Below are 44,558 nucleotides of genomic sequence, written 5' to 3'. Positions count from 1 at the left end.
TTTGTCGTGCCCGTTCGCGACCGATCACACGTTCAGGGATGTGCCGTCCAGCACAGTCTCAACCTGAAGATGTCCGGTACAGAGGAGCCGTACATTCATGTGGAGATCAGCGATGATGAGGAGCCCTGGCTGACTGGCACGTTCCGTCACTTCGCGGACGGTCTCAAGTCGGCAGGCGTCGCGCTCCACCAGCGGGATAAGCGCGGCTGGTAAAGAGTGCCCAACACCTTCACGTCATGCCCTGGTGCAGTGTGACGCGACCGGTTGGGGGTATCGGCCTGTGGCCTGGGAACGCCCGTCACGGTCTGACCGGCCTGGCCCCCGAACCCCAGACGCACAGCAGCCCCCACGGCGCGCTCAGCAGGGCAAGCACGGCTCCAGCACCACCGGCGCGCAGCCGTAACAGGGCGGCCCGGCCGTCACGGTCCCCCATGCCAGCGCGGCCAGCACCAGCGCCATGGTCCGGCGCCGGACCGTCACGCGTCCGACCTCGCCACCAGGCGCCCCGCCGCATCGACGTGCAACTGCCGCACCAGGACCTCCGGCCCGAACGCCGGATTCAGGTACCACAGCCCAGTCCGACGCTCCTCCAGTTCCGCCACTCCGGCCGCCATCTCGGCGAGCACGATCTCCCGCACCGCTGGGTCCGGCAGCAGCGCGTGCAGGTCGATCGGGGTGGGCGCCTCGCGCGGCCGGTCAATCTCCTCCTGCGGCAGGATCAGCTTGATCAGTGGCACCTGCCCGTCCTCCAGTGGCCGCAGCTGGTCCCGGTGCACCGCGTCGAGCATGTAGGCCGCCGCGGACTCCCACGTCTCCGGGCTGTTCATTTTCCCGGCCGGGACCTGGATGAAGGAGCCTTCGTTCCCCCGGGTGACGGTGAAGAACACGGCGTCCGCGTCCGGCACGACCGCGCCGAACGTCACGCCGGGCGGCATGCTGGCCTGCCACGCGTCCACCCCTTCTGCGGCCCAGGCCTTCAACTGCTCCACGCTGTAGCTCATGCCGTCAGGCTACCCGGGTTCCGCGTCCGACGTGGGCGCACCTGAGTGGGACAGTGTGCTCATTCGCGCATGTTCGTCTTCAACTGCTCGCGTACACTCCACCGGATGCGCTCCTGCCAAGACTTCATCGTGCGCGCCATGCTCGACCTGACCAGCGCGGCCCACGTCCCGTTCGGCGCGGCCGACGTGTACCCGCTCCTTCGGGCGTGGGGTGCGCCGTGCAAGGAATTGACCGTGCGCGCCTACGTCTACGCCGCCCGGCTCGAACTGTCTGACGGGACCCCAGTACGGACAGAGCGGGTGGCCCGGGGGCGCTTCCGACTGAACGATCCGGCACAGGCGAGAGCGGCACTCCTCTCTGCGGCGCCTGAGTGGACGCCGCTGCTGACCTCGGCGTCAACCGCGGCTGACTGATCAGTTCAGCCCTGGAGCCACTTCTGCAGGTCACTCCAGCCGCCCGTGCCGTACGCGTCCGGCCCATCGCCGCGCAGCTGTCGCCACTGCCAAGTGCCGCCCTCGCGGGTCATGCTGCCCATCTCTCCGGACGTCCGGGACGCGTGGTACAGGGTGCGCTCCTGGGTGGACTGAGGATCGGCTGGGAGGGGGCGGCCAGGGGTGAACAGCACCGGTCTACCCTACGGCAGTCCAATGGGTTATTGGCCCCTGACTGGTGGAGGGCAGAGTGGTGATTCAACGGGATACTCACTCCACGTCATGCGCAAGACTGTTGCCCCGACCTGTTGAGCCGACAACTCCACACCCTGCTTCAGGGGGAGATCGGCGTTCCACGCCAGGCGTTCGGAGAGGGCGGCGAGGACCGGTGCGGGCTGTCGAGGCTGCCACGTGCCGTCTTCGACATTCAGGGTGACGCGCTGCCGGGTCCCCAGGAGGAACACCACCTGGATCAGATGAGTGGATTCACGGTCACGAACGGCGGTCTTTGGACTCAGCACTCCGAGCACGGATCAGCCTGCTCAACATCCAGGCACTCCGGGCAGTTGACCCGATCGAGCAGTGCATCACTGGACGTCTGACTGACGAACACAGTCGGCGTGGGAATGGGTGACGAGTCCGGGAGTTGTGGGGGCACCTGCTGAGTGTACTGGCACCTCCTCACGCCCGCACGTGCATATGCCCGGCGGTGTCGCTGATGGGAGAGGGGAGGGTGCTGATTGGCACGCTGAATCCTGACCGCGTTGGATTCTGCCTTGAGCAGAATCGGCTAAACTGGCGGTGATGACGAGGGATGTGCTCACCCAGGCGCGGGAGATCCTGCAGCGGATCTGGGGGTACGACGACTTTCGCGGGACGCAAGGCGACATCGTCCGCACAGTCGCGAGCGGTCAACATGCGATGGTCCTCATGCCGACCGGCGGCGGGAAGAGCCTGTGCTATCAGGTGCCCAGCCTCGTGCGCTCCGGCGTGGGCATCGTCGTGTCCCCCCTGATCGCGCTGATGAAGGACCAGGTGGACACCCTGCGCCAGCTGGGCGTGCGAGCGGCATACCTGAATTCCACCCTGGCACCCTCTGCTGCCCGTGCCGTAGAACACGCGGTGCAACATGGGCAACTCGACCTGCTGTACATCGCGCCGGAACGCCTCTTGCTGCCACGCACCCTGGAACTGCTCCACCAGGCGCCGATCGCGTTGTTCGCCGTGGACGAGGCGCACTGCGTGTCCCAGTGGGGTCACGATTTCCGCCCGGAGTACCAGCAACTCAGCGTCCTAGTCCGCGAGTTCCCTGACATCCCCCGCCTTGCCCTGACGGCCACTGCCGACGACCGCACCCGCGCAGATATCCGCCGCGTGCTGGGCCTCGAGAACGCCCCTGAATTCCTCTCCAGTTTCGACCGCCCGAACATTCAGTACCGCATCGCCCCCAAGGAGCAGCCCAAAGAGCAGCTACTGGACTTCATTCAGGCTGAACATGCCGGCGATGCGGGCGTCGTGTACTGCCTTTCGCGCAAGTCCGTTGAGGACACCGCGCAGTGGCTGCAGGAGCAGGGCCTGCCCGTCGTGGCCTACCACGCGGGGCTGTCACAGGCGGACCGTAGCCGCGCGCAGGAGCGCTTCCTGAACGATGAGGGCGTGATCGTCGTGGCCACTGTGGCATTCGGCATGGGCATCGACAAACCCAACGTGCGGTTCGTGGCGCACCTCGACCTGCCCAAGAGCATGGAAGGGTACTACCAGGAGACGGGCCGCGCTGGGCGGGACGGGCTGCCCAGCACCGCCTGGATGGTGTACGGCCTCGCCGACGTCGTGAACGTCCGACGCATGCTGACCGACAGCGAGGCCCCACCGGACATCAAGCGGGTGGAGGCGGGGAAACTCGACGCGCTCCTCACCTACTGCGAGACGGCCGCCTGCCGCCGTGAAGTGCTCCTGGCGTACTTCGGGGAGCATCACCCCGGCCCGTGCGGGAACTGCGATACCTGCCTGAACCCGCCGACCATGCGGGACATGACGCGTGAAGCGCAGATGGCCCTGTCTGCGGCCGTGCGCACGGGGAACCGGTACGGGGCGGCGTACCTCACGGACATCCTGATGGGCAAGGACAACGACAAGAACCGGCGGCACCGGTCCCTGCCCACGTACGGGATCGGGAAAGACCACGGGCTGCGGGTGTGGCGGAGCGTGCTGCGCCAGTTGGCCAGCCTGGGATACCTCACGGCGGGCCCGCACAACGGACTGACCACCACGGCCAAGGCCCGGTCAATCCTCGCGGGCACCGCGCCGTTGCTGCTCCGCGAGGACACGCTCGTGGTGCGCACGCCCAAACGAGTCCGGGATGCGGCAAGGATGGCACAGGCCGTCATCGGGGATGAAGACCGGCCGCTGTTCCTCGCGTTACGCGCGTGGCGGGCCGAGCGCGCCACGCAGCTGGGCGTCCCGCCATACGTCGTGTTCAGTGACACGGCCCTGAAGGCCATTGCGGAACTGCGGCCCGGCAGTCTGCACACGCTGGGCACGGTACGTGGCATCGGGGAGAGGCGTCTGGCGCAGTACGGCCTGGAGGTGTTGCAGGTGATCCGAGACGGCGTGCACCAGACTGCGCCGCGACCCCAGGGTACGGTGCAGGCCCACGAGTTCGGTCTGACACCCATCCGAAGCCTGCGGGCAGGCCCAGGTGTACCTGCACAGTCAAGTGGCCCCCTCCTGTCTGTGGAGCGTCCGCTCGACGTCGTGCCGCCTACTGGTGACGATGTGGCGAGGGCCACGGAGCCAGTGGTCCGGATGCCAGAACTCGTGGACATCCTCCACGTCGATGAGGTGGCGCCGCGTCCTGCTGAACTTCAGTTGGATACACCCGGGGCGTCACTCGCCGACGAGGGGATTACGACTGCGCTGAGTTCACTGCGCCGGGATCTGGCCCGGGAGACGGGGTACGCGGCGTACCTCATCTTCCCGAACGCGACGTTGGCCGCACTCGCTGAACGTCGGCCGCGAACCATGGCGGACTTTGGCGGCATCGCCGGGTTGGGACCGAAGCGGATTGAAGCGTACGGGGAACGCATCCTGGCGACCATTGAGAACGCCGTGCGCTCTCCAGGCCAACCAACCCGATTAATGCACTTGCCGGATGTTGACGTGCAGGAGAGCGCACCTCGTCCCTCGATTCCTATGGACGCTGACCTGATCACGACTCCACCACTTGCTCAGGTGCCCGAAACTGCTGTCGAACACCCCGCTGCGCCCGTACGGTCACCAGCCGTCATGGCGCCGCCCGAGCCGCGTCCTCGGACGGCCGCTGAACTGCTGGAACACGTGCGGGTTGCCCTTGAAGGGGATGATGGAATCCTGGCCGTGCTGGAGGAACTCGCTGCCCTACCCGACATGGCCGGCGGTCTTGATCCGGAGCACGCGAGAAGCGTGCTGGAACCGCTGGATGATGCGCGAGGTTTGCTGGGCACGCTGGTGCTACTGCATAAGAGAGCGCGGCGGCAGCAGGCCGCACGCCCCGAGAGTGAGCCGTCAGAGGTCTGAGACATGTGCAGCAGCAGTGACTTCGGTCGGGTAGCACCCTCAGATGACGGCCAGGGCACTGCCCGACTCAAAGGAGGCCACATGATCTGCCCCGAGTGCATCTGAACACCCTCAATCGTGACCGCACGCGGCCAGTACCCAGATTCGGGTGCGGGCCGCGCCTTCGTCCCAGTCGAATGCGCCTCGGACCATGGCAGGCCGCTCGCGTCCCCGTCAGACTGGATCCATGATCCGCGAGCAACTCACCGCGCCGAACCCGCAGGACCTCGCGGCGTTCCTGAACCGTCATACGCGCACCCGCGATTGCCTGATTCAGGTGGCCGGGCTCGCCGAGGTCTCCTACCTGGGGCGCGCGGCCAGCACCGCCGAGCTGGGCACGTACCTCGTGATGATCAAGCAGGATGGCAGCCTGCAGATCCACCACCCGACGGGGATCAAGCCCATGAACTGGCAACCGAAGACCGACCGCATCACCGCGGAGGTGGCAGAGGACGTGTGCATGCTCCTGGCGTCCCGGCGGAGTCCGGACGAACTCGTGCAGGTGATCTTCCTGGAACCGCAACTGGCGCTCGCGATGGAACTCGCGCAGGCCGGGGGATTCGTCCTGAAGGGCTCTGAAGCGCAGATGCAGCAGGCCCTGGCGGATCACCCGGAACTGATTGAACCCGGATTACGCGTGCTCAACCGCGAGTTGATGGTCGACTCCGGCGGTATCGACCTGTACGCGCAGGACGCGCAGGGCCGCTACGTCGTGGTCGAACTCAAACGCGGCCGCGCGACCCAGCACGCCGTGTCCCAGCTGGCCCGGTACGTGCGGTCCGTGCAACAGACGCTCGGCGAGCAGGCGACCGTGCGCGGCATTCTGGCCGCCCCCTCGATCACGACGCCCGCGCGCCTGGAACTCGAGAACCGCGGCCTTGAATTCCGGGAGGTCTCCGCACTGCCCGCTCAGGACGCGAGTGTGGCGCCCGTGCTCACGCAACCCTCCCTCTTCGACGCCTGAGACAAGCGCAGCCACCGCGCGGCATGAAACAGGCTGGAGGGCACCCGTGCCCTCCAGCCATCACCACGCGTGAGCCCGGAGACCAGCTGGTCTCCGGGCTCACTCAGGGGGTCAGCAGGGGACCGTGACGTTGGGAGTGACGAAAATGATGCAGTGCGTGTACCCGATCAGGCCATCGTCCGGCGGGTAGACGGGATAGGCCCCCGCAACGGAACTGAACACGGAGAGCAGCAGCATCAGACCAGCAGTACGAACTTTTTTCATGAATACCTCGGTGAAAGGACAGGGGGTTTGAGTCTGGGCGGACGGGGCGGTGCAGGCGTGCCCTGGGAGGGGCGCGGCACCGCACGCGGGAGGGGTTCAACAGATGGCGGTCACGCCTTTCGCCGTGACGATGAACGTGCAGGTGACGCTCCCGCCTCCGTCATCCGGCGGGTAGACCGGGAAGGCGCCGGCACCACCGGACAGGCAGAGCAGTGTGAGCAGGATTCGAGTGCGGGTCATGGAACCTCCAGGGGTGGGGCAAGCGGGTGTCAGGGGGCGCGGGCGATCCGCCGGGGGTGCGCGGCACCGCGCGCGGGCGACCAGGTCAGTCACGGTCGGGCGTCAGTACGGGAAGAGCGTGTTCAGTCGGTCCCCGCTGGGGACCGGCGTGGGGGAACCGAGCCAGTAGCGGTAGTACCCGGTCCCTTTGGGGTGGAAGGCTGTGAGGGCGAAATTGTTCGCGTCCGATCCACTCATCAGGTACGCGGAGGTCGCGGCGGTCGGGGTGGTCGCGTGGACGCCGACCTGCACGCCCGCGTCCCGGCACGCTTCCTTGACGTCACTGCCCAGCACGGCCGGGTCATTGGTGTAGGTGCCGTTGGCGGCGCGGTACGGGATCTGCGCGGCTACGATCGCCCGGCCGCACTGCTGCGCGGCCACGTCGTAGGGTTTTTTCTGAGCACCGGCGAAGGTCGGGAGCAGGAGGGCCGCGAGGACGCCGATGATGGCGATCACGACGAGGAGCTCGATGAGCGTGAAGCCCTGCGTGGACTGATGCATGGTGGGTCTCCTGGGAGGCAGGTCGCGCAGCACGTCGGTTTCCCGTGCGATGACCTGCAGGTGCCGGTCCAGTTCCTGGCGGCGGGCGGCGAGGAGGGTGCGCACGGCGCTGGGTGGGACGGTGGCGAGGGGGGGCGGGGGCGTGAGGGTCACGTGGACCATGTGCAGCAGTTCGCGGCTGATGCGGAGGGTGTCGCCCAGCAGCTCGGTCAGGCGGGCGTGCACGTTCCGGTCGCGGTCGTCCTGGTCGCGGTCGTCTGTGTCGGGCGTGGTCATCAGAACGTGGCGGATGACGGGCGGAGCTTCCAGCCGTCGCCGGTGCTGGTGTAGTACGAGCTGGTGCCCTTCCGGCTGTACACGTAGAAGTTGTAGTTCAGGGCGTCCGCGCCGATCAGGCCGTTCCCGGCCTGATTCGGCCCTGGAGTGAACCCCGCCACGTAACTCTGAACTTCGATGCCCGTGCAGGCTTCCGTCACGTCCGGTCCGAGTGCAGCGGGTGCCGTGCCGTACGTGCCGACACTGATCTTGCGGGTGGTCTGCGCGGTGATGATGGCGCGTCCGCACTGCAGGGCGGCCGTATCGTGCGGGCGTTTCTGCGCGTTGCTGAACGTGGGCAGGAGGAGGCTGGCGAGCACGCCGATGATGGCGATCACAACGAGGAGCTCGATCAGGGTGAATCCTTGGGTGCGCTGTTTCATGACTCTCCTGTCAGGGGCGAACGGGCGTGAAAGTCCGGGCGGGAACCTGGGGGTCCGCCCACGTGACGTAGCGGTAGATGACGTCCCCGCGGGGATTCCAGAGGTCCAGGCCGAACCCGTCGGTGGTGGCGGTGATGGTCTGTGACCCGGTGGCGGGGAGCGCGGCGGCGGGATCACCGGCGTACGTGACCTGCACGTCCCGGCAGGTGCGGGTGACGTCCGGCTGGGCGAGCTGGGCGACGCGGCTGGCGTACTCACCCGTGCGGGCGTGGTAGGTGACCTGCGCGGTGACGAGGGCGCGGCCACACTGGAGCGCCGCGACGTTGTGGGGGCGTTTGCGGACGCCGGTGAGCGTGGGGACGAGCACGGCCGCGAGGATGCCGATCATGACCGTGACCAGAAGAATCTCGATCAGCGTGAATCCCGTGGCGGTCGTGTTCGGTCGGTGCATTACAGGCCCCAGGCGGACCAGGTGAGGAAGCGGAGTTTGCAGCCGCTCGCGCCGCAGGACGTATCGTCGTTGCTGGTGGCGAACGCCCCGCTGCCGCGACTGTTGGCGACGAAGAACGAGGGCATGCCTTTGCTGTCGATGCTCGTAATGGCGTACTCGGTGCCGGTCGTGGATTTGGGCACGGCGTACGGCATGACGCGCTGACCCGCGCAGGCCTCCTTGACGTCACTGCCCAGGACGTCCGGGGAGAAGGGCGCGGCGGGCAGGGCACCGCCGTTCCCGGCGCGGTACGCCACGGCGCCCGTGACGATGGCCCGGCCGCACTGGAGGGCAGCGGTGTCGTGAGGTTTCTTCTGCGCGTCACTGAAGGTGGGGAGGAGGATCGCGGCGAGGACGCCGATGATGGCGATCACGACGAGCAGTTCAATGAGGGTGAACCCTTGAGTGTGGGTGCGGGTGTGCATGCTGGACTCCTGACGGATGGGGGTCACCACGTGAACAGGCGGTTGAGACGCTCGCCGGTGGTGGGGCTGTTGGCGAGGTTGTAGAGGTAGTACCCACTGCCCTGCGGGTGGAAGACCTGGAAGGCGTAGTTGCTGGCGCTGGTGGAGACGGACTGACTCACGGTGGCGGCGGCGTTCGTGGCGCGTTTGTCGTTGAGGGACACGCGGACGCCGGCGGTGGTGCAGGCTTCGGCGACGTCGCGGCCCATGTCGGTCAGGGGGCTGGCGTACGCGCCCCGGGTGAGGTTCGCGGTGGTCTGGAAGGTGACGATCGCCCGGCCGCACTGAAGGGCAGCGGTGTCGTGCGGGCGTTTCTGCGCGTCGCTGAAGGTGGGGAGCAGGATCGCGGCGAGGACGCCGATGATGGCGATGACGACGAGCAGTTCGATCAGGGTGAACCCTTGGGTGCGTGCGGCTGGGGATTTCTGCATGGGTGAGCTCCGGATGGGGGGAGGCGAGGTTCGGTGGACGGGGTGAGGGTGGGGGGAGAGTGGGCGCGCGGTTCGGGGGTCATACGCGCAGCACGTCGGGCGTGTCGATCCACTGGGGGTCGTGGGCGAGTTCGGTGGCCGTGGTGAGGGCCACGCGGCGGGCGGCGCGGTGCAGGTCGGTGCGCTCCTCGGGGTGCAGGTGCGTGAGCGCGGTGAGCAGGTCGGTGAGGGGGCGGGCGGCCGGCCAGAGGAGGACGGGCGTGGTGGGGGGCTCGTGCTCGGTGGTGGGTGTGGGGACGTGGTCGGACCAGAGGCGGATGGGGCGGGTGTGGAGGTCCTCGGCGGCCCAGGTGGGGACCTCGAAGGGGAAGACGCGGGTGGTGGTGCCGCCGGCGTGCACGCGGTAGAGGGTCCAGGGGCCGCAGGTGGCGTCCTGAATGTGGAGGCCGCAGTCGATCCAGGGGGCACTCCAGGTGGGGTCGGGGTGGTGGAGGGCGGTGGTGAGGAGGTCGAGGCGGAGGTGGCGGTGGGCGGTGCTGTCGTCGTGGGGGCTGCGGAGGGCGGCGAGGGTGCTGAGCCAGGCGCGGGAGAGGATGGGGAGGGTGTGATCGCCGACACCGGGGAGGAGGGCGCCGTCCGTCCAGAGGACGGTGCCGCCACGGCCGAGGTGGTGGGCGAGGGGGGTGACGCCGCAGGGGAGGGGGCGCTGCCAGGAGCCGGGGATGGGGTTGGGGTGGGGGCGGGGCGGCGCTGCCGGAACGTGCCGTCGAGCCAGCACAGTTCCCACCAGTTGGGAGGGGTGAGGGGGAGGGTCAGGGCGGTCGTCATGTCTGGCACGGTCCCATGCGTAGGGGTGACCGTCACGGATCTACCGGTGGGGGGGCAGGGGCGTGGGGGCGTCATGTGGAGCACGGTCCCCTGCGTGGGGGTGACGACGACTGGCCCCCCGCTGGGGGTGGGGGCGTGGGGGCGTCATGTGGAGCACGGTCCCTTGCGTGGGGGTGACGACGACCGGCCCCCCGCTGGGGGTGACGGGTCGGAATCGGGGGTGGGCGTGGTGGTCTGCAGGAGCGCCCGGACGAACGTGAGACCTTCTGGTGTGAGTGCGTAGAACGTCCGGGGGGGCTTCGATGAATCCGTGGCGTTTTCCTCTTCCGTGCGGCGCGCCGCGAGTCCCTGAGCGTGCAGGTCGCGTAGGGTGTTGTGGGCTTTTCCTGGGGTGACGCCGAGGGAGAGGTGGAGGCCGTACGCGTACTGTTCGCCGCCCTTGACGAGTTCGCGCAGGATGTGCCGGGTGAGGGGCGTGCTCAGCATGGTGATGAGGGTGGCGGTCGTGGGGGTGACCGGCTCAGCGTTTGAGGAAGTGTTCAAGTCGGCTGTTGCGGCGGGGGGCGCCAGTGTGCGCGGCGTACGTCCAGGCGGCGCGGAGGCCGGATGCGGTCAGGGTGTCCTTGGCGCGGGTGACGGCCGTGTACGCGAGCTGGCGGGAGAGGAGGCGGTCATGTTCGGGGGCGAGGGTGACGATGACGTCCGGCCACTCGCTGCCCTGGCTGCGGTGGATGGTCATGGCGTACGCGAGGGTGAGGGTGGGGTCGCCTGGGGTGAAGGTGTGCTCGGTGTCCTCGATGACGCAGGTGAGGTGCTTCCCGGCGTGGGTGACGGTGCCGGTCATGCCGTTCATCAGGCCGGTGTCGTGGTTGTTGCGGGTGACGAGGATGGGGTCCCCGGCGCGGAGGCGGGTGTCGCCGGGGTTGAGGGCGGCCTGCAGGGCGAGGTTCAGGGCGTCCACGCCGAGGGGTCCGGCGCGTCCGGCGGTCAGGATCATCGGACGCGCCTGGCCTTGGCGGGCCAGCACGAGCTGCACGATGTCCTCGGCGGACGTCGCGCTCACGAACGGCACGCCGGTCTGGGCGGGGCTCTCCCCGCTGATGAGCTGGGCGGCGAGGGTGAGGATGGGACTTCCGGCGGCCTGGCGGTGCGTCTGCGTGAGGCGCCCGGTGGGGACGGTGCGGGTGAGCGCGGCGAGGGGGTGGCCGGGGTCGATGGGGGGCAACTGGTCCTCGTCGCCAACGAGGATGACACGGGCGCCATCGCGGACGGAGCGCAGGAGCGCGCCGAGCAGGGCGTTGCTGGCCATGCTGACCTCGTCGACCACGAAGACGTCGCCGGGGAGGATGCCGCTGCTGAACTTGTGACCGTCGTAGCTGAGCAGGCGGTGGAGGGTGGTGGCGTAGCGGCCCGTGCTCTGCTGCATGCGGCTGGCGGCCTTCCCGGTGGGGGCGCACAGGACGCTTCGGAGGTTGGCGGCGTCCAGGGCGTCGAGGAGGGCGCGGAGCGTGGTGGTCTTGCCGGTGCCGGGTCCGCCGGTGATGACACTGACGGCCGTGCCCGCCGCGAGAAGTACGGCTGCGCGCTGCTCCGTCGTCAATCCGGGCGTGGCAGGGACGGACACCCGTGCGGGCGTGCTGGCCATGAGTCGGGCGATGTCGTCGGCGAGCCAGGCTTCCACGCGGTGCTGCTCGGGGAGGAAGGCCGCCTGAGCGTCTTCCAGGAGGAGCTGACCGTTCAGGGCGTCTTCAATGGCCTGCTGGGCTTCGTCATCGTCGAGTGCATGACTGTCCCGGAGTTCCCCGGCGAGGACGGGCAGGGGGAGGCAGGTGTGGCCGTACGCGAGGGCGGCGCGGCGGGTGAGTTCGTACGCGAGGGCGGGGCCGCGGCGGGGGTCGAAGGTGCTAAGACCCTGGAGTCGGGCGGCATGGTCGAGGACGCGCAAGGGGATGCCGTGGCGGATGGCGAGGTACGGCTGCTCGCGGAAGGCGCTGGGGGCACCGGCGCCGTGCTGGTTGAGGAGGGCGTGGGTGTGTTCTGGGGGGAGGCCGAGATCGGCGAGGGCCTGGAGGGCGCCGTAGAGGCGGCTTTCGCGGCGGGCGTGGCGGGTGAGGGCCTGGGCGATGCTGGCGGGGACGCGGGTGGGGAGGCTGGGGGCGTTCTGGGTGACGGTGTGGTGGGGGTCCGGGCCGAGTCGGGGGAGGAGTTCCAGGGCGGTGGCCTTCTGGGGTGGGCGCAGGCGGCTGTAGAAGGCGCGGGCGAGTTCGTAGGGGGTGATGACGCGTTCGGCGCGGGTGAGGGTGGAGCCTTCGGTCCAGGCGCGGAGGGTGCAGCCGGGGGTGACGGGGGGAAGGGGACCGTAGAGGGTGAGGGGGCCGTCTTCGGTGCGGAGCTGGCAGCCTTCGCTGGTGGGGGTGCGCCAGGCGCGGAGGACGGTGCCGAGGATGGGCGCGCCGGGATCGCTCATGCCTGCAGGGTGGGGTGCGTAGGGGTGACGACAGGGGAAACGCCGTGTCCCTCCCCAGGGTCACGGCGTGGATGCTGCGGGTCGAGTTCTCCAAACCGGTGACCCCGCGCTTCCCACCCTACCCTGTGGGCGGCGCGGTTTCACGAAGGCGTGTGGGTGCCAGGGGCATGTCCTGTCGGGCCTTGCACCTGCCATGCGTGGGGTTGACGACGGAGACGCCATTGGTGGGCCGGGCGGATCACCCCCTATCCAGTGAGTGTGAAGGGCATGACCACAGGACTGATGCAAGCCTCTGGCCTTCGGACCGATACCGTGCCTGGTCTACCCTCCCTTTTTGGGAGGTCTATCACGCTCCGGGAATCTACAACGCCCGTTTAACGGCAGGCGTTTCGGCCTATGGCCGTTCGGGTCTGGGTGCGCAGCGCGTCATTGACGCGCTGCCAGACCCCATCACGCGTCCACTGTCGGCAGTAGCTGGCCACCGCCTTTCAGTGCGGCAATTCGGCCGACAACATGCGTCAGGACACGCCGCCCCGCGTGATGGAGAAGATGGCGTCAACGACATCCCGGTGATTGATGGGTGCTGGACGTCCACCTGGTTTTGGCGCGGGAATCAGTGGGTAGAGGATGGCCTATTCAGCGTCCCTGGTGTCGCTCGGGTGGTGTCGGTGCCGAGTCATAACAAACAGTACGCTGAGTTCGGAGCTCCTCTCTCAAACCGCTTTCCAGACAGACTCTGAGATAGACAGCGGTGCCCACTGGACACCACTGTGCCGCGCCGGATGCGCCTGGCCCCCTCGGTTCCCCGCCGCCGGGGAGGCCGCTCCTTCAGCACTTGATCAACGCACGTAGAGTGGTTTCAAGGGATGGACGACCTATGCTGTCCTCCCATGACGCGTCCATCCGCCAGCCCAGCAATGTCTCCCTCCTGCGCTTCCGCATTTCCGCCGATGCGGTGTCATCCGTGACGGCCAAGGGGAACGTGGCGCCCAGGGCTGATGACGGTCTGGATGTGCTGTGCCAGCATCTCCTGCTCGACACGCCCGACGCGCCAGCCGTCCAGCGTCCGCTAACCTGGGCGCAGACGCTGCTGCCAGACCACAGGGTGAAGATCACTGCCCTGGACGCCGCCTCTCACCTCGCCGGGCCTGCCGAACCCCTCACCGGGCTCGGCGGCACCACCCTCGCGGCCCTACATGCCGAGGGGCCGCTTCTCACACCCGCGCAGCGCCAGATCCTGCGCGGCGCGGCGCAGGCCCTCACGGACAGCGTCACCCGCTACGTCCTCCACGATCAGCTGGCGCAGGCCACGACGTTCACGGCCGCCATGACGGACATTCACGCACTCAGCGCCGACCAGCACACGCCCACCGAGACTGCCGCCGCTGCCATGATCGTCCTGCACCGCAGCATGCGCGTCGACTGGAGCGGCCTGCTACACGTCCAGGACGGTCATCTTACCCTCGTGACCGACGCCTCCACACCCCGCGGGGAGCACCTCACGGCCCTGCTCACCCGGCGTCTCGCGTTCGGCGAGCCTCTCATGCTGCCCACCACGAATACCTTTCACGACGACTACACAGACTCCGATGGCGCCATCGACCATCTGCTGAACGCCGGAGTTCGCAGCGCCGCGTGGCTGCCGTTGAGAACCGACGGTGATCAGGACCAGTTCGTGCTGCTGCTCACGCGCCAGGACGAGCCGGCCATCTGGACCGCGCAGGAACAACGCCTCCTGAGCTCCGCGGCCCGCAGCGTCAGCATCGCCCTCGAACGGGACGCGGCCATGCAGCACCTCGAACGCCTCGCGCAGACCGACCCGCTGACCGGACTCGGCAACCGCCGTGCACTCGACGAGACCCTGCAGACCCTCGAAGGGCAAGCATTCACGCTGGGCTTCATCGACCTGAACGGTATGAAACGCATCAACGACGAACACGGACATGCCAGCGGTGACGACCTGCTCCGGACCTTCGCGCGGCACCTGCGGCACGACACGGTCCGCGCGTTCCGCCTCGGCGGAGACGAGTACGCCCTGCTCGACCGTGACGGCACGCCCGACCGGTTGCAGCACCTGACCGATCATGCCGTGCGTGCCACGCAGGCCGCTGGGTTTCCGATCACCGCGGCGCTCGGCACGGCGGACGTACCTACCGACACCCGCAGCCCCAGCCGGGCGCTGCGACTCGCAGATACACGCATGTACACTCACAAACGCGACGACGACCGCTGACTGTACGACCCACAGATTGACCGTCCGTCATACATCGTTTCGGTAGCGCACCCGAAAAACCGCGTCCAACGCACTCAGAACAACCCAGGCTCGAACTCCCGATCTGCGATCACGACGGCCCACCGTCGAGCCGGAAGCACTTTCAGCAGGCTGGCGACCAGCAGAATGCGGGCTGCCGTGTAGCTGTACCAGTGGCCCCGCGATTCCCACCCTACCCTGTGGATGGAGGGTGTGCCGGGGGGAGAGGCGATGCCTGCCGGAGGTGCTCGTTCAGCCCGCCGGGGCGCTGATGCCGTTGTCTTGTCAGGCCCTGCGCCCTGTCATGCGTGGGGGTGACGAACGTTAGACCCCAATGGGGGGCCGGGCGGGTCACCTCCAGGCCAGTGAGGGTGAAGGGCATGAGATGCAAGCCCCTGGCCTTCGGACCGACGCCGTGCCTATCGTGGAGACCGTGGTGCGGTTGGCGCTGGGCGAGGCGCCCAGGGCGGATGATGGGCGGTGGTTGACGCGGACCCTGGCGCGGGAGGTGCTGGGCGGTCTGCTGCGGGTCTGGGGTGATGTGGGGGTGTTGGGGGCACTGGACCGGATCATGATCCTGACCCTGGAGGACCTGCTGATCTTGGAGGGATTGAGTGGGGCGGATGGGGCGCTGCGGGGGGCGGTGGCGCGGGTGCAGGATCTGCCGTCGGCGCATGCGGCGCAGGTGTGGGGGGAGGTGCAGCGGGGGGTGGCGGTCCTGCTGGCCGCGTGACGGGGTGGTCGGAGCCGTTCCGGTGGACGGTGGTGGTGCAGCGGGCATTGATCGGGGAGACGGAGGCGGCGGTGCGGGCGTTGGCGGTGCGGGTGGTGGCGTGCTGCCCGGCGGCCGCGTCGGTGATCGTGAGCAGCTGCGCTGGCGTGGGGCTGCTGGATGCGGAGGGGGAGGTGCTGGACGTGGCGGATCTGGATGCGGACCTGGCCGTCGAGGTGGCGGAGTTGTTCGGGGTGGGCGTGTACGCGTTGCCGCTGCAAGGGCGGCCGGGGTGCCGGGTGGAGGCCGCGTACGAGCCGAAGGTGAAGCTCAAGGTGAAGCCGTGAGTCCCGAAGCGGTGTGGCCGCCCGAGCTGCCGGAGGTGGTGCTGGACTGGCCAGTGCCGCGGGGCGTGAAGATTCGTCCAGCGCGGTGGGTGGGCGGGGATGCGGCGAACTACCGGGCGCATTTTCAGGCGGCGGTGGATGCGGGGATGGCGTTGGCGGTGATCTGCAATGATGCGCCGAGAGGACCGGGGGCACGGGTGACACGGTGGTTTTGTCCGGGGGTGCCGATGCACGTGACGGGGGAGCAGGTGGTGGGGGAGGATGGGCGGGTGTGGCACGTGTTCCTGGTGCCGGCGGCCGCGGCGCTGCTGGCGCTGGAGCGCGGGCTGGTGACGTGCTTGCCGGAGTGAGCAGCCATCAGGGCAGGCGGTAGAGTGCCGGGCAAAAAAATGGAAAAAGGCCGATCAGGACGATACAAAGAAGACGGTTGAAAAACCGTCGACGGGAAGCCGTCAACGGTACGGCTCGGCATCGCAGTAGCAATGAGCCGAAAAGTCGGGGTTTCACTTGGCTGTTCATGGGGGCACGGACCAGGGGACGGCCGACGCAGCGCCGCGCATCCGCTGCCGCTGTCTCTTCACACCAGGGGGCGGGGCTGCGACCGCCCTGGTCACAACCAGCGCGGGACCCGTGCGCGGTACGCCTCGTACGTCTCCCCATGGACACCGTGCAAGTAGGCCTCCTCCAGCCGGACCTGCACCTGCATCAGGACCTCCCCCGCCACCAGCAGCGTCAGGGTCACGGCCTGTGGCGCGGCCAGGAACAAGCCCAGCAGCATCAGGCGCATGGCCAGGAAAATCGGATTGCGCGAGCGGGCAAACACCCCGCTTTGCACCAAAGCGGTCCGCGCCCGCGCATCCAGTCCGATGCGCCAGGATGCGCCCATCTGGGCCTGGGCCACCAGGGTTAGCCCCAGGGCATCGGCCATCAGGAGCCAGCCGCCACTCTGAAGCGCGGGGCTGACCAACCACGGCAATAACCCCATCAGGTCCGCCGACTGAGGTACAGCGGCCATCACCCCCGTGGTCAGCAGCACGGCGGCCATCAAGAGGCGCATGGCTGCGCCGACATATCCCTGCGGACTGTCATCCTGGGGCAGCACATACGGATTGGCCCCCGTTCGCCGCCAGACCAGCACCGAGCGCCAGACAAACGCCAGCAGCAGGTACAGCAGCGTGAAGGCGAACAGCGCTGGATACAAGACTTTAGATTCCATATCTGAGCATATATTCATATACAGAACCAAGCAAGAGGCCCAGAGCGTCTCGCTCTGGGCCACCGCGTTAAAACTTGACGAAGAAGGCGGTGAAGTACATCAGGGCGACACCGACTGTAAAGCCGCCCAGGGTGGACCAGCCCACCAGGGGCGCGCCCAGGGCCGCCGTGTTGCGCGCCACCAGGCGGCCGACCTCCCACACCACCTGCACGATAGCCCCCACGCCGACGGCCAGGAAGATGGTCGCCAGCACCGGATTGAACGCAAAGCCGCCCAGCCAGGTACCCAGGATGGCGGGTCCCCCCGCAATCAGCGCCAGCAGGACAAACTGAATGAATTTGGGTTTCTGCCGCACGACCGGCGCGACGATGCCGAGGCCCTCGGTGATGTTGTGCAGGGTGAAGCCCAGAATCAGGAAGGTGCCCAGCGCCGCTTCGCCCAGCGCGAACGCCGCCCCAATCGCCAGGCCTTCCCCGAGGTTGTGCAGCCCGATCCCCGTGGCGATGCGGTACGACAGCCCCAGAGGCGCTTCTTCCGGCTGACGTTTGCTGCCCAGCGCCAGCAGCACCCCCAAGGTCAACAGAGCGATCAGGAGCACCGCCGGGGTGCCCTGCCAGAAGGCGGGCAGCGCGGCCGCGAATTCCTGGGCGTCCAGGTATGTGCCCACCGCGAGGTAAACCAGCAGGCCCACCGTCAGCGCCAGGATGAAGTTCATGGCCCGCGCACTTAGGCGGCGCATCCAGGGGAACCAGAGCATGCCCAGCACCACCGGCACCACGCCCACGTACAGGCCCACCAGTCCGAAGCGCACCAAGAGATCGCGCCCGGGCTGCGGGGTCAGGGTGGCCACCGGAATCTCAGCCTCGAACACGGTGCCCAGCGAGGTCAGCAGCGCCACCTTGTGGGCTTCCCCGTCCACCCAGGGATACGGAATGGTCAGGGTCGCGCGGCCCAGGCGGGGAATGGGGCCAGCGGGCTGCGCCGTAAACGACCAGAAAGCGTCATCCACCATCACCTGTGGCACGGTGACGGTCTGGGGGCCGTCGTTGACCAGGTGCACCTGAATGACGCCTCGTTCAGGCAGGGTCACGCGGCTGACCTTAAGCTGCTCGACCGGTGGGCCCTGTAAGGTCTTCAGGCCGCCGCCCGTCGCCACGAGGTACGCGAGCACCGCCCCCAGCAGGAGCAGGGGCACAAGGGCCAGGCCCCACAGGCTGGTCCAGCGGCCAGCCGCCGTGGCCGGCGCGGTCACGAGCGGCCCCCAGCAGCACCCTGCCGGCTGCGCCGGTCCCAGCCAGCGTCCACTCCAGCGGCTTTCAAGGCCGCCGGATAGGCGTCTGGCTCCACCACCTGAAACGAGCCCATCCAGCCGAGCTCGGTGAACTCGCTGATGTGCGGGTGAAACATGAAGTTGCCGGTGAACTTGTACTTAAATTCCAGGATGCCGCGCTGGCCCTGGGCCTGCATGATGGTGTCCACGATGCGGCTGGTGGGCTCCAGGGTGGTGCCGGTGTCGTAGTAGTTGAAGAAGTTCGCGTGCAGGTGAAACGAGTTGATCAGGTCGAATTCTAGGATGTTGATCAGGTAGATGCGGATCAGTTCACCCTTCTGAACGGGAATGGGCCGGCGTGCGAACTCGAAGCCCACCGTGTTCACCGCATAGATCTCGTTGGCCCCGTCGAAGTTGGTGTCAAAGGCGTTTTGCACCATCACGAACTCACGCGCCGGCAGCCGCCCCTCTTTGGGATCCACGATGAAGGCCCCGTACATGCCCTTGTGAATGTGCCGTTTCAAGCTCGTGGCGTGGCAGTGGTAGAGGTGACAGCCGAAAGGCTCGGCGTCAAACTCGTAGACGAAGCGCCCGCCGGGCTGAATTTCACCGGGGCCGGCCCCAGGTACGCCGTCCATCTCGGCCGAGTGCACGCCGTGAAAGTGAATGGTGTGCGCGTGAATCGTCTGATTGATAAAGGTGATGCGCAGCCGGTCGCCTTCCGTGCAGCGCAGGGTGGGGCCTGGGACGCGGCCGTTGTATGTCCAGGCGGGGAAGAAGATGCCAGGGGCAATCTCGATCTCCTTATCCTGCGCGATCATGGTGTATTCGCGCAGCGTCTGGCCATTCGGGAGGGTGCTGACCTTGCCCCAGTCCCAGTCCGTGAGCATCGCCATCGGATCGAAGCCGTTGCGCTTGTGGTTGACCGAGCCGACCATCAGGTTGTTGCCGTGCCCGGTGTGTGCGGACGTGGCCGGTGCTGGGCTGGCCGGGGCGGCCCCAGGGTGGCCAGCGGGGTGTGACCCACTCTGACCCAGGGCCACACTGCCCGCTAGGGCGGCCGCACCGCCCGCCCCCACCCGCAGCACGTCGCGCCGGGAGAGCAGCGAACGCAGCCAGCTCACCGCTGCGCCTGCCCAGACCATTCATCTATCAGATTCATACCGTATTTTAGTCATGCCTAAAAAAAAGTCAAGGCGTGGCGAATATTGGGCAGCGGGATGTCACGTCTTCAGAGGGGTCGGGCACACCACACTTGCAAAGCCGCCCACTGACCAGATGGTCAGGCCAGTGGATGACCGCTTGCGGAGAACTGTAGACGGCGCCTTGTACGGGACTCCTCTGGTTCCAAGGCCTATGGGGAAGAGCGCCTCTGCTTTTCCATCGCCGGAGGCCCGCATTTGCTCGTGTTTGCTCTGCGATGCAGCTCTACGAGTCCGCTCGCCCCTCGCCTTCGGCTCACCTGAGTTCCGTATGACCGCAGCGCAGCTGAACTGGAACGTCTGATGGGCATTTTCGGGCGAGTCGAGGGGTCACCCGTGATACGGTGCCTGCACGCCAAGGTTCCTATGTCTCACCCCACGCCACGCACCCTGCAGACCCATCCCGCTCATTTCCTGGCTGGCATGACGCTGACCAGTGGCTGGGAGGTGCTGACCCCAGTGGGGTCTGCGGCGCCCGTTCATGAAGGGCAGCATTCGGTCGGCTACTTCGTGCAGCACCGTGACGGGCGCGAAGGGTTCCTGAAAGTCATTGACCTGTCCGACGTCTACCAGGCCCCCAACGTCATGCTGGAACTCCAACTTGTCTCCGCGCAGTTCAACTTTGAGGTCAAACTTCTCGACATCTGCCGGGACCTGCGCATGCACCGTGTCGTGCGGGCGATGGATCACGGTGAGGAGCGGCTGCCCGGCATCCTCGTTCCGGTGCCCTACATCGTGTTTGACCGCGCAGCCGGGGACATCCGCGACCACTTGGCCATGACGACCATTGATTCGGTCTGGCTCCTGCATTGTGTTCACCACGTCGCGGTAGGGCTGCAGCAGTTGCACGGGGCCCGGTATGCCCACAACGACCTGAAGCCAGCCAACATCCTGGTGTTTCCTGGGGACGGTTGGAAGATTGGGGACCTGGGCCGGGCCGTGGACGCCCGCGGCACCTCCCCCCACCACGAGCATCTGTTTTCCGGCACCATGGAGTACGCCCCGCCCGAAGTGCTGTATTTCGCGCCGTCCACCGAAGTCTGGCGGGAGCGCAAATGGGCTGACCTCTACATGCTGGGCGGACTGGTCACCTTCCTGTTTACCCACCAACACTTCAACACGTACCTGTACGACGAACTGGACGAACCGCTCCAGCCCATCATCTTCTGTGGGGAGTGGGAAGGCAGTTTTGAGGATCTGCTGCCGCATCTGCTGGGCGCCTTCGGCCGGGCGATGCGGACAGTCGAGCGGGAGCTGGTGGCCCGGGTCGGGCCTGAACTGGCCCCCGAGCTGGCCCGCTGCATCCGGGAGCTGTGCTGTCCAGAACCTGCCCGGCGGGGGCACCCCAGCAACGTTGGCACCCTCGACCCCACCAGCGTACAGCGGCACGTCAGTCTGTTTGACCTGCTGCGGCAGCGGGCTCTGCTGGCTCAGCGGCGTGCGCGGTGACCCAGTTGCCGCGGCAGGAAGACCGGCGCGTCATTCCGCGCTGGCGGGAGACCGCCACCGCCGTCCAGCTGGGAGAAGCCAACAGCCTGAACGCTGCGCAGCCTAAGGAAACGCAGCGGGTCCGGGCGCAGGCCAGCGTCCGCCTGTTGGAGTTGCAGACGGCGTTTGCGGCCCACCCTTCCGTGGGGCGGGCCGCTGAACTCACCGGCGCAGCCACCCTCCTGCGCCAAGTTGACGGCGCGCAGGACGCCGCCGCCTTTCTGCTGCGCCACCCTCACGACACCACACCGCGCGTGCTGCAGGCCGCACGGCACATCCTGGGTCAGCCGTTGGCCGAGTTGCGCCCCCTCTCTCCGCCCAACATGGACGAACTGGCCCCAGACGACATGCACAGTGAAGTGCGGCGGCTGCGCGCGGACCTGAAGGCGTTTGACCGGAGTCCGATGGCCCACGTGGACCTAGCCCGCATGTACGCCGCCCTAGGCGCGACCCGCAAGGCCGAGCGGCACCTGCGGGTCGCCCTGGGCTTGGCCCCGCACCACCGGCTGGTGCTCCGGGCGGCCGTGCGGTTCTACGTGCACGTGCAGGCACCAGACGAAGCGGTTCACCTGCTCCGGCGTCAACCCCGTACCCTCCACGACCCCTGGCTGATGGCCGCTGAGATCAGCTCCGCCATGGTGGCGGGCCTGGTTCCCCGAAGTATCAAACGGGCGCGCGAGGTGCTGGATCGCCGGGAGTTTCATCCGCACCACATGAGTGAGCTGGCCGCAGCCCTCGGCACCCTGGAACTCCAAGGTGCCAAACCCAAGAAGGTGCGGCGGCTGCTGCAACAGGCCCTGGAGCAGCCCACCGAGAATGCCCTGGCCCAGGTGCAGTGGGCGGCCCCTCAAGTGCGCCTGGATCTGGATGAGCGCCAGTGGACCGATGTGCCGCGCAACTTCGAAGCAGCCGGATGGACCAATTACGAAGCCCAGCAGTTTCAGGCGGCGCGCGCCGCTTACCTGGCTTGGTTCCAGGATGAACCGTTTTCTGCTGAACCTGCGATTCTGGCGGGGTACCTCTCACACCTGCTTGATCCCACCCCCAGCCGGGCCATTGACCTGACGCGCATGGCGCTGGCCGCCTCACCTGCCGAGGATCTGCTGCTGAACAACATGGCGTTTTACCTGGCTGAGGCCGGTCAGCTCGACCTGGCCCAGCAGTACCTCGCGCGCACCCAGCCGCTGCCCCCTGACACAGAACTGGGGCTCACGCTGAGCGCCACCCGGGGCCTGATCGCATTTCGCCGTGGCAACGAAGAACTGGGGCGCGCGCTTTATGAACAGGCCATCGCGGCGGCCCGCACCCGGTCGCTGTGGGAATACGAAACGCTCGCCACGCTGTACTACAGCCGGGAACTGGCCCGCATTCAGGATCCATCTGCCCCGGAACGGCTGATGCGGGCGCGCCTCATAGCAGAAAAGATTGCTGAGCCTGGACTGGTGCTGACCGCTCAGCGCGCCACGGCCGACGTGCTGGCTTTCAGCGAGGCGTAAACGCGGGGGTGGCCTGAGGCCACCCCCGCGCAAGGTTCGCTGATCAGGACGCTTTGAGCCGCAGGGCCGCCACCTGGGCGTCAAACTCCGCTTCTGTGATCACCCGCACCAGTCCGGTGTCATCGCGGCGGATCATGGTGTAGTAGCGGGAGTTGTTCTCCAGGCGTCCCAGCTGAACGTTAAAGGCCTGAACCACCGTCGCACCGTCGGGACGCTTCTCGATTTTGACGGGCACGGTGCCCACCAGATAAAACTTGGTCATCTACTCACCGCCTCCTTCTGCACTGACGCTGGCCCAGACCTGCTGGTACATCAGTGTACTCGCATCAATGAGTGTATCCAAGACAATCCGCTCAATGGCGGACAGTTCTGCCTTGCGTTCGAGAACCCGCCGCATTTCGTACAGGCGGTGCTCATAGGCGTCCAGCTCATCAAACGCCGCGTGACAGAACTTAATTTCCGCCGCGTGCCCCTGCACAGAGACCACAAACTGCAGGTCGCGGTAGCCACTGGCCTGAGGCTTGAGGAACCGGTCTTGAAAGGCCAGCACGTCAAAGCTCTCATGCACGCGCGCCGCCGCCGCGTACAGGGGGGTGAGTTGCCCAAACACGTATTTGCCCCCCAGGATGTCGAGTGGCACCAGACCGAACAGGTTGCCTTTCTCTTCTGTGCGGGCCCAGCTTTTGATGCCGTTCGGCCGGGGGGTGGCCCGCGCGCCAGAGAGGGTGCCGAAGAGCGTAAGTTGAGAGAGAAATTCGTTGCTCAGGTCCTGTGCCTGGGCATAGGCGTCTTGCAGATTCTGGGTGGGTTGCCGAATCTCAGCTGGCCGTTTGGGAAAGCGAGCCCGCAGCGCGTGCGTGACATCAAGCAGCTCAGCCGACAGCCCAGGTGATGAGGCATTGGGGAAAAGGTCATCTGCCGTCATGGAAGGTGGTCCAGTCTACTCAAGAAGTTCTCCTTGCCCACGCCTGATCACCGGGCAGGTGTCAGGCGCCGGCTGAGCACCGGAGGTCACCTCCCGTGGCGCAGGGCAATGTATCGGAAAACCACTGTCCCTTCTTGAAGGAGGGAAGCATTGAGTGGCCGACCCGGCGTCTGTCTGGAACCGACGCAAAACAGGCTGCAAACACCCCCAAAGGGCGTTCCTGAAACCTGGGTCTGTGCAGCATGCCTTCAACTTCTGCCGCGCACCCACTTCATCCCCCGTACAGTGGGCAGCATGGAGACCCCAGGCATCTGGGCGCGGATGCGCGCCTTTACCCGTGGCGAGCGTGACGCGCAGACCCTCTACGCTTACCGGCAGGCGGGCGCGGCGGTGCACCCTCTATTGGACGCGGCCGAACGCCGCCGCTTCGACCTGCTGGTGGGAGGCGTCAGTCCCTTTGCCCTCAAGCGCCATGTGGGCTTGGAACTGGCCTGCGCCTGGAACGCCTTCGCGCTGCAAGCCCTGGGGGACAAGATGCTGGCAGCTGACGAGACGGCCGATCCAGGCACCGTAGGCTTCGTGCCGCCCGTGACGTTTGATCAGGTGGAGGGGTACTACCAGCAGGTGCAGCGCTGGCTGGGCCACGCCAGCCAGGCGGCCCACGACCCCGACTTCGACCTGCCCAGGGGGACCCTGCCAGCCGCCCTCCCGGCCTGGTCACCCGTGGAGCCCTGTCCCCGGCCGCATCTGGAGGCCATGATGGCGGCGCTGGAGGCCATGCGCCTGCACGCCGAGGCGGCGATGCACGGCTTAGAGCAGGCCACGCCGACCAGCGATCACGCTAGACTGGCCAAACTCAGGGGCCAGTTTGCCGAAGCCATGTCCAAAGCGCAGTATGCGGCGGTCATGTACCGTCCAAACGCCTCCGCCGAGCTGCATGAGCAGATTGAGACCCAGGCGAAAGGTGCCATTGAAGCCCTGTACCGGGCGGGCCAGCTGATCAGCTATCCGGCCCTGATGAATGAGCGCCCACCGGGCACAGGGACGCCAAAGCGCCCACGGGGAGGTGGGCCCTTTCCGCATACGCCCTTGCCCGGCGAGAAGAGCTTCGACCCCTGGGCCATGACCGATCCAGATTCCACCGCTTCCCTGAAACGCAACCAGAACGCGGCGCGCGTGATCGGCGAGATGTGGGCTCTTGATCCTGATCCGGCCGCCAGCGTGGCCCTGTGGGATGAAATCCGGCGCGCTGTGGACACGGGCGGCGCGGCCATCGCCCGCAACAGCAGTGGCAAGCCCGTCGGGTTTTACTTCTGCACGCCCTACTGCGCGATCTATGAGGCCAAACGGCCTCTGACGCTGGGCGACACGGCGGTGGCGCCGGGGGAGCGCTTTACCCTCGAATGTGCGGCCGAGGGGGTCCGGGTCGGTTACCCCTTCAAACGGGAGATCGTGACCGGCACGTTCCAGAGTGCCGCCATTGACTACTGCGACCCGGATCAACCACCCCCCCATGAGTGACCTGCGTTGCTGAAGGGCACCTGACCCAGGCGGATTGTATTGTGGACGCCATGACCCGCTTCTCACTGGCCCTGTTAACTGCAGCCCTCCTGAGCAACGCCCACGCCGCGCCGCTGACGGTGACTGTGCTGCACACCGACGACCTGCATGGGCGCCTGGAGCCCACCAAGATCGGCGAGAACCTGTACGGCGGCTACGCCCGGCAGGCGACGCTGGTCAAGCAGTTCAGCGCGCAGGACCCCAATCCCCTGGTCCTCTCTGGGGGCGATACCTTCCAGGGCACGCTGTTCTACAACGTGTATAAGGGCCTGGCCGACGTGCTGTTTATGAATCTGATGGGCTACGACGCCATGGCCGTGGGCAACCACGAGTTCGACGACGGCCCGGAAGCGCTGGCCACGTTCGCCGAGCGCGCGCGGTTTCCGCTGCTGGCTGCCAATCTGGATGTGACGGCCGAGCCCCTCCTGAAAGACCTGATCAAGCCGTACGCCGTGATGAGCGTCGGCGGGGAGAAGGTGGGGGTCATCGGCGCCGTGACCCCTGACCTGCCGCAGATCAGCTCGCCTGGTCCCAACGTGAAGATGCTTGAACTCATGCAGAGCCTGCGCAGCAGTGTCACGGCGCTGCAAGGTCAGGGCGTCAACAAGATCTTCCTGGTCTCCCACCTGGGGTACACCCTGGAGCAGGAGGTGGCGCGCACCGTCTCTGGCATTGACGTGATTGTGGGTGGGCACTCGCACACCCTGCTGGGCACTTTCACTAATAAAGACTTCCCCGCCAGCGAAGGGCCCTATCCGACAATCGTGCCCAACCCGGATGGCAACCGCACCCTGCTGGTGGCGGCGTGGGAGTGGGGCAAGGTGCTGGGCCGCCTGAAAGTGACGTTCAGTGACAGCGGCGCGGTGGAAAGCTGGGAAGGTAACCCCGTACCCGTCACTGCCGACATCGCCGAGGACCCCACCGCCAAGCGCATGGTGGAGACGCTGACCGTGCCGATTGCCAACCTGCGCCAACGGGTGATCGGGCAAACCACGCGCGGCCTGAACGGCAACCGCGAGGTCGTGCGCCGGCGCGAGAGCACCATGGCCAACGTCCTGGCCGACGCCGCACTGGACGCCGCCCAGAATGCGGGGGCGCAACTCGCCTTTGTGAACGGCGGTGGCGTGCGGGCCAGCATCAACGCCGGCCCCATCACCTTCGACGAGGCCACCACGGTGCAGCCGTTCGGCAATACCCTGACGGTCCTGACGCTGACGGGCGCCCAGATCAGAGCAGCACTGGAGCACGGCGTGGCCACCTGGAGTGAGAACAAAGGTCAGTTTCTGCACGTCAGCCGCGGCGTGAGCTACACCTTTGACCTCGGGCGCCCAGCCGGCAGCCGCGTAGTGGCCGTGACCCTGAACGGCCAACCGGTTGTGGACGCCCAGACGTACAAGGTGGCGATGAACAACTTCACGGCGGGTGGCGGCGACGGCTTCACGATGTTTAAGGGGGCGCCTCGCCTGGACACGGGAACCCTGGACGTGGACATTCTGGTGCGCTACCTGCAGGAGCGGTCCGCAGTGGACGCTGAGCCGGAGGGCCGCATCGTGATTGTCAACGAGCCCAAACCGTAAGCAGGGGAAACGGCGCCCCCTATGGGCGCCGCTGCATGAAAAACCTGAACAGTGTCAGGCCCATTCAGTGTATATGGAGGGCCTGGAAGAACCGCTCTGCACCAAGCGAGATGCTGGTCTTTCGTTGCGTGCCAGGACACTGCCACACCGGGACCATGACCTTGCGGCCGTGCCTTTTCCTGCTCAAATCAGCAGAGAAGTTTTCCGGGCTTAAAGCAGCATGGGAGGCGTCGCCGCAAATCTGCTGGGACGCGTCATGGCACTCGATATCCGTGCGCCGCCCAGATTGAAGCGTGAGAGCGCTGGTCAGAGGATGGCCAATCTCCGGGAGGATGACCGCTTTCAAGACGCCATCCGGGAGGTCTGGCGAGACGGACACGCCCTGATTCCCCAGGCCTGGATTGAAGAGTGGCAGGAAGCACACCCAGTGCCGGCGCCGGAGTCAGAGGGTGACGACGATGGCGAGGACGCCGCACCTGAATTGGCTTGAAAGTTGCATGAAGCCTGTGAACATCAAGCCCAAAGGATACCGGGTGCACACAGCTTTCCTCGAGTCAGCGTACACTGATTGGCCATGCGGGGGTGAAACGACATGACCACCAAAGTTCGGCTCCGAACCAAGCAGAAGGTGGCGGCAAAGGCCATGATTGTTTTGGCCAAGCGCCAGGCCTCTCGCTTCAAGCGGGCTTCTCTGGTCGACGTGATGATGGCCACCGCCGCGCCGCAGGGTCCCGTTCCTGTGGTGACCCTGAATGCCCACCGGCCGCCGGGCAAGGCTCAAAGGCAGCCACAGACGCCTGACCTGCTACTCAGTGAGCCATACGACTGGGGGCCACAGGGCCGGCCAGCCGTGAAGCCCTTCCGCTATGTGGCTGAACAGGGCTGGGACATGGGCGAAGATTGACCTATCCGGCTCCGTTAGGTGTCGTGCTGGAAGTCGACTTCGCTGCTCAGCACCCGAGTGGCAACGAGCAGTCCGGCTTCCGGCCCGCGATCATCGTGGCGGTCCCGGATTTTCTGGCACCGCCACGTTTTCCCGGCCTGATGGTCGTCCCGTTCACGTCCCAAGTGGAGAAATTCAGGGACCTGAGTGAGGCGCTCTATTCAATGTATGCGAGTGGCTCTGGGGGCCTCACACGCGACAGCATCGCCTTGATTGATCAGGTGCGCTATGTGGATCAGGCCCGGATCACTGGACGATTGGGCCGCTTCACGGAAACAGAATATGAACCGGTACGGCGAGCGATCAATGTCATGTTCGCGTTCTGATCCAGGGCTGTGATGGCCTGTGGGGCTAAGGTCTAACCCGTTGACAGCAGGTCCAGACGGAATCCCCCCTGGACCTGCCGCTTTTTATCTGGGTCAAGGCTGCAATCGCTGGCGCCTATCCGTGAGCCGGCGTCGGCGTCACCGACAGGCTGGCCGTCACCGCCAGAATCAGGCTCAGCAGGGCCAGTTCCAACCCCAGCCAAGCGTCCACACGCCTCTGACGCGCCAGGCTCCGCCGGAGCAGCCCCGCCACCACCAGCACGGCGCCCACAAACGCCAGTTTAAGCAGCAAGACCCGCCCATACCGGCTGTCTGTGGTCGGCATCCCGCCCGCGTGTTCCCAGGAGGCGACCACCCCCGTGACGCCCAGCACCAGGACACAAACGGTCGCTACTGGCCCGAAACGGGCCAGGGCGGGCAGGCGCTCCTCCGGCCTGCTCACCAGGGTCAGCACGCCGCCCAGCCACACCGCCATTGCGCCGGCGTGGACGGCGTGCAGGAGCCGGACACTGGGACCGTGGGTGGCCCCATGGCCGAGCCCACCCAGGCCCCAGAGCAGCGTTCCGGCCGCCGCCAGACAGAGCCAAGTCGGCCAGCGGGCCAGGGCGCCGGCCAGCAGGAGGGCGGTGCCCAGCAGCAGGGTCAGCACCGCCCGCCCGGGCACCGTCTGTTGCAGGTAGGCTGGCACGTCCGGCAGGGTCAGGTAGCCCAGGGCGTGCAGGGTCAGCAGCACCTGCGCGGCGCTGCCGGCCAGCAACAGGCCCGCGCCCAGGGCCAGCGGGCGCATGCCAGGCTGGCCGTCGGGCCGCCATGACCGCGCGGCCACGCCGCCCACCAGCAGCGCGGCGCCCAGGTAGATCAGCCACTTGGCCAGGAGCAGGAGGGACACCGGCAGAGCCTACCTGACCGTGAAGGTGCGCAAGCCGGTCACTGGATGGCTGTCGTCCGACAGGATCTTCCACGCCACGACGTAGAGGCCGCGGGGCAGGGCCGGTTTCAAGGGCAGCTTGATGATGGTTGCGGTCGCCGGAAGAGTGGCGGCCCTCGTGGCCAGGGCCGCTGCGTTCGCCTCCAGAGCCAGGGCCTTGTCTGCGGCCTTCTGCGGGCTCGTCCCGGCTGGCACCTTCATCACGCGGAACGTGGAAAATCGGGTGGTCAGGGGCTCACTGAACTGCAGGGTGATGGCCGCTGGGGCCGTCACGGTACTGCCAGCAGCCGGGGTGACGCGGGTCAGGTCCGCATGGGCCAGGGCCGTGCCCGGCACCAGCAGGGCCAGGGCCAACGCTCGGATGCGCCCCCCCCTCACTTGACGGTCACCACACTGGCGGGACCCTTCTCCGGATCCTGCCCGTCCCAGGCGGCGACCGAGCCGTCACTGTAGGTCTGATAGATCTTCCAAGTCAGGTCACCTGCGGCGGCCGGGTTGCGGGCCTGGAAGAAGAACCGCGCGTACTCCATGAGGGCCACGCGGCCCTTCCAGATCACTTCGGTGACCAGGCCATCGGCATTCCTGGTGACTGTGCGGGTAAAGCCGGGGGTCACCTGAAAGCGGGTGATGCTCAGCCCCGCCGGCACGACGAGGCGAATCTGGGTGGTACTGATCTCTTTTTCGGTGGGGACATTGACGCGGTACGTCTCGGTGACGCCAACCTTGCTTTCACTCAGGCCGCTCTCGGTGCGAACAGTGGCGTGCGCGGCGGCCACAGACAGCAGGGCGGCGGTGAGCAGAGCTGCAACAGAACGGATCATGGAACTCCTCAATCAACAGTGAATCGGGCGGCTGAGCGGGCCGCAGGGCCCTTCGCCGGGCCGTGCGGCGGGTCAATCCGAAACCGGGTGGCGCTCGGGCCTGCACGCGCCACCCCGGGCGCAGGGCCAGCTGGCCGCACCACCAGACGCGGCTGGAGAAGCGCGCGCCCCCGGCCCGGCTCCGGATCGGGCACCAGGGCAAACGCCGCCGAGAAACAGAACACGCAGTGGGCGCCGTGCCCCTCGGGCAGCTCGGTTGACCCGCTGGGTCCAGGATGGCCCGCATGCGCGGCCGCGCCCGGGTTGGCCAGGGCCAGGGGCTCGCGGCCCAGGTACACGAAGGCGCCGAGGACACACAGGACACTCAGCAGCCAGCGCATCTGGGCCTGGGCCATCTTCTGCGCCGTTACCTGGACCGGCTCACTGTGCGGCCCCGCTGATGGTGATCAGGGTGTTGGAACCCTTCTGCACGGCCGTGTAGTGCAACTCGGCCGGCACGGTGCGGCCCATGAAGGCCGAGTAGTGGGTGGCCTCCCGCAGCTCGTCGTCCAGCAGCACAAAGCCTTTGTCTCTCAGAACCTGGGCGGCAATCAGCGGCTGCCAGCCGGACACCAGATACTGCTCGACCCGGCTCTCTCCAGCCCGAACTTCCTCGCGGTAACTCTGGCTGTCCGGACAGGTGGGGCTCAGGCCCGCGGGGAGCGGTGCCAGACCGTTCCACAGCGTACCAGGCGTCTCAATACAGTACAGCGGCGATTGCCAGCGCAGGCTGTCCACTAGCCACCACCCGACCGGCGTGCTCACCACTGCGCCGCCCAGCAGGGCAAGCGTTAGCGTCCGCCGTTGACCACTACTCGGTCGCATGATCCAGGGCATTGCGGATGGTGGTCGTGACGTGGTGGTCAAGCAGGCGGTAATACGCAATGCGGCCTTCCTTGCGGAAGGTGACGATTCGGCCGGTGCGTAGCAGGCGCAGTTGGTGACTGACGGCACTCTCGCTGATGCCCACCACCGCCGCCAGATCACAGACGCACAGTTCGGTGGTCTTCAGCGCACTTAGAATCCTGAGCCGGGTAGGGTCCGCCATCAGTTTCAAGAAGGCGGCGGCGTCCTCAATACAGACGTCCTCAGGCTGATGGGTGCGCGCCAGTTGGACGGCCTCCGGATGCAGGCAGGTCACTTCACACACGTCGTCCTGAGAGGCGGTTCTCATTACGTCAGTGTAGACGCTGGTGGATAAACTCGCCGTCACTGCATCACCGTCCTCACGTCTGTAGCGATCCGGTCCGTGAGGTTCAATTGCGTGTAGTCCCACACCACCCGCCGGTTGCCCTCACGGTCTACCAGATACACGCCGGTCGTGTGGTTAACCTCGTAGCGGTCGGGCGCCGTGATATTCGAATACTCAAACCCGACGCCCCAGGCGGCCGCCGCCTGACGCAGCGGCACCTTGGGAATCACCAGGCCGCGGGCGTCCGGGCTGAAGTAGCGCACGTACGAGCGCAGCTCCGCCGGCGTGTCCCGCCCAGGATCAACCGTCACCAGCAGACTCACAAAGTCCTTGCGGCGCCGCTCTGGAAGCGTCTGGCGTACCCGTTCCAGGGCGGCCAGGGTGGTAGGACAGATATTGGGGCAATTCAAAAAGCCGAAAAAGACGGCGACTGTTTTGCCCTTGAAGTCAGCCAGGGCCAGGGGCCGGCCGTCGTCGCCGGTGCCGGCCAGGGGCGGGGCCACTGTGCCAGGCGGGTAGGCTGTGCCGAGCAGGCCCTGCGGATTGCGCAGGCGGCTATAGAGCAGAGTGAGCGACAGCAGGGCCGCCACGGCCAGCAGCGCCAGGGTGAGCGAGCGCAGCCAGGGCCGGGAGGCCTGTGAAAGAGGAATTGAATCAGAGGTCATGGCGTGTCTTTCTCCTGTGTAAAGTCAGGGGTGCAGATGGGTCTGGGTGCTGTCATGGGCGCCGGGCGCTTCAAGCTGCACCGTGACATGTTCAATGCCGTGGCGAGTAGCCACTGTGCTGATCAGGGCGTGCACGTCGGCAGATGGCGCCGGGCTGACAAGATGCGCCGTGAGGCTGTGCTGGCCGCTGGTGACGCTCCACACGTGCAGATCGTGTACATCGGTGATCCCGGGGAGGGCCGCCAGTTCCGCCCGCAGCGCGTCCAGGTCCAGGCCGCTGGGCACCCCTTCCATCAGGACATTGACGCTCGCCTTGAGCAGCTGCCAGGTTCTCGGTAGCACCCAGAGGCCGATCAGCGCCCCGAGTACCGGATCAATCCAGGTCTGCCCGGTGAAGCGGATCAGGAGCGCGCCTACGATGACGGCCACTGACCCCAGCAGGTCACCCATGACTTCCAGGTAGGCCGACTTCATGTTCAGGCTGTCCCCACTGCCCTGCACCAGCAGGCGCGCACTGATGAGGTTGACCACAAGCCCGAGGGTGGCCACGATCAGCATCGGGGTGGTCTGCACCTCCACCGGGGCCCGCAGCCGTCCATACGCCTCGACAAGGATGTACAGCCCGATGGCGAACAGGGCCGCCGCGTTCACCGCGGCCGCCAGAATCTCCGCGCGGCGGTACCCGAAAGTGAGGCGGCGATCAGCGGTCCGCTGGCCGATCTTCAGCGCGAACAGCGACAGAGCCAGGGCCATCACGTCGGTGAGCATGTGGCCTGCATCTGAGAGCAGGGCCAGGCTGCCGGAGAGCAGGCCATAGATGACCTCAACGACCAGGAAACTGCCGGTCAGGAGCAGCGCCAGCGTGAGTTGGCGGGCATTGGCAGCGGCGCCGTGGCTGTGGCCGTGGTCACTCATGGTCCATCGTGTCCATTGAGTGGGACGGGGCGGTTGACGGAACGGTGACCTTGCGGGCCCCAAGCAACGCGTCGATGGCCTGGATTTCTGTGGTCTGAGCGCTTACCACCCGCTGCGCAAACGCCCGCACCTCCGGGCGGCGCACCGCGTTCAGAGCCGACGTGGCCATGGTCACGCCCCCCTGATGGTGCCGGCGCATGAGCAGCAGAAAGCGGGTCTCAGCGGTGGTCACCGGCAAGGTGTTCAGCGCGGCCTCTTCACTTGCTGGCGCCATGCCCATGGCCACACGGTCCATGCCCTTCATGGGCGCCTCCCGCCCGGCCAGCGGACGGCCCCAGGCCATCAGCCAGCCCTGCATCTGCCCGATCTGCGCCTGCTGGGTCAGCAGAATGTCCTGGGCCAGCAGGCGCACTTCGGGGTCGGCCGCGCGCCTCAGGAGGGTGACACTCATGTTCACGGCCTGGGCGTGGTGAGCGGCCATATCGCGGGCGAAGGTCACGTCCGCACTGGGCTCGCGGGGCGGCGCCGGCCAGACGACGGCCAGACCGGCACCCAGGGCGGCGGTGGCCAGCGCCGCGCCTCCCCAGCGAATCAGACCGTGTCGTCGTACGCGCCGCTGCATGAGGCTCCAATCTCGGGTGCTTCACCGCCCTGCTCATAGGTCTGGACGAACGCTTTGATCCGGGGGTCCGAAGCGTCTTGCACCTCCAACTGCTTGTTCCACGCGCTGAGCACGATGGGCGCCTTTTGCGTCTCGTGGGGCGAGAGCAGGGTGTAGGTCCGGCCGTCCAAGACCTCGCGGAGTTGTAACACCTGACTGGTCGCCACATCCGGCCTGTAGGACACCCAGACTGCCCCGTGCTCCAGGCTGTGCACCGCGTACTCGTCGTAGATGGGCCGTTCGTACACGCCGCAGTTTTGCCAGGCAGAGTTGTGTTCCCCGCCCGCCGGTGGGCGCTGCGCGTACTCCAGGCGGCCGGGCTTATGGGCGCCGCCCTCGAACTTGAAACTCTTGACGCCCTCAATCTCACCCCCAGTCTGATTACAGGCAGCGAGAAAGGCGGTGAGGGCCAGCAGCAACAGTCGTTTCATAGGGTCTCCAGACGATGACAGGAAGCGGGAATAGGGGCGTGGGGGCCATCAGGACAGAGGCTGCTTCCGCGCGTGGGCGGAGCGTCGATCCTGACGCCAGGAGAGGATGAGCAAGGCGCCTGTCCCGGCACACACCAGCACGTCGGACAGGTTGAAGACAGGAAATGGCTCTCTGGATACCGCTCTGGACACGGTGTCCAGGAGCGGTGACGTGAGGTAGTCCACCACGGCGCCCCGCATCAGACCGTCCAGTCCATTGCCCAGCGCGCCCGCCGCGATCAGGGCCAGCGGCCAGATCCAGCGGCGGGGCACGCGGCCCAGGCCCAGGGCGCCCACGAGGCCGAGACCGACGAGCACCCGCAGCATGGCCAGAGGCGCGGCAAAGCCGCCCAGCAGGCCCCACGCCATGCCCGGATTCAGGGTGAAGCCCAGGTGAAGGACACCTGGAAACAGTGGGCGATTCACCCCTGACTCAAGGGTGGTAACGGCCCAGGCTTTCAGGAGGCCTTCGGCGACCAGGAGCGCCAGGACCAGGAGAAGGGGGCGCCACTTCATGCGGTGCCCTTGAGCGCGGCGAGCAGGCCCGGGCGCTGCTGGTCCACCGTGCCGAAAAAGACCTGCTCGCCCACCACGGTGACGGGGGCGACCCGCACGTCGGTGACCTGGCGCAGCGCCGCCAGGGCGCCTGGGTCCTGGCGCAGATCTCGTTCGGTGTACGCGGCGCCGCAGCGGCTGAGCAGCCGCGCGACGGCGTGGCAGTCCGGGCAGTTGGGCACGGTGTAGAGGGTGATGGGCGCCTTTGCGGCCGTCACGCGGGCACCGCAGCGTCCGTGTGGGGAGCGGGAGTGGTCGGGGCGTCCTGGCCTTTCCAGCGCAGCAGCCGCAGGGCGTTGGCGGTGACCAGGGCAGTGGCGCCGGTGTCGGCCAGAATGGCCATCCAGAGGTTGGTGTAGCCGAGCAGGGTGGTGACGAGGAAAATGGCCTTGAGGCCCAGGGCGAAGGCAATATTGACCTTGATGTTGCCCATGGTGGCGCGCGACAGGGCCACCAGGTCGGCCACACCCGAGACCCGCTCACGTAAGAGGGCCGCGTCGGCGGTTTCCAGGGCCACGTCGGTGCCGCCCCCCATGGCGATGCCCACATCACTCTGGGCCAGGGCGGGCGCGTCGTTGATGCCGTCCCCGACCATCGCCACGCCGCCCTGCGCTTTGTAACTGGCGATGAGGCGCAGTTTGTCTTCGGGCAGCAACTCGGCCTGCACGTCCAGCCCCAGGTCCCGGCCGATGGCCTGCCCGGTGCGGGTGTTGTCGCCGGTGAGCATCACTGTTTGAATGCCCAGGTCCTTCAGGCGGGCCAGCGCGGCGCGGGCGTCGGGGCGGGGTTCGTCGCGGATGGCCAGAACGCCCAGAGGCGTGGCACCTTCCAGCAGCACGACGGCGGTGCGGCCCTGTTCCTCGAAGGCGGTGATGGTGCTGAGGAGCGCCGGACTCAGGGGGGCGAGTTCTGCCGCGTGACGGGGGGAACTCACGCTCAGGGCGCGCCCCTCCACCGTGGCGCTCGCCCCTTTGCCCGGCAGGGCCTGCGCGCCCTGAGCGGCGGGGATGGTCACGCCCTCCTGCTGCGCGGCTGCGGTGATGGCCTTGGCCAGCGGGTGACTGCTGCCGGACTCCACCGCCGCCGCCAGGCGCAGGACCTCGGCCCGGCCCACCTGGTCGCCCACAATGTCAGTGACCCGGGGCCGGCCGGCGGTCAGTGTGCCCGTTTTGTCAAAGGCGATGGTCCTCACCGAACCGATGGTCTCCAGCGCGCCGCCGCCCTTGATGAGCAGGCCGCGCCGGGTCCCAGCGCTGATGGCGCTGGTGATGGACGCGGGTACGCTCAGCACCAGCGCACAGGGGCAGCCGATCAGCAGCAGGCTGATGCCCTTGTAGAGCCAGTCATGCCAGAGTCCACCGAAGAACAGCGGCGGGACCAGAGCGACCAGGGCAGAGACCAGGACCACCACAGGGGTGTAGTACCGGCTGAAGCGGTCAATGAAGCGCGCGGTGGGGGCTTTGCTCCCCTCGGCTTCTTCCACCATGTGGATGATGCGCGCGATGGTGTTGTCGGCCGCCGCCTTGTCCACCCGGAGCTGTAGGGTGCCGTCGGTGTTGATGCTGCCGGCATAGACCGCGTCGCCGGGGCCTTTCACCACCGGCACACTTTCGCCAGTCACTGGGCTGTCATCCAGACTGGAGGTGCCGGTCAGGATGGTGCCGTCGGCCGGCACGCGCGCGCCCGGGTTGACCTGCACCGTCTGACCAACCTGCAAGGCGTCGGCCGGGACTTCCCGGGGCTGCGCGCCGTCCAGCAGCAGGGCCGTTTTCGGAGCCAGGGCCGCGAGGGCCTGAATGCCGGCGCGGGCCCGTCCAGCAGCCACGCCTTCGAGCAGTTCGCCGACTGCGAAGAAAAAGACCACCACGGCGCCCTCAGCGGCCTCCCCGATGGCCACGGCGCCAATCGCCGCCAGGCTGACCAGCATGTTGATGCTGAATGGATCACCCAGGCGCGCACTGGCAAGCGCTTTCTTCGCCAGCGGCCAGACGCCGAGCAGGGTGGCGGCGATGTAGCCGGCAGTCGACAACGACGGCTGCAGGAAGCCCAGCAGCCAGGCCAGCGCCAGCAGCGCGCCGGACACCACGACCAGCCGGCCCTGACCCGTGCGGTACCACGGTGTACCTGCGGGCGCGACCTCATGAGTGTGGCCAGCATGCTCGCCGTCAGGGTGATTGTGGAGCTGAGAACCGGCCGGCGCGGCTGACCCGAGCAGGGCGGGCACGTAGCCCAGCGATTTGAGGTTCTTCTCCAGCAGGCCCCTGGGCGTCTGCCCTTCATCCAGGTGCAAGGTCAGGGTCTGCTTGGTAAAGCTGGTCTTCACGTCACTGGTGCCGGGCAGTGTGGCCACCATGCGCTCGACCGTCTGCACGCAACTGGCGCAGTCCATACCCTCGACAAAGTAGGTCAGATGGTCCGAATGATCGTTCCGGCTGGAGGAGGGGGTCATGGCTCTATGATAGCTGAGCTGTCACTCATATGTAAATCTACTCAGATATGAAGGTGGTTTGACTCGGGGTTCATCAGGGCAAGGGGGACTGGGGCGTACGTTCGGGGCTCAGGAGGCACCACGATGACTGAACAAGATCAGATCAGAGAGCACATGCCCGTTGTCTGCGCCGATGGCCAGCCCCACGGCCAGGTGGACCGTGTGGACGGCGAGTACATCAAGCTCACCAAGGACGAGTCCGGCCAGCATCACTGGCTCCCGCTGAGCGCGGTGGATCACGTGGATGAGCATGTCCACCTCAACCTGAGCCACGTCCAGGTGCATCAGCAGTGGCTGAGTGAAGACCCCCATCCCGAGCACCGGGAGTAAAAGGCTGGGCGGAGTGGCGACCCCTGATCAGGAGTCGCCGCTCTTTCTTGACCCTGTCTCCTGACGCACCTGAGCGAGATACGGGTCGGTTGCCGTGCCTGGCTCCCGCCTCGTCTGCTGGAAGCGAAAGGTGCGCCAGAAGTGCACGGCCCCTGCCCCCAGGGCCAGGAGCGGCGTGGCCCAAACCACCAGATTCAGCCCCTGCTTCGGTGGTTTCAGCAGTGTGGCGCTGCCATATCGGGCCACCATCAGACCATAAATATCGCGCTCACTCTGGCTCGCTTTGACCTGATCGCGTACCTCGCGCCGCATCTGAATGCTCAAGGCGTCGCCGCTCTCGGTGATGGGCAGGCCGGTGCACGTTGGACAGCGCAAATTGCCCCCGATCTGACGTGCCTGCGCGTCCTGTGCAGGCGTGAGGGCGGTCGCAACCGGCAGCGTGACGCTATGAGCGTGAGGGCGGTTCGCATCATGGCCACTTGATCCCGATGCGGCTCAGGCCTTCACTCAGCCGGGCTGGGGTGAGCCCACCCCGGTCTGCACTGCGGACGATGCCCTGCCGATCAATGAAAAACGTTTCCGGAACGCCACTAACCCCGTAATTGATGGCCGTGCGGGCGCCCGGATCGATCAAACTGGGGTAGGCCAGGGCGTATTCCCGGATAAAGGCCCGGGCATTTTGCAACTCCGGCTCCTGAAACGAGATGCCCAGGACCGCAAGGCCCCGGTCACTCTGGGTCTCGCTCAGTGAGCGCAGCAGCGGCGCTTCGTCGCGGCAGGGCAGGCACCAGGAGGCCCAGAAGTTCACGACCACGGGACGTCCCTGCAGGCTGGCCAGCTCAACTTTCACGCCGTCCAGGCTGCGCAGGGTAGAGGCGGGGGCAGGTTTGTCCAGCAGGGGGCTTCCAGCTATGCCTGAGCGGCCGGGGCGCAGGAGGGCGGCAATCAGGGCGGTCACCAGCACGGCCGATATCACTGGCGGCAGCCAGCGGCGCCAACCGGCCAGCCGTTTAGCCACCACGGCGCTTCCCCGTATCGGATCCCCGAACCCACCTGATCTTCATACCTGCACATCCATTCATATACACACATTAGAATGCAGTTGTGCTGCGGGCAAAGACAGTTGCCTCTGCTGGGGGTGAACCGTCAAGCGGCGCGGCGCCCGGTCAGCCAGCGCTGGCGGCTCCACACCAGCGCGAGGCCGATGCCGGCCAGGAGGGGCGCCCAGTCGCCCCAGCGAACAAAAAGGGTCCGGGTTTCAGCGGTTCCATACGGCGCGGTGAAGGCGCCCGCCACACCACGGGGAAAGCGGGCGACCACCCGTCCCTGGGGGTCGACAGCCGCGCTGATGCCGTCGTTGCCGGCCCGCACCCACCAGCGCCGAGTTTCGATGGCGCGCACGCGGCCCATCTGGAAATGCTGCTCCGCGCCGCTGGACGGCCCAAACCAGGCGTCATTTGAAGCGGTCACGAGCAGATTGGCCCCCTGAGCCACCAGGGCGCGGGCCACCGCTGAGAACGTGGACTCATAGCAGATCAGGATGCCGGCCCGGAGGGCGCCCAAAGCCAGAGGCTGCGTGGTGGTGCCGGGCACTGTGCCACTCAGGGGCGGCAAGCCCAGCCCCGCGAACACCGCGCGGTACACCCCGCCGAGCGCGGTGCGGGCTGGAAAGAATTCGCCGAAAGGCACCAGCTGCCGTTTGTCCTGGCGACCCAGAGGCTGTCCCGCCTGCACTGCGTACACGCTGTTGCGCAGGCCGGCGTCCTGGGTGGGGGCGCCCAGGAGCAGAGGCACTGGCACGGCGGTGAGCGCGCGGCGGACAGGCGCCGTGGTGGGGGCTTGCGGCGCCGCCGTCTCCGGCCAGACGACCAGGGTGGCGGGCGCGGCGCGCAGGCCAGCGGCCGTCAGATTCAGGTAGTGCGTCAGTTCTTCCGTGCGGCGCCCCGCTGCTTTCAGCCGGGGATCAATGTTGCCCTGGACCAGCAGGACCTGCTGTGTGCCCTCAGGTGGGGATGGGCGGGTCAGGCCGTAGCCAGCGGCCAGCAGCACCGCTCCCAGCACTGCGCTTCGTCCCGACCGCTGCCCCGACACCAGGGCGGCCGCACTCAAAGCCACCAACAACCCCACCAGGGCAATCCCCCCCAGGTCCGCCACCTGCACCAGGGGCGTCGGCGCCCAGGCGTAACCCAGGCTGCCCCAGGTGAACCCGAATGGGCCGGTGGCGCGCAGCGCGTCCATCACAGTCCAGGCCAGGGGCAAGCCCCACAGCGTCGCAGGCCCCAGGAGCCAGCGGGTCAGGGCGGCGGTGAGCCCCCACAGGATGGCCAGCGTGGCGATCAGCAGGGCACTCAGGATGACCGCACCCGGACCCAGGAAGCCCGAAAGGCTGCTGGGCAGCCACAACAGGTGGGCGGCGAAGAACCCGGCGCCGAAGAGCCAGGTGAGTTTGAATGTGTCGGCGGGGGTACGCCGCGTGATCTCACGGAAGAGCAGGGCCAGAGGCACAGGGGCAAACCAACTCCAGACCGAGACGAGAAACACTGTACCAAGACCGCCACCCAGCGCGGCCCAGAACACATCAGCACGCCAGTTACCGTGAAGTGGAACAGGCCAGGAGCGCATCCTCTTCAGCTTACCTGCACATCCGCTCAGATTTAAAAGAAGCCGTACGGATTCACAGGAATGCCTGCTTGATACACCCGGAAATCCAGATGGGGACCGGTGCTGTTGCCAGTGCTGCCCACACGCGCGATGACCTGCCCCGTGGCCACCTGCTGGCCCGTGCGCACCAGATTGACACTGTTGTGGCTGTACCGGGTGGTCAGGCCGCCGGCATGTTCCAGCACGACCGTCCAGCCCCAGCCGTTGCGGGCATCAAAGACCGCGCTTTTGACGAAGCCGGCCATGGCCGCGCGGATGGGCGTGCCGGTCGGGGCCGCCAGGTCCAGACCACCATGCTGAGCATTGAAGGGCGTGGTCAGGCGGCCCTGAACGGGCGGCACCGCGCTGACGCGCACCGAAGCGGCGCGGACAGTCACCCCAGGTGTTGAGGCCAGCCGTGTGGGCAGCGTCAGCCTCTGGCCAACTTGGAGCTGGTTGGCTCGAATTCCTGGATTAACTTGGAGCAGGGCCGTGACCGTGGTGCTGTTGCGCACCGCGAGGCTGGACAGGGTGTCGCCCGCTTTGACGGTGACGCTGGCGGCCGAGCCCAGAGAGATCAAGGCAGCCGCCACGAGCGCCGCACCAAACATGTGAATCTGCATAAGACGGCGTGAATGTACCAAGTGTCTCGGACTAAAGGATGAGCAGGGATTCATAGATCACACGCGTGGAAGCGGCTGTTGCTCCGGCTGCTTCGCTCCACAGGCCGTGAGCCGGCGTGCAGCCGTTCATGAGACGAGTCCCCAACTGGGGCCTCGTTTCTGCACAGCTTGTCGGGACCTCAACCGTTACTCCAATCCCTGCTGAATGGCCGCTTCCAGCGCCTGTACGCTGAGCTGCTCAAGCCGCTGGCCGTTGACGAAGAAGGTAGGCGTGCCACTGACCCCGACGGCCAGGCCGTCCTGCCGGTCGCGTTCGACCAGCTTCCGGACGTCTTCTGAGTCCAGACTCCGCTGAACTTGCTCGCGGTCAAGCCCCAGGTTTGCAGCGTAGTCCAGGAACTTGCTCGTCTGCGGGGTCTGCTGCTCGCCCCACTCGGACTGCTTGGTGAACAGGTAGTCCCGGGCTCGCCAGCGTTTGGCTTCATCCTCCTGGGCGGCCGCCTCAATCAGACCCGCAGCGAGCACGGAGTTGGTGTGCAGCGGGAAATAGCGCGCGACCAGACGCACCTCACCGCCGTACTTCTCCAGCAGCTTCATCAGGTCGGGCTCAATGGCCCGGCAGGCTTCACATTCGGGGTCAAAGAACTCCACGATGGTGACCTTGGCGTCGGCGGGCCCCAGGGCAGGGCTATCGGCACGGATGAGGCGTTCACGGGCGTCGGTGGGCAGGGCAGCCTTCGGGGTGGCGCGGTTGGCCAGGCTCAACGCCAGAATGGTGGCCAGGACGGCGAGCGCGCCGAGAGTCAGGAGAACGATGGGTGCTTTATGCGGTGGACGGGTCAGACGGGTCATGCGGTACCTCGGGGTTTGGTGAGCAGCAGGCTGAGGGTGATGACGGTAAAGGCGGTCAGGCTGAGCAGCGGAATCGTGATAAAGCCCAGCCACTCGATCTGCCGGGCGGTGCAGGACACGCCCGCTGCACACTGGGTCAGGCCCTCGGGGATGACGCCGTAGTACAGCAGGTTGTGATAGGCGGCAATGAGCAGCCCCGTGACCGAGAGCGGCAGACTGTAGGCACGCAGGCGCGTGTCCTGCGTCAGCAGACTGACGAGCAGCACGAAGACAAGCGGGTACATCATGAGGCGCTGGTACCAGCACAGGGTGCAGGGGGGCAGGTGCATCACTTCGCTGAAATACAGGCTGCCCGTGGTGGCCACCACCGCCTGCAACCAGGCGACGTACGGCCAAGCCCACCGCCTCTCAGAGAATATCTGCATTTCTGAGACCATATTCAGATACTCTAGCGGAAGATGGGATGTGAGGAGGCGATCTTGGGCCGACCGGTTGTGGGCGGCCCATCAGGTCAACAGATTGTCCTCCCAGAGACAAAAGCGCGTGGAGCGAGATGTCCCGCGCCATAACTGCATCCGAAGACAGCACGGCTCTGCTGGCAAGGGATGGCCGTTATCCACCGATACTGACCGCCGAGCAGCTGCACCGCTATTTCCGCTTTGACGATCACGACCGCGCTGTCCTGGCCCAGAAAAAAGGCAAACACAACCGCCTCGGCTACGCCCTCCAGCTTGCCACTGTCCGCTTTCTGGGCACCTTCCTGACTGATCCCCTGGACATGCCTGAGGCGGCTATTCAGTACGTCGCTCAGCAGCTTGACCTCACGGTCAATCCCGTCAAACTTGACCGCTACCGCACGCGCGAAACCCGCTGGGATCACCGCCACGACATCCAGGCCCGGTGGGGCTACCGCGATTTTTCAGGCATTCCGGCCTTTTTCGACCTGGCACGCTTCGTATCTGCCCGCGCCCGGTTGATGGCCGAGCCGCCCAGCCGCCTGCTGGATCTCAGCACGGCCCGCCTGGTCGAGCGCCGGGTGCTGCTGCCCGGCGTCACCACGCTGACCCGGCTGATTGCCCGCATTCAGCACCGGGCTGATGAGCGCCTCTGGCGTGATCTGGCAGCCCTGCCCAGTGAAGCCCAGGTGACGGCACTTGAAGCCCTGTTGGACGTTCCCCCTCGCTCCTCGGTCTCTCGACTTGATCGACTTCGGAAAGCGCCGCTGTCGGTCTCTGCCACTGGACTCGTCGGTGCGCTCAAGCGGGTTGAAGCGGTGCGGCGGGCCGGCGTGACCACTCTGGACCTGAGCGGTTTTCCTGAACAACGGCTGAACACCCTCTTCCGCATCGGGATGGGCGTCAAAGCCCAGGCGCTGCGGCGCATGACCCGCTCCCGGCGCATCGCCACCCTGCTGGTGACGGTCAGTCGCCTTGAAGGTCAGGCCCTGGATGACGCCTTGACCCTGTTTGAAAGCCTGCTGACCGACCTCTTCAACCGGATTGAACGCAAAGAGGACGGCACGCGGCAGGATCACCTGCCGTCACTGGAAGAAGCGGCCCGGCGCAGCAATCAGCTCACCTTGGCTTTCTTGGAGAGCCTGGGGCAACCGCCCCAGGACTTCCCCACTTTCGCGGCGCGGGTGTTGGCCCTGGTGCCTCAGGAACAGCTTCAGGCCGCGGCGGAAACGGTTCAGGCACTGACCCGGCCCAGAAGCGAGACCCGGCTGGAAGGGCTGCTCAGTCGCTACAGCTATGTGCAGCAGTTTCTGCCAGCCCTGCTGAGGGCGGTGACCTTTGAGGGCAGCGCCGCTGGAGCGCCGTCCCTGGCCGCGCTTCAGGCGTTGCGGCGTCTGGAGCGCCGATCACAGGTCATGGCCACCGAGGTGCCGCTCACGCTCGTCAAGGGTGACTGGAGCAAGCTCATTCCCGGAAAAGGGCCACTGAACCGGCCTGCTTTCACCCTTTGTGTCCTCGACCATCTGCATCTGGCCCTGAAGCGCCGCGACGTCTTCGTGCCGGCCAGTCCCAAATTTAGTGACCCTCGCCTGCACCTGCTGTCGGATCAGGCCTGGACGGCCCTAAGGGCCGAGGTCTGCCGGAGTCTTGACCTTGACCTCGATCCGCAGGTGATGCTGGCGCAGTTCAGTGCCCAGTTGGACGAGCGGTACCAGTTGGTGGAAGCCCGCCTGCCGCAGAACGCCGCGGTCTCCCTGGCAGAAGAAGAGGGCCGCACCGTGCTGGTGCTTCAGGAGGACGAGGCGCTGCCCGAGCCGCTCAGTCTGCGGCACCTGCGGGAACTGGTGGCGAGGCGGATGCCCCGCCTGGATCTGCCGGATCTGCTCCTGGAAGTGCACCGCTGGACGGGGTTCGCCCACGCCTTCACGCATTTGAGCGAAGCGCGAACACGGGTGGACCACCTCGACGTCAGCGTCTGCGCGGTTCTGCTGGCCGAAGCGTGCAATGTCGGGTTGGACGCGGTGGTTCAAGCAGAGACCGAGTCGCTAGGGCGCGGCCGCCTGTCCTGGGTGGATCAGCATTACCTGCGCGCCGAAACGATTGCGAGTGCCAATGCCCGCTTGATCGAGTTTCAGACCACCATTCCGACGGTGGCGGCATGGGGGGACGGTCAGGTGGCCTCCGTGGATGGGCTGCGCTTCCGGGTCCCCGTGAAAACCATCTACGCCGGCCAGAACCCCAAGTATTTTGGCGTTCGCAGTGGCGTGACCTATGTCAACTTCATCTCCGATCAGTACAGCGGTTTTCACGGCATCGTGGTGCCGGGCACCCTGCGCGATTCCCTGTTCGCCCTGGACGGCATGATTGAGCAGAACACGGTGCTGCGCCCTCAGCAACTCGTGTCGGATACAGCGGCCTCGTCGTACATGGTCTTCGGGTTGTTCCGCCTGCTGGGCTATCAGTTCAGCCCGGAGCTGGCCGATCTGCGCGAGCGAACCTACGCGCGCATGTCCCGAGAAGCGCAGTACGGGAAGTTGAATGCGCTGGCGACGTCGCAAGTGAGCACCGCGCTGATTGCCACCCACTGGGACGATCTGTTGCGCCTCGCGGGGTCACTGATGACCCGAACGGTGCGGGCTTCGGATCTGCTCAAAGTGATCGGCGTCAAACCCAAAAGCGCCCTCACGCGGGCGTTGGAGCAGGTGGGACGGATCGCCAGTATGCTCCACCTGCTCAGTTATCACGATGACCTGCTCTACCGCCGCACCATCGGCACCCAGCGCAACCGCCAGGAGGCGCGGCACCGGCTGGCCCGGGCCGTGTTCCAGGGCCGACATGGCGAACTGCGGCAACATTACGTCGCCGGCATGGAAGATCAGTTGGGGGCCCTGGGCCTGGTGGTGAACGCCATCATTCTCTGGAATGCCCGTTATCTCGACCTCATCCTGAATCAACTGCGTGCCGAGGGCATGGAGGTGCGGGACGAAGATGTGCAGCGGCTGTCGCCGCTGAAGTTTGAGCACATTCACCTGGGCGGCCGGTACCACTTCTCGCTGACCTCACAGATGCCAGCCGGTCAATTCAGGCGGTTACGCGACCGAGACGAGGTGGAAAGCTGAGGCAAGGGCAAAAGCCCTCAGCACCTGACACTTCGGGAAACTGACGTGCTGGCAGTTGAGAACGGCATTCCGAGGAGCC

The 44,558-nt window shown here is 66.7% G+C and carries 51 protein-coding genes; 16 read left to right on the top strand and 35 right to left on the bottom strand.

Annotated features, from left to right (window positions below):
• The coding region (locus tag IEY69_RS21860) for a hypothetical protein (protein WP_229784141.1) at positions 1-213 on the top strand (213 nt) is incomplete at its 5' end.
• A 263-nt stretch (positions 214-476) separates the two neighbouring features.
• Here the strand turns inward: IEY69_RS21860 and IEY69_RS19610 are convergent.
• On the bottom strand, positions 477-1,001 hold the full coding sequence (locus IEY69_RS19610; RefSeq protein WP_189074800.1) for a hypothetical protein: 525 nt from the start codon (positions 999-1,001) through the stop codon (positions 477-479).
• A gap of 105 nt (positions 1,002-1,106) precedes the next feature.
• Between IEY69_RS19610 and IEY69_RS19605 the strand changes: the two genes are divergently transcribed.
• Positions 1,107-1,415: a hypothetical protein gene (locus IEY69_RS19605; RefSeq protein WP_189074799.1), complete on the top strand. Its 309-nt coding sequence runs from the start codon at positions 1,107-1,109 to the stop codon at positions 1,413-1,415.
• Positions 1,416-1,420: 5 nt separating this feature from the next.
• On the opposite strand, the gene IEY69_RS19600 is transcribed toward IEY69_RS19605, so the two are convergent.
• Positions 1,421-1,627 carry a hypothetical protein gene (locus IEY69_RS19600; protein WP_189074798.1) on the bottom strand — a complete coding sequence of 69 codons (207 nt, stop codon included), beginning with the start codon at positions 1,625-1,627 and terminating at the stop codon, positions 1,421-1,423.
• A gap of 610 nt (positions 1,628-2,237) precedes the next feature.
• Here IEY69_RS19600 and recQ point away from each other — a divergent pair.
• Together recQ and nucS are read left to right on the top strand one after the other, a co-directional pair.
• Entirely contained in the window at positions 2,238-4,988 is a 2,751-nt protein-coding gene (recQ, locus tag IEY69_RS19595; protein WP_189074797.1) for a DNA helicase RecQ, read from the top strand.
• 226 nt (positions 4,989-5,214) lie between these two features.
• Entirely contained in the window at positions 5,215-5,991 is a 777-nt protein-coding gene (gene nucS, locus IEY69_RS19590) for an endonuclease NucS (protein ID WP_189074796.1), read from the top strand.
• A gap of 111 nt (positions 5,992-6,102) precedes the next feature.
• Here the strand turns inward: nucS and IEY69_RS19585 are convergent, their stop codons facing one another.
• From IEY69_RS19585 to IEY69_RS19540, 10 genes are all read right to left on the bottom strand, one after another.
• Positions 6,103-6,255, bottom strand: a complete 153-nt coding sequence (locus IEY69_RS19585) for a hypothetical protein (RefSeq protein WP_189074795.1) — start codon at positions 6,253-6,255, stop codon at positions 6,103-6,105.
• A 96-nt stretch (positions 6,256-6,351) separates the two neighbouring features.
• Complete coding sequence (locus tag IEY69_RS19580; RefSeq protein ID WP_189074794.1) at positions 6,352-6,495, bottom strand: hypothetical protein; 144 nt, start codon at positions 6,493-6,495, stop codon at positions 6,352-6,354.
• A gap of 102 nt (positions 6,496-6,597) precedes the next feature.
• Positions 6,598-7,311, bottom strand: a complete 714-nt coding sequence (locus IEY69_RS22075) for a type IV pilin protein (protein ID WP_308425475.1) — start codon at positions 7,309-7,311, stop codon at positions 6,598-6,600.
• Positions 7,311-7,733: a type II secretion system protein gene (locus tag IEY69_RS19570; RefSeq protein ID WP_189074793.1), complete on the bottom strand. Its 423-nt coding sequence runs from the start codon at positions 7,731-7,733 to the stop codon at positions 7,311-7,313. Before IEY69_RS19570 ends, IEY69_RS22075 begins: the two co-directional genes overlap by 1 nt.
• A 10-nt stretch (positions 7,734-7,743) precedes the next feature.
• Positions 7,744-8,184 carry a type IV pilin protein gene (locus IEY69_RS19565; protein ID WP_189074792.1) on the bottom strand — a complete coding sequence of 147 codons (441 nt, stop codon included), beginning with the start codon at positions 8,182-8,184 and terminating at the stop codon, positions 7,744-7,746.
• Positions 8,184-8,648, bottom strand: coding sequence for a type II secretion system protein (locus tag IEY69_RS22040; protein WP_189074791.1), 465 nt, complete (start codon positions 8,646-8,648; stop codon positions 8,184-8,186). The genes IEY69_RS19565 and IEY69_RS22040 overlap by 1 nt, the downstream gene beginning before the upstream one ends.
• 23 nt (positions 8,649-8,671) lie before the next feature.
• Entirely contained in the window at positions 8,672-9,118 is a 447-nt protein-coding gene (locus IEY69_RS22035; protein WP_189074790.1) for a type IV pilin protein, read from the bottom strand.
• Positions 9,119-9,197: 79 nt separating this feature from the next.
• Positions 9,198-9,896 carry a hypothetical protein gene (locus IEY69_RS19550; protein WP_189074789.1) on the bottom strand — a complete coding sequence of 233 codons (699 nt, stop codon included), beginning with the start codon at positions 9,894-9,896 and terminating at the stop codon, positions 9,198-9,200.
• A gap of 194 nt (positions 9,897-10,090) precedes the next feature.
• Positions 10,091-10,432, bottom strand: a complete 342-nt coding sequence (locus IEY69_RS19545; protein WP_189074788.1) for a hypothetical protein — start codon at positions 10,430-10,432, stop codon at positions 10,091-10,093.
• Between the two features lie 34 nt (positions 10,433-10,466).
• On the bottom strand, positions 10,467-12,413 hold the full coding sequence (locus IEY69_RS19540; protein ID WP_189074787.1) for an AAA family ATPase: 1,947 nt from the start codon (positions 12,411-12,413) through the stop codon (positions 10,467-10,469).
• Between the two features lie 877 nt (positions 12,414-13,290).
• On the opposite strand from IEY69_RS19540, the gene IEY69_RS19535 reads away from it, so the two are divergent.
• The 4 genes from IEY69_RS19535 to IEY69_RS19515 all read left to right on the top strand — a co-directional run bounded on the left by IEY69_RS19535 (position 13,291) and on the right by IEY69_RS19515 (position 16,073).
• Positions 13,291-14,646, top strand: a complete 1,356-nt coding sequence (locus IEY69_RS19535; protein WP_189074786.1) for a GGDEF domain-containing protein — start codon at positions 13,291-13,293, stop codon at positions 14,644-14,646.
• Positions 14,647-15,049: 403 nt separating this feature from the next.
• Complete coding sequence (locus IEY69_RS19525) at positions 15,050-15,397, top strand: hypothetical protein (protein ID WP_189074785.1); 348 nt, start codon at positions 15,050-15,052, stop codon at positions 15,395-15,397.
• The gene (locus IEY69_RS19520) at positions 15,394-15,723 is read left to right on the top strand and encodes a hypothetical protein (RefSeq protein WP_189074784.1); all 330 of its coding nucleotides are present in this window, start codon (positions 15,394-15,396) and stop codon (positions 15,721-15,723) included. Before IEY69_RS19525 ends, IEY69_RS19520 begins: the two co-directional genes overlap by 4 nt.
• Positions 15,720-16,073, top strand: a complete 354-nt coding sequence (locus IEY69_RS19515) for a hypothetical protein (protein ID WP_189074783.1) — start codon at positions 15,720-15,722, stop codon at positions 16,071-16,073. Before IEY69_RS19520 ends, IEY69_RS19515 begins: the two co-directional genes overlap by 4 nt.
• A gap of 260 nt (positions 16,074-16,333) precedes the next feature.
• Here IEY69_RS19515 and IEY69_RS19510 read toward each other — a convergent pair whose 3' ends face one another.
• The 3 genes from IEY69_RS19510 to IEY69_RS19500 form a co-directional block, all read right to left on the bottom strand.
• Positions 16,334-16,939 carry a methyltransferase family protein gene (locus tag IEY69_RS19510; protein ID WP_188846677.1) on the bottom strand — a complete coding sequence of 202 codons (606 nt, stop codon included), beginning with the start codon at positions 16,937-16,939 and terminating at the stop codon, positions 16,334-16,336.
• Between the two features lie 67 nt (positions 16,940-17,006).
• The gene (locus tag IEY69_RS19505; RefSeq protein ID WP_188846675.1) at positions 17,007-18,191 is read right to left on the bottom strand and encodes a ZIP family metal transporter; all 1,185 of its coding nucleotides are present in this window, start codon (positions 18,189-18,191) and stop codon (positions 17,007-17,009) included.
• Positions 18,188-19,147, bottom strand: coding sequence for a multicopper oxidase domain-containing protein (locus tag IEY69_RS19500; RefSeq protein WP_229784139.1), 960 nt, complete (start codon positions 19,145-19,147; stop codon positions 18,188-18,190). Before IEY69_RS19500 ends, IEY69_RS19505 begins: the two co-directional genes overlap by 4 nt.
• A 687-nt stretch (positions 19,148-19,834) precedes the next feature.
• Between IEY69_RS19500 and IEY69_RS19495 the strand changes: the two genes are divergently transcribed.
• Both IEY69_RS19495 and IEY69_RS19490 read left to right on the top strand, forming a co-directional pair.
• Positions 19,835-20,860: a protein kinase domain-containing protein gene (locus IEY69_RS19495; RefSeq protein ID WP_188846671.1), complete on the top strand. Its 1,026-nt coding sequence runs from the start codon at positions 19,835-19,837 to the stop codon at positions 20,858-20,860.
• A 146-nt stretch (positions 20,861-21,006) separates the two neighbouring features.
• Positions 21,007-22,395, top strand: coding sequence for an amino acid adenylation domain-containing protein (locus IEY69_RS19490; RefSeq protein WP_189074782.1), 1,389 nt, complete (start codon positions 21,007-21,009; stop codon positions 22,393-22,395).
• Between the two features lie 43 nt (positions 22,396-22,438).
• Here IEY69_RS19490 and IEY69_RS19485 read toward each other — a convergent pair whose 3' ends face one another.
• Both IEY69_RS19485 and IEY69_RS19480 read right to left on the bottom strand, forming a co-directional pair.
• Positions 22,439-22,657, bottom strand: coding sequence for a hypothetical protein (locus IEY69_RS19485; protein WP_107139242.1), 219 nt, complete (start codon positions 22,655-22,657; stop codon positions 22,439-22,441).
• Positions 22,658-23,320 (bottom strand): hypothetical protein, encoded by a 663-nt coding sequence (locus IEY69_RS19480; RefSeq protein WP_188846667.1) that lies wholly within the window; start codon positions 23,318-23,320, stop codon positions 22,658-22,660.
• Positions 23,321-23,614: 294 nt separating this feature from the next.
• Here IEY69_RS19480 and IEY69_RS19475 point away from each other — a divergent pair, with 294 nt between their 5' ends.
• From IEY69_RS19475 to IEY69_RS19460, 4 genes are all read left to right on the top strand, one after another.
• A complete protein-coding gene (locus tag IEY69_RS19475) occupies positions 23,615-24,841 on the top strand; it encodes a hypothetical protein (protein ID WP_119672381.1) in 1,227 nt (408 codons plus the stop codon).
• Positions 24,842-24,891: 50 nt separating this feature from the next.
• Positions 24,892-26,457 (top strand): bifunctional metallophosphatase/5'-nucleotidase, encoded by a 1,566-nt coding sequence (locus tag IEY69_RS19470; RefSeq protein ID WP_119672382.1) that lies wholly within the window; start codon positions 24,892-24,894, stop codon positions 26,455-26,457.
• 592 nt (positions 26,458-27,049) lie between these two features.
• The gene (locus tag IEY69_RS19465; RefSeq protein WP_119672383.1) at positions 27,050-27,361 is read left to right on the top strand and encodes a hypothetical protein; all 312 of its coding nucleotides are present in this window, start codon (positions 27,050-27,052) and stop codon (positions 27,359-27,361) included.
• A 23-nt stretch (positions 27,362-27,384) separates the two neighbouring features.
• Complete coding sequence (locus IEY69_RS19460) at positions 27,385-27,726, top strand: type II toxin-antitoxin system PemK/MazF family toxin (protein ID WP_189074781.1); 342 nt, start codon at positions 27,385-27,387, stop codon at positions 27,724-27,726.
• A gap of 115 nt (positions 27,727-27,841) precedes the next feature.
• On the opposite strand, the gene IEY69_RS19455 is transcribed toward IEY69_RS19460, so the two are convergent.
• From IEY69_RS19455 to IEY69_RS19400, 12 genes are all read right to left on the bottom strand, one after another.
• The gene (locus IEY69_RS19455; protein WP_119672385.1) at positions 27,842-28,615 is read right to left on the bottom strand and encodes a CopD family protein; all 774 of its coding nucleotides are present in this window, start codon (positions 28,613-28,615) and stop codon (positions 27,842-27,844) included.
• A 9-nt stretch (positions 28,616-28,624) separates the two neighbouring features.
• Complete coding sequence (locus IEY69_RS19450) at positions 28,625-29,008, bottom strand: copper resistance protein CopC (protein ID WP_229756052.1); 384 nt, start codon at positions 29,006-29,008, stop codon at positions 28,625-28,627.
• Between the two features lie 20 nt (positions 29,009-29,028).
• Complete coding sequence (locus tag IEY69_RS19445; protein WP_119672387.1) at positions 29,029-29,475, bottom strand: DUF1775 domain-containing protein; 447 nt, start codon at positions 29,473-29,475, stop codon at positions 29,029-29,031.
• 420 nt (positions 29,476-29,895) lie between these two features.
• Positions 29,896-30,279 carry a hypothetical protein gene (locus tag IEY69_RS19440; protein ID WP_119672413.1) on the bottom strand — a complete coding sequence of 128 codons (384 nt, stop codon included), beginning with the start codon at positions 30,277-30,279 and terminating at the stop codon, positions 29,896-29,898.
• Between the two features lie 46 nt (positions 30,280-30,325).
• Positions 30,326-30,688, bottom strand: a complete 363-nt coding sequence (locus IEY69_RS19435) for an ArsR/SmtB family transcription factor (RefSeq protein ID WP_114673598.1) — start codon at positions 30,686-30,688, stop codon at positions 30,326-30,328.
• Between the two features lie 35 nt (positions 30,689-30,723).
• Positions 30,724-31,371, bottom strand: coding sequence for an SCO family protein (locus tag IEY69_RS19430; protein ID WP_119672388.1), 648 nt, complete (start codon positions 31,369-31,371; stop codon positions 30,724-30,726).
• Between the two features lie 24 nt (positions 31,372-31,395).
• Positions 31,396-32,286: a cation diffusion facilitator family transporter gene (locus tag IEY69_RS19425; protein ID WP_119672389.1), complete on the bottom strand. Its 891-nt coding sequence runs from the start codon at positions 32,284-32,286 to the stop codon at positions 31,396-31,398.
• Entirely contained in the window at positions 32,279-32,908 is a 630-nt protein-coding gene (locus IEY69_RS19420) for a DUF305 domain-containing protein (RefSeq protein WP_083524294.1), read from the bottom strand. The genes IEY69_RS19425 and IEY69_RS19420 overlap by 8 nt, the downstream gene beginning before the upstream one ends.
• Positions 32,878-33,378 (bottom strand): thioredoxin-like domain-containing protein, encoded by a 501-nt coding sequence (locus tag IEY69_RS19415; RefSeq protein WP_058979684.1) that lies wholly within the window; start codon positions 33,376-33,378, stop codon positions 32,878-32,880. The genes IEY69_RS19420 and IEY69_RS19415 overlap by 31 nt, the downstream gene beginning before the upstream one ends.
• 48 nt (positions 33,379-33,426) lie before the next feature.
• Entirely contained in the window at positions 33,427-33,933 is a 507-nt protein-coding gene (locus tag IEY69_RS19410) for a signal peptidase II (protein WP_058979686.1), read from the bottom strand.
• Positions 33,930-34,190: a glutaredoxin family protein gene (locus IEY69_RS19405; protein WP_058979688.1), complete on the bottom strand. Its 261-nt coding sequence runs from the start codon at positions 34,188-34,190 to the stop codon at positions 33,930-33,932. Before IEY69_RS19405 ends, IEY69_RS19410 begins: the two co-directional genes overlap by 4 nt.
• Positions 34,187-36,421: a heavy metal translocating P-type ATPase gene (locus IEY69_RS19400; protein ID WP_119672392.1), complete on the bottom strand. Its 2,235-nt coding sequence runs from the start codon at positions 36,419-36,421 to the stop codon at positions 34,187-34,189. The genes IEY69_RS19405 and IEY69_RS19400 overlap by 4 nt, the downstream gene beginning before the upstream one ends.
• A gap of 123 nt (positions 36,422-36,544) precedes the next feature.
• Here IEY69_RS19400 and IEY69_RS19395 point away from each other — a divergent pair, with 123 nt between their 5' ends.
• A complete protein-coding gene (locus IEY69_RS19395; protein WP_119672393.1) occupies positions 36,545-36,790 on the top strand; it encodes a DUF2171 domain-containing protein in 246 nt (81 codons plus the stop codon).
• Positions 36,791-36,817: 27 nt separating this feature from the next.
• Here the strand turns inward: IEY69_RS19395 and IEY69_RS19390 are convergent, their stop codons facing one another.
• From IEY69_RS19390 to IEY69_RS19365, 6 genes are all read right to left on the bottom strand, one after another.
• A complete protein-coding gene (locus IEY69_RS19390) occupies positions 36,818-37,228 on the bottom strand; it encodes a cytochrome c-type biogenesis protein (protein ID WP_188846372.1) in 411 nt (136 codons plus the stop codon).
• A gap of 31 nt (positions 37,229-37,259) precedes the next feature.
• Entirely contained in the window at positions 37,260-37,808 is a 549-nt protein-coding gene (locus IEY69_RS19385) for a TlpA disulfide reductase family protein (RefSeq protein WP_229784137.1), read from the bottom strand.
• Positions 37,809-37,936: 128 nt separating this feature from the next.
• On the bottom strand, positions 37,937-39,367 hold the full coding sequence (gene lnt, locus IEY69_RS19380) for an apolipoprotein N-acyltransferase (RefSeq protein ID WP_189074780.1): 1,431 nt from the start codon (positions 39,365-39,367) through the stop codon (positions 37,937-37,939).
• Between the two features lie 77 nt (positions 39,368-39,444).
• Positions 39,445-40,053, bottom strand: coding sequence for a M23 family metallopeptidase (locus tag IEY69_RS19375; RefSeq protein WP_119672397.1), 609 nt, complete (start codon positions 40,051-40,053; stop codon positions 39,445-39,447).
• A gap of 186 nt (positions 40,054-40,239) precedes the next feature.
• Positions 40,240-40,905 carry a DsbA family protein gene (locus tag IEY69_RS19370; protein WP_229756055.1) on the bottom strand — a complete coding sequence of 222 codons (666 nt, stop codon included), beginning with the start codon at positions 40,903-40,905 and terminating at the stop codon, positions 40,240-40,242.
• Positions 40,902-41,330, bottom strand: a complete 429-nt coding sequence (locus IEY69_RS19365) for a disulfide oxidoreductase (RefSeq protein ID WP_119672398.1) — start codon at positions 41,328-41,330, stop codon at positions 40,902-40,904. Before IEY69_RS19365 ends, IEY69_RS19370 begins: the two co-directional genes overlap by 4 nt.
• 128 nt (positions 41,331-41,458) lie before the next feature.
• Between IEY69_RS19365 and IEY69_RS19360 the strand changes: the two genes are divergently transcribed.
• On the top strand, positions 41,459-44,479 hold the full coding sequence (locus tag IEY69_RS19360; protein WP_189074779.1) for a Tn3 family transposase: 3,021 nt from the start codon (positions 41,459-41,461) through the stop codon (positions 44,477-44,479).
• The last annotated feature ends 79 nt before the right edge of the window (positions 44,480-44,558 follow it).

Source organism: Deinococcus sedimenti, assembly GCF_014648135.1.
Lineage (GTDB): Bacteria > Deinococcota > Deinococci > Deinococcales > Deinococcaceae > Deinococcus > Deinococcus sedimenti.
Note: the sequence above shows the minus strand (reverse complement) of the source record. Positions and strands in the feature narration are given on the sequence as shown.

Coding starts and splice junctions, on each gene's coding strand:
- IEY69_RS19610 (WP_189074800.1), bottom strand. CDS start 1,001: ATGAGCTACAGCGTGGAGCAGTTGAAGGCCTGGGCCGCAGAAGGGGTG.
- IEY69_RS19605 (WP_189074799.1), top strand. CDS start 1,107: ATGCGCTCCTGCCAAGACTTCATCGTGCGCGCCATGCTCGACCTGACC.
- recQ (WP_189074797.1), top strand. CDS start 2,238: ATGACGAGGGATGTGCTCACCCAGGCGCGGGAGATCCTGCAGCGGATC.
- nucS (WP_189074796.1), top strand. CDS start 5,215: ATGATCCGCGAGCAACTCACCGCGCCGAACCCGCAGGACCTCGCGGCG.
- IEY69_RS19585 (WP_189074795.1), bottom strand. CDS start 6,255: ATGAAAAAAGTTCGTACTGCTGGTCTGATGCTGCTGCTCTCCGTGTTC.
- IEY69_RS19580 (WP_189074794.1), bottom strand. CDS start 6,495: ATGACCCGCACTCGAATCCTGCTCACACTGCTCTGCCTGTCCGGTGGT.
- IEY69_RS22075 (WP_308425475.1), bottom strand. CDS start 7,311: ATGACCACGCCCGACACAGACGACCGCGACCAGGACGACCGCGACCGG.
- IEY69_RS19570 (WP_189074793.1), bottom strand. CDS start 7,733: ATGAAACAGCGCACCCAAGGATTCACCCTGATCGAGCTCCTCGTTGTG.
- IEY69_RS19565 (WP_189074792.1), bottom strand. CDS start 8,184: ATGCACCGACCGAACACGACCGCCACGGGATTCACGCTGATCGAGATT.
- IEY69_RS22040 (WP_189074791.1), bottom strand. CDS start 8,648: ATGCACACCCGCACCCACACTCAAGGGTTCACCCTCATTGAACTGCTC.
- IEY69_RS22035 (WP_189074790.1), bottom strand. CDS start 9,118: ATGCAGAAATCCCCAGCCGCACGCACCCAAGGGTTCACCCTGATCGAA.
- IEY69_RS19545 (WP_189074788.1), bottom strand. CDS start 10,432: ATGCTGAGCACGCCCCTCACCCGGCACATCCTGCGCGAACTCGTCAAG.
- IEY69_RS19540 (WP_189074787.1), bottom strand. CDS start 12,413: ATGAGCGATCCCGGCGCGCCCATCCTCGGCACCGTCCTCCGCGCCTGG.
- IEY69_RS19535 (WP_189074786.1), top strand. CDS start 13,291: ATGCTGTCCTCCCATGACGCGTCCATCCGCCAGCCCAGCAATGTCTCC.
- IEY69_RS19525 (WP_189074785.1), top strand. CDS start 15,050: ATGCAAGCCCCTGGCCTTCGGACCGACGCCGTGCCTATCGTGGAGACC.
- IEY69_RS19510 (WP_188846677.1), bottom strand. CDS start 16,939: ATGGAATCTAAAGTCTTGTATCCAGCGCTGTTCGCCTTCACGCTGCTG.
- IEY69_RS19500 (WP_229784139.1), bottom strand. CDS start 19,147: ATGGTCGGCTCGGTCAACCACAAGCGCAACGGCTTCGATCCGATGGCG.
- IEY69_RS19495 (WP_188846671.1), top strand. CDS start 19,835: ATGACGCTGACCAGTGGCTGGGAGGTGCTGACCCCAGTGGGGTCTGCG.
- IEY69_RS19485 (WP_107139242.1), bottom strand. CDS start 22,657: ATGACCAAGTTTTATCTGGTGGGCACCGTGCCCGTCAAAATCGAGAAG.
- IEY69_RS19480 (WP_188846667.1), bottom strand. CDS start 23,320: ATGACGGCAGATGACCTTTTCCCCAATGCCTCATCACCTGGGCTGTCG.
- IEY69_RS19475 (WP_119672381.1), top strand. CDS start 23,615: ATGGAGACCCCAGGCATCTGGGCGCGGATGCGCGCCTTTACCCGTGGC.
- IEY69_RS19470 (WP_119672382.1), top strand. CDS start 24,892: ATGACCCGCTTCTCACTGGCCCTGTTAACTGCAGCCCTCCTGAGCAAC.
- IEY69_RS19465 (WP_119672383.1), top strand. CDS start 27,050: ATGACCACCAAAGTTCGGCTCCGAACCAAGCAGAAGGTGGCGGCAAAG.
- IEY69_RS19445 (WP_119672387.1), bottom strand. CDS start 29,475: ATGATCCGTTCTGTTGCAGCTCTGCTCACCGCCGCCCTGCTGTCTGTG.
- IEY69_RS19435 (WP_114673598.1), bottom strand. CDS start 30,688: ATGAGAACCGCCTCTCAGGACGACGTGTGTGAAGTGACCTGCCTGCAT.
- IEY69_RS19430 (WP_119672388.1), bottom strand. CDS start 31,371: ATGACCTCTGATTCAATTCCTCTTTCACAGGCCTCCCGGCCCTGGCTG.
- IEY69_RS19425 (WP_119672389.1), bottom strand. CDS start 32,286: ATGAGTGACCACGGCCACAGCCACGGCGCCGCTGCCAATGCCCGCCAA.
- IEY69_RS19420 (WP_083524294.1), bottom strand. CDS start 32,908: ATGCAGCGGCGCGTACGACGACACGGTCTGATTCGCTGGGGAGGCGCG.
- IEY69_RS19415 (WP_058979684.1), bottom strand. CDS start 33,378: ATGAAACGACTGTTGCTGCTGGCCCTCACCGCCTTTCTCGCTGCCTGT.
- IEY69_RS19410 (WP_058979686.1), bottom strand. CDS start 33,933: ATGAAGTGGCGCCCCCTTCTCCTGGTCCTGGCGCTCCTGGTCGCCGAA.
- IEY69_RS19400 (WP_119672392.1), bottom strand. CDS start 36,421: ATGACCCCCTCCTCCAGCCGGAACGATCATTCGGACCATCTGACCTAC.
- IEY69_RS19395 (WP_119672393.1), top strand. CDS start 36,545: ATGACTGAACAAGATCAGATCAGAGAGCACATGCCCGTTGTCTGCGCC.
- IEY69_RS19375 (WP_119672397.1), bottom strand. CDS start 40,053: ATGCAGATTCACATGTTTGGTGCGGCGCTCGTGGCGGCTGCCTTGATC.
- IEY69_RS19370 (WP_229756055.1), bottom strand. CDS start 40,905: ATGACCCGTCTGACCCGTCCACCGCATAAAGCACCCATCGTTCTCCTG.
- IEY69_RS19365 (WP_119672398.1), bottom strand. CDS start 41,330: ATGCAGATATTCTCTGAGAGGCGGTGGGCTTGGCCGTACGTCGCCTGG.
- IEY69_RS19360 (WP_189074779.1), top strand. CDS start 41,459: ATGTCCCGCGCCATAACTGCATCCGAAGACAGCACGGCTCTGCTGGCA.